Here is a 57,671-nt window from a genome sequence, read left to right as displayed (position 1 = left end):
GATCAATGGCGGCACGCTGGATGTGAACGGTACGCTGACTACGCCGACCGTGACGCTTGCCGACAACACGACGCTTACTGTCGATGGTTCGCTGCAGGGCACGGGCGGCACGGCCGCGACGATCACTGGAAGCACCGGCATCAACACCGTCACTGTGGGGACGGGCGCTACCTTGCTGGCCAGTGGCGACCTGGGCACGGGCAACGACGTGCTGGATGTCGCCGGCACACTCGACACCTTGGGTGGAGCCTTTGAACTGGGCGACGGCGACGACAGCTTCGTGGTGCACGATGGCACCGTCGCGCTGGGCACGATCGATGGCGGTGCAGGGCTGGATACCCGCGTCTACGACATCAACCTGACCGCCGACCTTGGCGAGTTGCTGAACTTCGAGGGTGTGACCAAGACCGGGACGGGCGTACTCAATATCGTCGGGCCGGGCGCGACCGATCTCCAGGAGGTCAGCGTGCTGGGCGGTACCCTGAATATCGGCGCCACCGCCAGTGTTGTGGCGACCGCTGGCAACACGCTTGCCACCGTGGTGGGCAGCGGTGGGACCTTGAATGTGGACGGCAGCTTCGGCTGCGGCGCCGGCAACGACACGATGAGCGTGTCGGGTACCGTCAGTGGCAGCGGCAGCGTCGACCTGTGTGGCGGTGACGACACCTTGACCCTCAACGACGGCGCGGTGTTGAACAACGCCATCGACGGTGGCGCGAACGGCGCAGGCGACACGGTGGTGTTGAACAACGCAGCGGCGATGACACTCGACGGCGCCAACACGACCAACTTCGAATTCCTCACCAAGAACAACGTTGGTGTCGCGACTCTGATCGGCACCAGTGCCTTCCTGGGCGGGACATCGCTCAATGCCGGCACCCTGGACGTGGACGGCACGTTGAATACACCGACTTTTGCGCTGGGCGACGACACCGTGCTGAACGTCGACGGCAGCTTGCAGGCGGTCGGTGGTACTGCGGCGACACTCACCGGCAGCGCCGGTATCAATACGGTGTCGATCGGTGCGGGCGGCACGCTGCTCGCCAGTGGCGACCTGGGTGCAGGCAACGACGTGCTGGATATCACCGGCACACTCGACACCGCGGGCGGGGTCTTCGGGCTAGGTGATGGCGACGACACCCTGACCATCCACGACGGTACCAGCATCCTCGGCACCGTGGCGGCAGGAGCAGGCAACGACACCTTCAATGCCGACATCGCGGCGAGCGCCAACCTGGGCGCCGTGCAGGACTTCGAGACCCTGAGCAAGACTAACGTCGGCGTGCTCAACATCAACGGCCCGGCGAGTTCGGCCTTCACCACGGTCAATGTGCTTGGCGGCATCTTGAACGTGGGCGCAGGCGGCAGCGTCTCGGCGCAGACTACAACGGTTGCCGCAGGCGCCACCCTGGACGTGCAGGGCAGTTACACCGGCACCGCAGGCGATGACGTGCTGGACGTGGCCGGCACGCTGGACACCGGAGCAGGCAGCTTGCTGCTGGGCGATGGCAACGACACCTTCACCCTCCACGACGGCACCGTTGTGCAAGGTACGGTGGACGGCGGTGCCGGCACAGATACCTTCAACACCAATATCGCCACCGTCGCCGACCTGGGCGCCGTGAGCGGGTTCGAGGCGCTGGACAAGACCGGCGTGGGCACATTGAACCTCCATGGTCCGGCGATTTCGGATTTCAGCCTGGTCACCGTCAGCGATGGCATGCTCAACGTGGCTGCCGGCGGCAGCATCGTTGCCGCAAGCGGCGGCGTGCTGGGCACGGTCATCGCCAGCGGAGCGACGTTGAATGTGGAGGGTAGTTATGGCTGCGGCGCCGGCAACGACACGATGAACGTGTCGGGTACCGTCAGTGGCAGCGGCAGCATCGATCTGTGTGGCGGCGACGATACGCTGACCCTCAACGACGGCGCGCTGCTGGCCAACGTGATCGATGGTGGCGCGAACGGCGCAGGCGACACCGTGGTGTTGAACAATGCAGCGGCGATGACGTTCGACGGTGGCAACACGACCAACTTCGAATTCCTCACCAAGGACAACCTCGGCGTCGCGACTCTGGTCGGTACCAGTACCTTCCTGGGCGGGACTGCGCTCAATGCCGGTACCCTGGATGTGGACGGCACGTTGAATACACCGACCGTCACACTGGGCGACGACTCCACCCTGAATGTCGACGGCAGTTTGCAGGCGGCCGGCGGCACTGCGGCGACACTCACCGGCAGCGCCGGTATCAATACGGTGTCGGTCGGTGCAGGCGGCACGCTGCTCGCCAGCGGCGACCTGGGCGCGGGCAATGACGTGCTGGATGTGGTCGGCACACTGAACACCGGAGCAGGCAACTTACTGCTGGGCGACGGCGACGACAGCTTCGTGGTGCACGACGGCACCGTGGTTCTGGGCGTGATCGATGGCGGTGCAGGGCTGGATACCCGCGTCTACGACATCGCCCTGACCGCTGACCTGGGCGAATTGCTGAACTTCGAGGGTGTGACCAAGACAGGGACCGGCGTGCTCAACATCGTCGGGCCAGGCGCGACAGACCTCCAGGAAGTCAGCGTGCTGGGCGGTACCCTGAATGTCGGCGCCAACGCTGGTGTGGTGGCGAGCGCTGGCAACACGCTCGCCACCGTGGTGGGCAGCGGTGGGACCTTGAATGTGGAGGGCAGCTACGGTTGCGGCGCTGGCAACGACACGATGAGCGTGGCAGGCACCGTCAGTGGTAGCGGCACCATCGATCTGTGTGGCGGCGACGACACCTTGACCCTCAACGACGGCGCGGTGTTGAACAACGTCATCGACGGTGGCGCAAACGGTGCCGGCGACACAGTGGTGTTGAACAATGCAGCGGCGATGACACTCGACGGCGCCAACACGACCAACTTCGAATTCCTCACCAAAGACAACGTCGGCGTCGCGACCCTTGCCGGCACCAGTACCTTCCTGGGCGGGACAGCGCTCAATGCCGGCACCCTGGACGTGGACGGCACGTTGAATACACCGACCGTCACGCTGGGCGACAACACCGTGCTGAACGTCGACGGCAGGTTGCAGGCGGTCGGTGGCACTGCGGCGACACTCACCGGCAGCGCCGGGATCAATACGGTGTCGATCGGTGCGGGCGGCACGCTTCTGGCCAGTGGCGACCTGGGTGCGGGCAACGATGTGCTGGATGTCGCCGGCACACTCGACACTGCAGGCGGCATCTTTGCCCTGGGCGATGGCGACGACACCCTGACCATCCACGACGGCACCAGCATCCTCGGCACCGTGGCGGCAGGCGCAGGCAACGACACTTTCAATGCCGACATCGCGGCAAGCGCCAACCTGGGTGCCGTGCAGGGCTTCGAAACCCTGAGCAAGACCAACGTCGGCGTGCTCAACATCAACGGCCCTGCGAGTTCGGACTTCACCACGGTCAATGTCCTCGGCGGCACCTTGAACATCAATGCCGCTGCCAGTGTTACCGGTGTATCCAGCGCGACGGTCGCCAGCAACTCGGCGCTGAACGTCAACGGCAGCCTGGGTTTCACCACAGGCGCTGACAGCTTTACTGTTGGCGGCAATGTTGCGGGAGCGGGCACCATCGACATGCTCGATGGCGACGATCAGTTAACGCTACAGGATGGCGCGGATCTAAGCGGATTGACGACCGCGATCGACGGTGGCCTCGGCACCGATACGCTGACGGCCGACTTCACCGGTTCTGCGATCCTGGGCGGCGCGGTCAATTTCGAGACCCTGATCAAATCCAATGTCGGCACGCTCAACATCAACAGCCCGGTGACTTCGCAGTTCGATACGGTGCTGGTGCAGGGCGGGACGCTGCACATCGCCGCGGGCACCGTCGTCGATCCGCAGTCCACCGTGGTGTCCTCGGGCGCGACCATGACCGTGGACGGCACGTACCAAGGCACCACGGGCGACGACACGTTCACGGTGTCGGGCACGGTCAATGGCACAGGCACGATCAACCTGCTCGGAGGCGACGACGTACTGACCTTGAACGACGGCGCTAACCTGAGCGGGCTGGCCAATCCACTCGACGGTGGCGCGCATGGCACAGGCGACACGGTGGTGTTGAACAACGCCGGCGCATTTGCCCTTAACGGCGGCAACATCGTCAACTTCGAATTCCTGCGCAAGTACAACACCGGCACGGCGACGCTGACTGGGACACAGAGCTTCATCGGCGGCGCCACGATCAACGGCGGCACGCTGGATGTGGACGGTGCGATGACGACCCCGACCGTCACACTGGGCGACAACTCCACGCTGAATGTCGACGGCAGGTTGCAGGCGCTCGGTGGCACTGCGGCGACACTGACCGGCAGCGCGGGCACCAATACGGTGTCGGTCGGTGCGGGCGGCACGCTGCTGGCCAGCGGCGACCTGGGCGCGGGCAATGACGTGCTGGATGTAGCCGGCACGCTGAACACCGGAGCAGGCAGCTTGTTGCTGGGCGATGGCAACGACACGTTCACTATCCACGATGGCACTGTTGTGCTGGGTACGGTAGGCGGCGGTGCCGGCACGGACACCTTCAACACCAACATCGCCACCGTCGCCGATCTGGGCGCCGTGAGCGGGTTCGAGGTGCTGGACAAGACCGGCGTGGGTACATTGAACGTCAATGGTCCGGCGGCCTCCGATTTCAGCCAGGTCACCGTCAACGCTGGCACGCTCAACGTGGGCACCAACGGCAGCGTCATGGCGCAGACCACCACGGTCGCCGCCGGTGCCACGCTCAACGTGCAGGGCCGTTACACCGGTACCGGCGGTGATGACAGCTTCACCTCCAGAGGCATCGTGCGCGGCATGCTGGACTTCGGTGCCGGCAACGACTCGGTCAGCCTGATCGGTGGCGATGTCAGTGGTCTGAGCCGCTTGGATGGCGGTGATGGCAATGACCACCTCAGCTTCAGCGGTCTGGACCTCACTACCGGTGCGCCGGGGCTGGACAATTGGGAGCAGCTCGATCTACTCGATGGCAGCGCTCTGGCGCTGGCCAATCCACTCAACCTGAACGGTGGTCAACTGTCCATCGACAGCACTTCGCGCCTGCTCGCCAGCTCCGGTTCAAGCGTTGGCGGGAGCGTCCATAACGACGGCCTGATCAATGTCGGATCGCACCGCCTGGCGATCGGCGGCGACTACGCCGGTAACGGCAGCTTGGACGTGCAGGTGGCTGCCTCTGCCGGCGTGTCTGGCGGCTTGGACATCAGCGGCGATGTGCAAGGCATGACTCGTGTCAATTTCGTCAACGATGGTACAGAGGCCACGCCGGGCACAACGATCCGGGTCATCAGCAGTCCTAATGACAATCCGTCTACCGCCGGAGGCTTCGTGCCGGACAATACCGTGCGTTTGAACGGTAGTGTCCTGGCCTGGAATTTCGCCAAGGGCGAGAGTGACCCGAACTGGTATTTGAGTTCGGCCGAAAATCTGCTGTTGCCGGAGATTCCCGGCTATACGGCGGTGCCGGATATCGGCTATGCCATGACTCTGGATAACAACCGACTACTGTTTGACCGCATGTCCGGAGTCCGTGGCGACAACCCTTACTGCAACCGCAGCGAGGAGGAGCGCACGCGCATGGGTATGGAGTGGTTCGGCAAATGCGAAGGGCTGTGGCTGGCCGCCACCGGTAGTCACTTGGAGATGGATTCGAACCCCGGGGTCGAGTTCGATGGCAACAGCACGGGTCTCTATGGCGGCTACGACCACCTGTTCGTGGACGAATATGCTTATCGCCTGCGTGGCGGTGTGTTCATTGGCCAACAGCGGGGCAATTACTCGACCACAGGCCAGGGTTCGCCCGGTCTGATGAGCGTGGGCAGATCCAGCGTGGACATGGACGCAGTGGCGTTTGGCGCCTATGGAAGCATGGATTGGCAAGGCGGCAGCTATGCCGACGTGAGTCTGTCGGCTCTGCTGCCCGATGCTCAGGTCAGAGCGTCCGATGGCTTCAAAGAACAGTTGCATGGTGACATCTTGAGTCTGAGTGGCCAAGTGGGGCACAGGTATCCCCTGAGTGCCGGATGGATGCTGGAGCCGCAGCTGCAGGCGAGTGCCATCCACATGCGCTGGGACGACAAGACCGACTCGAGCGGCAAGCAATTGAATATTAAGGACGATGTACTGGGATCAGTCAGGGCTGCGGTGCGCGTCGAGAAGACCATCAAGACCGATGGCGGCGCGACCCTGAGGCCTTGGCTGGCCGTAGGCTTGCAGGACACCCTGGGGGAAAACTCGACAAACCTGGTAGTCACACTGCCGGGCGCGGACGGGGCACAGCAGAGCTTCTCCGGACATGACCTGGGATTGAACGCAACGCTGGATGTGGGGCTGGAGGCCCAGGTAGCCAAGGATCTGAGGGTATTTGGCACCGCTTCGGTAATAGGCGCGAACCTGGGCGGCAGCGATGTGAGTCAGCAGCAGGTCAGCATCGGAGTGCGCTGGACTTGGTAGGGGGGACCGGCGTTTGCCTTCCAACAGGATCGCAGCGCCAGATCTGGTAATCGAGGGTGCGATCGCCCGGTGCTCCGGGGCGATCGCGCTTGACACCCAACACAGAAAAGCAGCCGCGGCGCGACTGCTCCTGTGGCGGTTGCAGTTACCTGCGGCTGGCCGCAGAAGCCTGTAACGGCCGTTTGTAGCGGTTTGGTACTGTGTCGGCAGTCAACTCGTCGAGTAGATAACCCAATCCCTGGGAAGCGAGATAGTTCGCCAGCTCCACGCCGGTACTCAGTCCGAGTTTATTCAGTGCATTGTATTTGTGAGCGGCGATGGTCTTGTAGTCGCGGCTCTGGCGTTCGGCTACCTTGTGCAAGCATTCACCACGGGCCAGCGACAGCAGCACATACCACTCCAGATCGCTGAGTGAATACCAGGGATGCTTGTGGGCGCTGGCAAGGTCGATCGCCGGATCGCAAAAAACATTCCCGGCTTTGAGCGCCTCGATGGCCTCGACAATCAGATGAGGTCCGCTGGATTTGCAGACATAGGCACGAGCGCCCTGTTCCAGTGCGGCGAGCGCCAGGCAGGGTGACTTATAGCCCGAGAAGATCACCACCCCCAGATGCGGCGATTCGCTCAGTGCTGCCCGTAACATGGCAATACTTTGTCCGGCGCCAGGCGTAAACAGATCCAGAATGAGAAAGTCGTAATGCTTGCTCGCCAGGCATTTGAGCATTGTCAAACTATCGGCAGCCACGTCGATGCGGGCTGCATCGGTGAATGCGCCCTTGAGCAGTTCACTCAAGGCATAAGTGATGATGGGCTGATCGTCTACCAACAAAAAGGCCATTATTTTGCTACCTCTGCCATCGTGCTGTTACACATCAAATTTCTCCCGGTAGAGCATAGTCAGGTAGGGATGGGCTGCAATCCATTCACTCTACGGCTTGTGGAGAAGGGGGTTGAATAACCCATTCAACGCATGGCGATCGGGTCCGATTGTAGAAGAGTCCGCTTTTGGCCCAAAGTGTGTCAGTACACTTTGGGGGCACAGATTTGGGTTATTGGCAGTTTTTCGCGGGCACTGGAGGTCTCCAGAAGCCTGGAACAGCAGCGTCAGCATGCGCAGCGTCGCTGCGCCACAACCGCCCATACCTGCTGTCGGACACGATTGATCTCGCGCTTGAGGCTATCGGCCTTTTCATAGAATTCGCCCACCGCAATGACTTTTCCGTGCTTGAATCGCGCAGGGGTGCGTAGAACTCATAGAGCGGGATATCGAGCTTGCGCTCGACCTCGTCCTCATCCGGGCTCAGTTCTTCAAGGTCGGTGACCACTTTGCCCTTGAGTGCCTTGGTCACATGTTCCAATGGGAATGTGTGGTGGGTGACGGCTTTATTCGTGCTGTAGACCACCGTGCCATCGCCTCGCCAGACCTTGACCGAGACAATGTGCTGTTTAAGCGAACTACGTTGCGTGAGGCGCTCCAGGGGCTGGGCGCTTTGCGCCGAGAGCTTATCGTCGCGGCTTCTCTCCTGTAGTGGTCGAGGATGGGAGGGGGAAAGGGCATTGGTGGACTATTGCGGGTGATACGCCCTGCGGTACTAGCGATGGTTGCGATAGCGCTCGGTCAAGGACTGCACGCGGGTGACGTAGGATTGCGTCTCGGCGTAGGGAGGCACCCCGTTGTATTCGACCACGGACGCCTCGCCGGCGTTGTAACCTGCCAACGCCAACACCTGGTTGCCGTTGAAGCGCTTGAGCAGCCAGGCCAGGTAGCGCACACCGCCACGAATGTTCTGTCGTGCGTCGAACGGATGGTCCACGGCGAAGCGCTCGGCGGTGGCGGGCATCAACTGCATCAGTCCTTGGGCGCCGGCTCTGGAAATGGCGTTGGGGCGAAACGCCGATTCGGCATGGATCACTGCGCGGACCAGTGCCCTGTCGACACCATAATGACCCGAAGCGGCTTCGATCTCCCGCCGATAGGACTGGGTGTCCAGGCGCAGTGAGGCGACCTTGAAATCCTTCGGCGCCATGCACAGATAGCAGCCCTTGATGTAATACAACTCAAGGACATCGACCCGTGCGGAGATCCCGACAGGGCGCCGGCTCACATATTGACGAACACCCCTGTGGATGAAGGTGTACACCCGAACCCGCACCGCACCAGACTTGTCGTCCCCCGCCCGCCGTGGCAGGGCCCTTGCCTTGGCGTTGGCACCGGCGACTGCCGTGTCATTCTGGCGAGTGCAACGGGCGCTGGCGATGGCTTCGCGGGTGTAGCTGACGGCTCCGTCCCTGGTTTGGCACTTGTACATGGCGCTGGCGCACAATGGAGCGACCAGCAAGGTCAGCCCGATGCCGCCAAGAAGGCTCTTGCGAGCCCATCGCCATGTTCTGCAACTCATCACATCGCTCCGCGCCGCAGGCGCCGATCAGATCTGGGGCGCCAGGTCCGGGCGCCGTCTCTGGCGGGCCTGCTCTGGGTCACTCGCCTTTTGTTCTGATAGTTATACCCCTTGTGACCGGCCTTGGAACTTGCGTTGACGTACGGGCTGCCGGCGAGACCGGCGAGACCCGGCCGCACGGTGCCTTGGCTGGCCGGTCCGGCTCATTGGCCTGGCCGCTATTCACTGCGCAAAGCCGCCACCGGATGCAGGCGGGCGGCCCGCAGTGCCGGAGCGAGGCCGGCGAGAATGCCGATAACCGCCGCCAGCAGCAGCGCCAGCAGCAGAAACAGTGGCTGCACGGCCAAGGGCAGGCTCGGCATGGCCAGGTGCAGTAGCCCCAGCAAGAGGCCCATCAACAATAGACCCAGCAGGCCACCGGCCAGGGACAGCAGCGTCGCTTCGGCGAGAAACAGCCCGAGCACCTGCCGCGGACTGGCACCAATGGCTCGCAACACGCCGATTTCCGCCGTGCGCTCGCCCACAGTGGTGGTCATGATGGTGAGAATGCCGACGGCGCCGACCAACAGGGAAATGCCCCCCAAGGCACCGATGGCCAGGCTCAGGGTGCCGAGCACGCGGTTGAAGCTGCGCAGCATGTCGTCCTGGGTGGTCAGGCTGAAGTCCTCCTCGCCGTGCCGTTCGCCGAGCACCTGGCGAATCTGCCGACTCAACGTTCGCGAAGTGGTGCCGGCGCCGAACACCACATGGACTTTGACCACCCCGGTGCGGTTGAACAGGCTTTCGGCCCAATCCACCGGGATGTAGGCGATATCGTCGAGGTTGAAGCCGAGTAACTGGCCCTTCTGCGCCATCACGCCGATCACCCGGAAACGCACGCCGCCGACGCGGATCAGTTCGCCCAGCGGATTGCGTGTACCGAACAGCTCCACACGCAGCTGATGGCCGAGCACCACATAGGGCGGCGAACGACCGTCACGGGGCGCGGGCAGGAACTCGCCCAGGCTCAGTTGCATGCGCCAGGCCTGCGCCAGCTGATGGCCGCCACCGATAATGTCGCTGCGCCGGCTCAGTTGGCCGAACTGGATATCCCCGCTGCCCTGAATGATCGGCACCGCCGCCTCGACATGCGGCAAGCGCCGCAGGGCGTCGGTATCACTGATCGTCAGTGGCCGGACGCTGCCGAGCAGACCGCCGAGCCCGCTGGTCTGGGTCTTGCCCGGGCGCACGGTGATGATCCGTGTACCAAACTGCGCGAAGTTCTCCAGCACATAGCCGCGCACGCCTTCGCCTATGGCCGTGAGCAGTGCCACGGCGGCTATCCCGATCGCGACCCCGAGCAAGGTCAGCAGGCTGCGCAAGGGGCGACAGGTCAGCGCCGAGCTGGTCAGCCGCAAACCATCCAGCCAGCGCATCAGTGCGCTCCCGGCGTGCGTAGCGCCGCCACCGGCTCCAGCGCCGAGGCCCGGGCCGCCGGCAGCCAGGCGAACAGCAGCGCCGTGCCGAGTGCCAACAGCACCGCGCTGGCCCGCGCCCACCAAGGTGCATAAAGCGGCAGGTCGAACGCCAAGCGTCCCAGCCAGAGCAGGGTTTCGGCCAGAAGCAACCCAGCCACCGCCCCCGTCAGGGCGAGCAGCGCCGCCTCGCCAAGGAATAGCAGGCGCAGTTGCGCCGCCGTCACACCTATGGCTTTGAGCAGGCCGATCTCGGCGCTGCGCTGGCTCACTGCAATCCAGGTCACGTTCATGATCAGGATGCCTGCCACCAACAGGCTGATCGCGGCAATCCCGGCCACCGCCAGGGTCAGCACCGCGAGTATCTCGTCGAAGGCACTGAGCAGGCTGTCCTGGCTGATCAGGGTGACGTCTTCCTCACCCTCGTGGCGCTCCTTGAGCGTGGCCAGTATCAGCCGCTTGCTACGCTCGAGAAAGCTCGGGCCACGTACCTCGACAAACACCCGCTGCAACCCCTCGCGATTGAACAAGGCCTGGGCACTGGCCACCGGGATGATCAACATCTCGGCGAAATCCATCCCCAGGGATTCGCCTCGATCACTGAGGATGCCCACCACCCGGAAGCGCCGGTCGCCGGCGCGCAACCATTCACCCAGGGCCGGGCGCGTACCGAACAGCTCGCGCCGCAGTTTACCGCCGATCACGCAGACGGCCTCGGCCTGCTCAGGGTCAAGCGCCGGCAGGGGCTGGCCCTGGACGACTGTCAGTTGGCGAATGGCGAAGAAGTCGCGGGTGGTGCCCAGGGTCAGCACCTCGCGATTGCGGTTGCCGACTATCACCTCCATCTGCCCGGCCTGCATCGGCGCGACCCGGTGGATGCCCGGCAAACGGGTGATGGCCTGGACATCCTGCAGGGTCAACTCGTGCGGGGTCAGGCCGGTGAGCGGCGGAATGCGCCCCGTGGTTTCCTTGCGGCCCGGGAAAACGATCAGGATGTCGCGCCCGAGCACAGAGAATTCGTTCAGGACGAAGGCCCGCGCCCCCGCGCCGAGACCGGTGAGCAGATTGACCGCAACCACCCCGATAGCGATGGCCAGCAGCAGCATCAGGCTGCGCGAGCGATGCCCACGCAAGGCGCCGAGCCAGAAGCCCAGGGCATCGGCGGCGCGCATCAGGCCAGCGCCGGCTGCGGCGCAGCACTGTGGATCCGCCCGTCACGCATGTGTAACTGGCGTTGCGCGCGGGCGCCCAGGCTGGCGTCGTGGGTTACCACAATCAGGGTCAGACCCTCGCCGTTGAGTTCCTCCAGCAGGTTGAAGACCTCGGCGCCGGCCTGGCTATCGAGATTGCCGGTGGGCTCGTCGGCCAACAATAGCGCCGGTTGCATGACCATCGCCCGGGCGATGGCGACGCGCTGGCGTTGACCACCGGACAGCTCACCCGGGCGGTGGGCAATGCGCTCGCCCAGCCCCAGACGCGCCACCAACTGGCTGCTGCGCTTGTGCCGTTGCGCCGCGCCGATGCCGGCGAGGACCATCGGCAGCTCGATGTTTTCCAGCACCGTCAGCCGTGCGAGCAGGTGGTAAGACTGGAACACGAAACCTATCAGTTGGCTGCGTAATTGGGCGCGCCGCGCTTCGCTCAGCGTCGCCGTGGCCTCGCCCTGCAGCCAGTATTCGCCGGCGCTCGGCGCGTCGAGCAAACCGAGGATGTTCAGCAGGGTCGACTTGCCCGAGCCCGATGGGCCCATCACCGCCATGTAGTCACCGGCGGCGATGTCCAGATCCAGGCCGTCGAGCCCCATCACCTGCTGCTCGCCCAACTGGAAGCTGCGGCAGCCGCCGCGCAGGCGGATCATTGCTCAGTCTCCGGCGCATCCATCGGGATCACCGCCACGGTGTCCTTGAGTCCTTTCTGCTCAAGGCTGGCGACGATACGCGAGTCGTCGTCCAGCCCTGCGAGCACCTCGGTCCAGCGCCAGTTGCTCAACCCGGTTTGCACCTGCACCTCGCGCAACACTCGGGCGCTCGGGTCATACCGCAGCACGCGCTGCCCCTCCAGCAGGGTCTCGGTGGGGATGCGCAAAGCAGCTGCGCGCTGTTCCAGGAGGATCTCGACGTCGGCGCTATAGCCGGTGAGCAGGGCCAGATCGGCCGGCGGCTGGTCGAAGCGCACCTCGACATCGACGGTGCGCGCCTGCTTCTCCAGTTCACGCACATAGGGCGCGATGCGGCTGACGCGGCCGGCGAAATGCTGGCCACGGAAGGCATCCAGGCTGATCCGCACGGCGGTTCCGGGGCGAACCCGGGCAGCGTCCACTTCATCGATCGGCGCCTCGACATACAGGCAGCTGTCGTCGATCAGGTCGACTGCCGGCGGCGTGGGAATACCCGGCGGCGAAGGGGTGACGAACTCGCCGAGTTCGCCGTTGATTTCTGCGACGATGCCGGCGAATGGCGCACGCAGGGTCGTCTGCTCCAACAGTGAACGCTGCAACTGCACGCTGGCGTCGGCCTCGCGGATCAGCACGGCACTGGCACTGCACATCAGCTTCGCCAGGTGAGCCTTGGTCTGGGCCTGATCGAGGCGATCGGCGGCAACCAGCTTGCGGTCGGCCAACTGGCCCAGGCGATCGAGGTCGCGCCGGTCCAGATGAGCCTGCTGGCAGCGCTGTTCGCGGGCGTTGCGTTGGGCCTCCAGCCGCGCCTCGGCCTCCTGCAGCCGGGCCTGTTGCTCGTCCTGCCGCAGGCGCATGAGTACCTGCCCCGGCTGGACTCGCTGGCCCTCGGCAATCAGCAACTCGGCAACCTGGCCGCCGACATTGAAAGACAGATGCGAGCGTCGACAGGACTTGAGCGTACCGGCGCGTGTGTTGGCCACCAGTGTCTCCACCGGCCCTCGGTCAACCTCCAGCAGCCTGACCGGCAACGGCTGTGGTCGACTCAACCAGCCGCCCAGCACCACCAGGCAGGCCAGCATCGACGAACCAATCAATACTTTGCGCATGGACTTCACCTCCACCCCACAAGGCATGAGCCTAGGTCAGGAGGTTGAAAGCTCAACTCGAAACGTCATTTATCCGACGATTTTCAGACGGGCGTCGTAAGTGCGTCAGATAAATGACGAATGAGATTTATTTCTTTCGCAATTGCTGTTCCCCAGCCATTGCTACCGCCATAAAAATTCTTTGCCGCAGCGCCACCGCTCAATGTTGTCCTTGGCCTTGCTCAACAACAGCGCACTGCGGCCTTCGAAATCCCGCAGGTTGACGTCGTTGCCCAGGCTGGCGCCATGGATCTGGCCACGGCTGTTGACGGCCAGCACCACCTCCGGCTCCGGATTGTTCCATTGCGAGCCTGGATGAATGCCGATGTGGCTGCCAGTGCCGACGGCGGCGAGAACCGGTGCCTTGGTGAAAATTTCGGCGTCCGGGCCGATACCGACTTCCAGGTATTGCGACCACATGCCTTGTTCGATCAGCAGGGCTTCGACGCTGCAAATGAAGGTGCCGGGTGTCTGGCGAACCGCCGTCGCGGAAAACCTCACCGGCAACATCAATAACGGTACCTGCGTGTTGGCCCTGTGCCTGTTCTTCAGCGGCGGTTTGATCCTGGCCATTCCCGCGTCGATGCTCGGCAGAACTGCGAAAACCGCGCGTACCACCGCGAGCCTGGAGACGGCATGAACCTGCAGGACTAACGCGTGCTGGTGACGGCCGCCGGGCAGGGCATTGGCAAGGCCTGCGCCATTGTCTTTGCCCGGGCCGGTGCTGAAGTGTTTGCCACTGACATCGATGACGAAGCACAGGTGTATCAGCAATTTCTCGATCGCCAACCCATGGGTAGAATCGGCAGCGCCGACGAGATCACCCGGTTTGCCTTGTACCTGGGCAGTGATGAGTCGGCCTACACTATCGGGGGCATGCATGTCATCGTTGGCGGCATGAGCATCTGAAGCCTGGTTTGCACTTTCAGTTTGAGCAGGAGAAACACATGAAGCTGTTGCGTTATGGCGAAAAAGGTTCGGAGAAGCCCGGCCTCCTGGATGCTGATAATCAGATCCGCGACCTTTCGGGCCACGTGGCGGATATCGCCGGTCAAGTCCTGAGCCCGCAAAGCCTGGCAGCGCTGGGCGCCATCGATCCGGCCAGCCTGCCGCTCGTTGCCGGCCAGCCGCGTATCGGTGCTTGCGTAGGGCAGGTGGGCAAATTTATCTGCATCGGTCTGAACTACGCCGACCATGCGGCCGAGTCGAGCATGGACGTACCGAAAGAGCCGATCATCTTCAACAAATGGACCAGTGCGATCTGCGGGCCGAATGACAACATCGAGATCCCGCGTGGCTCGCTCAAAACCGACTGGGAAGTGGAACTTGGTGTGGTCATCGGCAAAGGTGGGCGTTACATCGATGAAGCGAACGCCATGGAACACGTCGCCGGCTATTGTGTCATCAACGATGTGTCGGAGCGCGAATGGCAACTGGAGCGCGGTGGCACCTGGGACAAGGGCAAAGGTTTCGACACTTTCGGCCCGCTCGGCCCGTGGTTGGTCACTCGCGATGAAATCAACGATCCTCACGCGCTGGATCTTTGGCTGGATGTCGATGGTCACCGCTACCAGACAGGCAATACAAGGACACTGATCTTCAATGTGCCGCAGTTGATTGCCTATCTGAGTCGTTGCATGAGCCTGCAACCAGGCGACGTAATCTCCACCGGCACGCCGCCTGGCGTGGGTCTGGGAATCAAACCTGCCCCGGTCTTTCTGCGTCCTGGCCAGACCATTCGGCTAGGCATTACGGGGTTGGGTGAACAGCATCAAGTCACCGTGCAAGCGGACTGACGGGGCACGGCTCATGCGCAAAGAACCGTCCTTGTATCAATGGCCGGATGTGAAGTGAGCCGAATCCGTCCTGATCACGCGCTCAGTCCGGACGATAAATCCGTTGCCAATGCCCAACGCTGGTCATGGAAGGTCACCGACCAGCGTTCCAGCACCGCCTTGTTTCCCGCTGAGACCGGTGTACCGGCGAGCCCCTGCCTTTTGCCTGTAGTCCTCAAAACAGCCTGGTGATTTCATTCAAGATCCGATCCTGGGTTTCAGTGGTTGGTCTTTGGCGATAAGCGACGGCCAAAAAAGCAACGCCTTCATAGTCGCAGCGAATCGAAACAGTCATACCCTGACGAAACCCGAAGACGGATCGGTTGCCGGCCTCAACAAAATATCTCGCTTTTGTAAGCGCCACTCTGGCGTGCTCCAGACAGCCAGTTTGGCTAAGGGAGTGCTGTAGCCAACTGGTAGTGAGTCGCACAGACGAAGTCTCGCTGTCATCGATGGGGGGGCGAGTAATTGCTTTATTCGGTGCACTAGCGTTCTCGTCGCTGGCGCAAGCGACCAGCCCCATTGAGATAACACCCAGCAAGAAACCAAAACGAACGCTCGAATGCTTAAGTGGATTTCCCATGGTGAGGCGTACCTGTGACGGACTGCAATGAATGAAGTGTTTGGCCGCACTTGCCGCGCCATTTCAGTGCTGCCCTCAGGTCGAACCCGAAGACGCGCAGTTGCTGGTCGCAGCGACAGGCCTTGGCGATGCGCGCCACCCACGCGATGGAAGGCTAGCGCATTGGGCCGCCGCAGAGTTGCCGCTCGTCGGCGATAGTTTCTGGCCGGTTGTTGCCTTTCGCGGCTGGCAGCAATCGGCCAATTCTGTTGAAAAAGTCGGTTCTTCCAGACTGCCCGCATACTAGCCGCTGAAAGCGCCTTTTTTACGCACCGCTATGCGAAATCTGACCCAGGAGCCCTCTGATCAAAGTAAAGACTTCAATTTCAAGCGCGTACTTTTCTGTCGTGGAAACCATGGCCGACTGTTTTCAACAGAATTGGCCAAAAGCGGACGTTGGAGCGAGTCCGCTGCCAGTGGATTTGGACATTCATAGGGGCTACGCTTCGGCCTGGGCAGAGCCATAGCGAGACAGAACCAGAGAAATTTTGTGGATCGATCCAGAGTCTCAAGATTAATCGCGCGAAGGAGTTGAAACTGAGTACGGCATCGCGATCAATAGGATTGATCCGGCTATCACGTAGATTTTTGACAGTCACCGGCCATCCGGCAGGGCTGTAGTGAAATTGAACGCGCGCTTGGTAACAAACGCATCCGGGCTATGGAAGTCGTAATGCCGAAAGATAAAAATAAAACGGTTATCGATTCGCAACCGACGACGATTAACAGCTATCTGTTTCCCGTCACTATCGGCGTTCTGCTCATGGCCATTGTGGGCATCGGGTGGTTCCTGGTCAGCAGCAAACCTGCTCCAGTGACTTATGCGCCGGTTGGCACACCGGTCGTCCAGCCGGCCACTCCACAACCTGGTGCCGTAGTGCAGGAAAAGGCGCTGGCAAAAATGGTTGATGAGCAGCAATGTCAGGGTTGTCACAGCGCCCAAGTCAAGGACTGGCAAGGCTCCCATCACGAACTGGCGATGCAGGTAGCCAACGCTGAAACCATGCTGGGCGACTTCAACAACGTCACCTTCCATGCGGAAAAAGAAACCACCCATTTCTCCCGCAAAGGTGACGAATTCTGGGTCAACACCCCCGGCATCGATGGCAAGAACGCGGACTTCCAGGTCGCTTACACCTTTGGAATTTCGCCGCTACAGCAATACCTGGTGGCGGTTGGTGACGGTCACTTGCAAGCTCTGGGCGTGGCTTGGGATACCGAAAAAAACCGCTGGTTTCACCTCTATCCAGGCCAGGGCGTGAGCTTCAAGAACCCGATGCACTGGAGCAAACCGAGCCAAAACGCCAATTTCATGTGCGTCGAGTGCCACACCACGGGTTACAAGCGCAATTTCGATACGGCAAAAAATACCTTTGACAGTCATTGGAACAGCCTCGGTGTCGGCTGCCAGGCGTGCCATGGCCCGGCCTCCAATCACCTGGAATGGACGACGAAAAAAGGTGACTTGATCCACGCCGGGTTTCCCGTCGGCCTCAAGGACAAGAATTCAACCGTAGAAATCGAAACCTGCGCACGCTGCCACTCCCGACGTGCGCCGCTGGGCGATGGTTTCACCGTCGGCAATCGCCTGATGGATGACTACCTACCGAGTCCCCTGACCCGCGAACTGTATGCACTGGACGGCAAGATCAAGGATGAAGTATTCGAACATGGCTCCTTCACCCAGAGCAAAATGTCCGACAAGGGTGTGCGTTGCAGCAATTGCCACAATCCCCATAGCAACGAACTCAAGGCACCGGGTAACGGCGTATGCCTGCAATGCCACAACACTGCCGGCAAGACCTCGGTGGATGGTGTCGATGGCAAGGGCCTGCAAGCGAAGAATTATGACTCCATCGAACACACCCGCCACCCCATGGGCCAACCCGGCTCGCAGTGCGTGGATTGCCACATGCCTGGCAAGTTCTACATGGGCAACGACTTCCGGCATGACCATAGCTTCAGCATTCCCAACCCCGAGCGGGCGAAAAAACTCGGCACGCCGGATGCCTGTTTGAGTTGCCATCAAGGCAAGGTCGGCGACAAAGTCATCGAACAGTTCAAACTCTGGAACGCGGCCACAGTTGCACATATGCCGCGCTACGACGAAAGCCTGTGGCGGATCCGCAACGGTGAACCCGGTGCGGCACAAGCGTTGTATGAGCAATTGCATCGCAGCGACCTGCCAGCGATCCAGCGGGCGACGTTGCTGGTCGAGTTGCCGCTATACCCCAGCGAGCAGGCGTTGAACCTGGCGACCCAGCACCTGAGCAACCCGGCACCGCAAGTGCGAGAAAGTGCCGTGCGGGCGATCAGCGCGTTACTCCCGCCACCGGAGCGGGCGCCGCTGCTGACGCCATTGCTGGGTGATCCTGTGAAGGCCGTACGCATCGCCGCAGCGCGAGATTTGTTGAGCGTGGCTCGCACTGGTTTAGGCAGTGCACAAAGCAACTGGAATGCCGCCATTGCCGAATACGAAGCAGTACAGAAGAGCCTGGCCGAACGCGCCGAAGCCAACCTCAACCTGGCAATGCTCTACCAGGCCAGCGGTCGCAGCGGCGAAGTCGAAGCGCTGCTGCGCACGGCCCTTAAGCGTGACCCGGATTTCTACCCGGCACTGGTGACGCTGGTGCAATGGCTGGAAGCGGGCGGACGCAGCCAAGAAGCTCAGGCGCTGCTCGCGCAAAGCCTGAAAGAACACCCGGAGGCTGCCCTGCTGCAACATACCCAGGGTTTGTCGCTGGTGCGTGCGGGTAAAACGGATCAAGCCATGCCGGCTCTGCGCAAAGCCGCGCAACTGGAACCCGATAACGCCCAATACGGTTACGTCCTGGCCGTGGCACTGCATGACAGCGGCAACGTTGAGGCGGCATGTGAGGAATTGGAAAGGCTGTTGAAGGTGCATCCCGCCAACCGCAATGCGCGGCAGGCGTTGATCCATTACTACCTCAAAGGCGGGCAGGAACCGAAGGCGAAGATGCTCGTGCAGGGCTGGAAGAAAATGAACATGGATGATCCATCGTTGAAATGATCCGTCGCGTCTGGAGCAACTGCCGAGCAGGGAAAACATGCATTTGGTGAATCGATGCGCGCCCGTATGTTGTTTTATTCAACCACTGAATTACATGACCCAATACTGGAGCATCGCTTACTCCTTCGCAGGTGTTGAATGGGCGCGTCCAGGCAGCGGGCGCGCCAAGGTTGTTGACCCTTTAGCGGGATTAAGGGCGCGGTCCGGTTACTGCTTTGTACCCGGCAGTAGTTCAAAGTCCGGGGCAAACGGCGTCATGGCTGCCATCAGCAGTTCGAACGGTTTGTGATTGCCCGTGAAGCTAGCCTTGCCGTCCTTGACGAGCTGATTGAAGCTGGTTTTTCTTGCCATCACGCCTTCAAGCGCAGAGCGATCTAGGGTGATGGTCAGGTCGGCGTTTTTGGCCTGCTGTCCCTTGATGCTGGTCAGGGTCGAGTTACTCAACTCGACCACGAACTGTTCGCCATTGTCCGGCGTCTTGAGATTCAGGATGAAGTGTTCACCCGCAACTTTGCTGCCATCCAGGCTGATGCCGAGATACTCCAGCCACAACTCCGTGCTCATGGCGCGGATCATGTCAGGTCCACCGGTTTTTGGCGGTACGCCTTTGGGCGCGCCGTGGCGCAGTTCGTACGCCGCGGCAAGGAAACTGTTGCGCACGCCGGCACTTTCCTTCTGATAGCCGACCTGCTCATAGACGTCCGCCAGCAGATCCTTGGCCTGGCTGTTTTGCGGCTCGGCATACACCAGTTTATTGAGGATCTCGTAGGCTTCGCGGTATTTGCCCTGGTCGAACAGGGATTTGCCCTTGGCCATGATCTTGTCCGCGCCGCCCATCATTTCGACATACAGCGGTGCCGAATCTTTCGGTGAAAGCGGCATCAGCGTCGCCGGGTTGGCATCCCAATAGCCCAGGTAGCGGTTGATCACGGCACGGCTATTGTGCTCTTCCGAGCCGTGGTAGCTGTGAGTCGCCCAATTGTTTTTCAGGCTTTCGGGCAGCTTGTAGACGTTTTGAATCTCGTTGATGGTGACGCCCTGGTTAGCCGCATGCAGCACGGCATTGTTCAGGTTGGCGTAGGCATCGCGTTGCGCGCGCATTACTTCTTGAATCCGCTCATTGCCCCAACGTGGCCAACTGTGGGACGCGAGCATGACATCGGCCTGTTGTCCGTAACGATACAGGGCGTTGTTGATGTTCTTCGACCAGACCAGCGGATCACGGACCAGGGCACCGCGCAGCGTGTAGATGTTATGGATCGTGCCGGTTATGTTCTCGGCGGCCCAGAACGCCTTGAACTGTGGAAACCAGGTGTTCATTTCCGATGGCGCTTCGGTGCCCGGAGTGTTCTGGAACTCCATCACCACCCCGTCAACGGTCAGGGTTTCGAAATCTTTCTCGATATAGCGATTGGGCTCAATCAGCCCCATGGCGCCCATCGAGGCATTTTTCCCTATGGCCATGTCGACATGGCCGTATGGGCTGTGCGGCAACATCACACCGTACTGCAAGAAGGCGCGCCGGGTCATGGCAGTACCGGCGTAGACGTTTTCAGCCACGGCATGCTCCATGAAACCTGTCGGTGCTATCAACGGGACCTTGCCGCTGCGCACATCTGCTTCATCGACCACTGCGCGGATACCACCGAAATGGTCGGCATGAGAGTGAGAGATTACTACCGCCACGACCGGGCGCTTGCCAAGTTTTTCATTAATGAAGTCCAGGGCGGCCTTGGCGGTTTCCTTCGACATCAAGGTATCGAACACAATCCAGCCGGTATCGCCCTTGATGAAGGTGATGTTGGCCAAGTCAAAACCGCGCACTTGGTAAATCCTTTCCGGAACGACCTCATACAGACCGAAGGCCGTGTTGAGTACTGCCTGGCGTTGCAGGGACGGATTGATACTGTCGTAGTCCTTACCTTCCAGCAGGAAGTTATAGCTCCCCATGTTCCAGGCGACGTTCCCGGCCTCGGCCATGATCTTGTTATAGGACGGTGCAGCAATGAAGCCTTTTCTCGCTTCTTCAAAGTCGCGTTTGTCCGCAAACGGAAGAGCCTTGCGCACACCATTTTGCAGTTCGATCGTGTAAGGCGAAGGGGCTTTGCCTTTGCTGTCGAAATGCGCGTTTTGTGCGGAGGCGGGATCAGAACTCACGACGTTTGCATCGGCAGCAAAAATGGCCGGGCTGACGCTACCGCCAAGGGTAATCGCCAGTGCCAGATGAAGGGTCTTGTTGGACATGAAAGGGTTCCTGCGCCAGAAGGTTTGCCAATGAGCGTCAATGCCGTTGAGTGCCCATAGCGCTTGTTTATGTGCGTCGTCAGCTTGACCAGTACGGCCATGAATAGCATATTCATTTCATTACGGAAAATTCCGTTTTGATGCTTATCGATAACACAAAGGTTATGAGATGACGCCACGCCGCTTACGTCAGTTTTTGGCATTGATTGAACATGCGCACTTTGGTCGGGCAGCAAAAGCGTTGGGGGTTTCCCAGCCGGCACTGAGCAAAAGCATCCAGTTACTGGAGAGTGAACTGGGGGTCACGCTGTTCGATAGACGCACCGAAGGCGTCGTGCCGACTGCGTTTGGTCAATTGCTTCGTGAAAAGAGCCAGCGCCTGTTGATGGCCGAGGAGGACCTGCGTCGAGACATCGCTTTGCTGGCGGGAGGCGATATTGGAGCACTGAGGGTAGCGTTGGGTCCCTACCCAAGCATCGCCAGCGGTTATGCCAGCCTCGCGCGATTGCATGCCCGGCATCCTCAAATCAAGGTCACTGCACATGTCGCCGGTTGGCGTGAAGTTGCTCATCAGGTCGCCACAGGGGCAGTGGATCTGGGGATTGCCGAAATCAGCACGTTGCAAGGCAGGGAAGAGTTCACCTGCGAGCTGTTGGGTGAGCATGAGGGGCGTCTGTTTTGCCGTTCCGGCCATCCGCTGCTGTCGCAAAATCGTTCACTGACATTGGCGCAAACACTCGATTACCCGTGGGTGGCCTCGCGCATTCCGCTGCGGCTAGCGACCCATTTGCTCCCGGCAACGTTGGGCTGTGCGGGCGCTTATGATGCGGTGACGGGTGATTTTGTACCGGCGATCGAAATAGACGTGCCGATGCAAATCGTTAAATTCCTCGAGAACAGTAATGCCCTGGCTCTAGGGAATTTATCGACTTTTGAGCAGGAAATCATGGCGGGAGAAATCGCACCGTTACCCATCCATGACCTCGCACTGCGAACCCGTTACGGCTTCATTTACCTTAAAGAGCGCTCGTTACCACCCGCGGTAGAGGTTTACATGAGGGAAGTGAGGGCCGTGGAAGAAGAAATCTGTCAGCGGGAAAGCCTTCTCGTCCAAATGAGAATGGAGTGAATTCAGCGGTACGCCTGGGCTTCGAAGATACCCAGGAACAGCGAATACGAGGCCTGTGGAATGGCGAAATGCTTAACGACAGCTGTCGCCGCAATATCTAATGGCATCAGTGCCGTATTTTCGCCTGCCACAATTGCATGCGCTTTTGCGCGACCGTGGCATCGTACCGAAACCACCCACTTACTTGCAGGTGCTCCGGCAGTTGAGCGTTCGGGTTCAATAGTCTGATCGATAAACCGGGGTCTTCATAAGTTTGGGGGCTGTAAAAGTAGATGCTCATGAGCGCTACGCTATTAATGAGCTATACCCAATAGTTCCCCCACAGCACTTCTTCCATTATTGGAGGTTGGCAATGAAAACCTGCTCCCCCTTGGCTACGCTGTTCGTCACCGCGATCCTCTTTGGCTGCACAAGCTCATCAAACCATTCAATGAACCTTCCTCTGGCAGCGACTCACAAAAATCCAGGGCATGTTGCCAATACCACGTTGACCGGCGTAGGCAATCAAACTAACTTTGACTTCTACGTTACAGGTGTTCCAATCGGAACCATCATGCCTCCGCGCTTGTACACGTTCATCAATAAAGGCAGTTGTCAGCAACCAGGACCAGCCGCCTACGCAATGAACGACAAGGTCGACACTCAATCCGCCACTGGTGCCAGCGGTTGGAGCTTTTACAGAAGCGCGCCGATAACAATGCCAGATCTGCTCTCGGGTAATTATTCGGTTGTCGTGCGAACCTCACCCGAAGATGGCAACGTCGATATTTTTTGCGGCGATATAGCGCAAGCAACCCGCTGACGCTGCTTAGTTCATTTGGAAATAGAGATAACACCATTTCCGGTGAATTCAGTGCGGTTTATTGGATTAATAGTGGGTGTACATACAGCTTGTAACCCTGGCTTTACATGCTGCCCAAAAAACATTACGAGTGGCATGTTCAACAGAAAAAAGCGCACTAGACTCCTTTTGCGCCTTAATTCGTGCGAGGGTCAGGCAATAAGAAAAAATGATTCTGGACGCACTAACTTGGCGAACTACTCGGTGGTTAATGCACTAAAGATCGATGTTGATGTGCACTCAGCACCCGGTCGCTAACACCATGAAACAACGAGGAATTCTGGTATGAAACAGCTTAGGGAGCATTTCAGGCTATCTGTCGTATTTGCTGCACTTTTGTCACTGAGCGGACTGGCCCACGCGGCTCAAACGGAAAAGACCAACATCCTGTTTATTGTCTCCGATGATACCGGCTACGGCGACCTTGGCCCCTACGGAGGCGGGATCGGTCGAGGTATGCCTACGCCAAGCATCGATGAGCTGGCGGCAGAGGGGGTCACTTTTTATTCTTTTTATGCCCAGCCAAGCTGCACGCCCGGTCGAGCGGCCATGCAAACCGGACGTATCCCCAATCGTAGCGGCATGACGACCGTGGCCATGCAGGGCCAGGGCGGTGGTTTGCCAGCGGCGGAGTGGACGTTGGCCTCGGTGCTGAAAACCGGGGGCTACGACACCTATTTCACCGGTAAGTGGCACTTGGGCGAAGCAGATTACGCCTTGCCCAATGCGCAAGGCTACGACGTGATGAAATATGTCGGCCTGTACCATCTCAATGCCTACACCTATGCCGATCCGCAATGGTTCCCCGACATGGACCCTGAAACCCGCGCGATGTTTACCAGAGTGACCAAGGGCGCGTTGTCCGGCAAGGCAGGTGAAAAACCGATTGAAGAATTCAAGGTCAATGGCCAGTACGTGGACACACCTGTCGTGGATGGCAAACCCGGTGTGGTCGGTATCCCCTTTTTCGACAACTATGTCGAAAAAGCCGCACTTGAGTTTCTCGACACCGCGTCCAAATCGGACAAGCCGTTTTTCATCAACGTCAACTTCATGAAGGTGCACCAGCCGAACATGCCGGCACCGGAGTTTGTTCATAAGTCCATGTCTAAATCCAAGTACGCCGACTCCGTGGTCGAACTGGATACCCGCATCGGTCGCATCATGGACAAACTCAAGGCGCTGGGGATGGATAAAAACACCCTGGTGGTCTACACCACGGACAACGGCGCCTGGCAGGACGTTTATCCGGATGCCGGCTACACGCCATTCCGCGGGACCAAGGGCACCGTGCGTGAAGGCGGTAACCGGGTACCGGCAATTGCCGTCTGGCCATCGAAAATCAAACCCGACACAAAAAACCACGAGATTCTTGGTGGCCTGGATTTGATGGCGACATTCGCTTCCGTTGCTGGCGTGAAGTTGCCTGAGAAAGATCGCGAGGGTCAGCCAATCATCTTCGACAGTTATGACATGACACCTGTGCTCACCGGCACTGCCCCTTCCCCACGCAAAGAGTGGTTCTACTTTACCGAGAACGAACTGACCCCGGGTGCGGCCCGTGTTGGAAACTATAAAGCCTTGTTCAACTTGCGCGGTGACGATGGCGCACATACCGGTGGTCTGGCGGTGGACACTAACTTAGGGTGGAAAGGCGCAGATAAGTATGTAGCGACCGTGCCACAAGTCTTTGACTTGTGGCAAGACCCGCAAGAGCGCTATGACCTCTTCATGACCACCTTTACGGAACGGACCTGGACGATGGTGCCGATCACAGCAGCGATCATGAAGCTGATGAAAACCTACGTCGAATACCCTCCGCGAAAACTGCAAAGTATGGGTTATGACGGACCTGTCACGCTGTCGCAGTATCAGAAATTTCAATCCGTGCGTGAGTCTCTGAAGCAAGAGGGCGTCAACTTGCCGATGCCTGTTGGCAACTGATTCATCAGCCGAAAAGTGGCGACCTCATCAGAGGTCGCCACTTCGCAGCATGAAGTCGGCGTGTATGCAACACGCGTGAAAAATAACGCAGTGGATATTTAAGGGGTCAACTTTTCGCCCGATTTTAGGGGAGTAATCCATGAACGACATTTCATTGGTTCGTCCGGCAATGCGCTGGCTCTGGCTTGTCTTGTTGTGGCCGCTGCTGCTGCAAGCGGCCGAACCCTTACCCTCTTGGCGTGAGGGACCTTCCAAACACGCCATTGTTGAGTTCGTCCAGGCGGTGACAGTTGATGGTTCCAAGGATTTTGTGCCACCGGCTGAACGCATTGCAGTGTTCGATAACGACGGCACGCTGTGGAGCGAACAGCCCATGTATTTTCAGATGCTATTCGCCCTTGAAGAGGTCAAACGCCTGGCACCCCAGCATCCTGAATGGCAACAACAGCAGCCGTTCAAGGCAGTTCTGGAAAACGATCAGAAAACGTTGGCTGGCAGTGGTATGGAGGGACTGATGAAGATCATCGATGCCACCCATACCGAGATCAGTACTCAAGCCTTTTTGGCCAATGTCCGAGCATGGCTCGCCAAGGCCGTGCACCCCAAAACCCATAAGCCCTACACCGAAATGGTCTATCAGCCAATGTTGGAATTGCTCGCCTATTTGCGAGCTAACGGCTTCAAAACCTACATCGTGTCCGGAGGCGAAGTGGCGTTCATGCGCGCCTGGGCAGAGGAAGTGTATGGCGTTCCACCGGAGCAAGTGATCGGGACTACCTTCACCGCTGAGTATCAATATAACGCAGGCAAGCCGGTGATCATGCGCATGCCCAAGCTCGCTCATAACGACGATGGGCCGGGTAAACCCGTCAGTATTGACGCCGTTATAGGCCGCCGCCCGATCTTCGCTTTTGGCAACTCCGATGGCGATCAGCAGATGTTGCAATGGACCGCCGCGGGCGACGGCAAACGCTTCATGGGACTTGTGCATCACACCGATGCACAGCGTGAATGGGCGTACGACCGTGATTCAAAGATCGGCAAGCTGGACAAAGCCTTGGACGAAGCCCAGGCGCAGAACTGGACAGTGGTTGATATGGCGAAAGAGTGGGTAAAAATCTACCCTTTTGATACCGTAGCTCCGTGAAACCTATCGCCTCTAACGCCTCAATGCGGCTTGGGCCGTGACGATTGTAATTGGAGTTATTTGGGAAACAACAGCGTTAGTGCCACCCGAAACCCCCAGCCCTCAGCACCATCTTTCGGGCTGTCAACCCAGTAGCGAGGACCTGCTTGCAGGCTCATGGGCTGATGACCCACCTTGAACAACTGGGTGACGGATAGATTGATCGGCACTGACCATTCGCGGGCTTGCCAGTCGTAGGTGGATTCTGTGTTGATGCCGTAGGTGGTGTAGGTATGGGTGGTGTAACAAAAGAACGGTTGCAGAAAGGTTTGGTTGATTTTGTCTTTGTCATCGGGCGGGCTGTTTTCCAGCGACCTGATGTGGTTAGCCAGAATGTCGCGGGTCCAGCCATTACTTTGTTTGAGGGCAACCACAGTGGGACCCGCCCCCCATTGTTCACCGCTCAACAGGTCATCGCTAGTGAAGTTACATACCTTATGGCGAGGGGGCTCGCCCCCGTTGGTCCGCGAAGCGGCCCCAAAACATGCCACCGAGGCGTATCAGATACACTGCCCGGTAGAACCAGCTCCGTACTTTGAGTCGAGCTAATGGCCGGCCGTGGCGGGATCGCCCTCGTGACGTTTGGCCATTAACCCTTATAGAGCAACGCCTCTACCACCACCCCAAATGCTGACGAATGCTCACGCCGGTTCGGATAGTAAAGATGGTAGCCCGCAAAGGGCTGGCACCAATCCTCCAGTACCCGCACAAGGCTGCCGTTGGCCAATTCCTTCGCGACCATATCTTGCGGCAGAAACCCCAAACCACACCCCGCCACGGCCGCACGCAAAATCGGCACACTGCTGTTGAACGTCCATTGCCCGTCAACGCGTGCCTTGAGTTCGTGACCGTCCTTTTCAAAGTCCCATTGCATCAAGCTGCCATGGGTAGGCAGCCGCAGATTTATGCAGTTGTGCGCAGCCAGATCCCCCGGCGCCATTGGAAACGGGCGCTGGGCGAAGTACTCAGGCGAACCCACGACCGCGATTCGCAACGGCGGCCCGATCGGTACGGCGATCATGTCCTTGGCGACCTGGTCGCCCAGCCGCACACCCGCGTCATAGCGCTGCGCGACGATGTCGGAGAGGGCGTAATCGACGGTGATTTCGACCTTGATGTCCGGGTAGTCGGGCAGCACTTTCAACAGCTTCGGCCAGAGAATATTGTTCGCCGCATGTTCGGACGCCGAGATCCGCACATTACCAGCCGGGGTGTCGCGAAATTCGCTGACCGCTGCCAGTTCAAGTTCGATCTCATCGAAGCGCGGCGCCATGGATTGATACAAACGCTGACCCGCCTCGGTCGGGGACACGCTGCGTGTGGTGCGAGTGAGCAGGCGCACGCCAAGTCGGGTTTCCAGCGCACGCATGGTGTGGCTCAGCGCAGACTGCGAGACGCCCAACTGTGCAGCGGCGCGGGTGAAGCTGCCTTCGCGGGTAATCACCACGAAGGCTTGCAGGTCGTTGAGATTGGCGCGGGACATTGATGAGAGCCTCGCATGAGGGGCGCGGGATTATTCCATGAAAGCAGGTTCCGGCTGGATGCGCGACCCCCCCGAAGCGCGCGCGGGCAGGTCACCCTGGAGGGGAGTGAGCAATGTGTGAAAACCTCTTCGCAACAACGTCACTCACTTTGGAAATCTTAAAGCGTACCGAGCAAAACCGGACGTCATCCCCGCGCTTTAAAACACTGTAGAAATCGCAAGAGATCCAAATTGATCGTGCTGGTTTTGCCCCTCAAACTCACGGGTTCGCCACACGGTAGAAAATGCGGCCTGCCATTGACTCCAGATCATCGCTACCCCGACTTGCGCATCACCGACCCATTCGCGTCGATCAACAGAGGCGCTGTCTTTCCAGGTGTTGCCATCGAGCAACATGTTATGCGCCATATAGCGACCCTGAAGGTTGGCAAAGCCATACCAGGCGAAACTGCCACCCTCCTGGAAGTACAGGTTGCCACTGAAAGAGGGGGCCACATTCGGCAGGCTATAACTGCGCTCAAGCCCTTGTCCGATGCGTAGGCCCATTCCACTTGCAGCGTAGGTGTAGAGATTGCCCGCCGTGAGACCGGCACTGGGGCCGTACTCAAGATCCAGTCCAGCGAGTTTGGTTTGCAGCCACCAGCGCTTTTCGAAGCCGACATTTACATAGGGCTCATTATGTAATTGATGGTCCCAGCCATTAGGCTCATCACTGCCCGTCAGATGGTGCACCCCTCGCTGAATTTTCTCTGCCCCCGTTGCCGGGCCAACGATACCAAGATCGATATCCAGTTCCCCGGTCTCTCGCCAGCCCTGCAGTTGAGTGTTCTTAAAGACTGAAACACCGAAATACATGAGACCCGCATAGGGGCGATCTTCCGGTTGCAGTTCTGATTGCTCAATGTCATCCGGCGTGTAGATCTGATGGCCGAAACGGTAGGCTGCGAGGTCGACACCTGCCGGACCCCAGCCTGGAATCAACGATCCAATGTTTTGAGTCCAATGATCGCTCTGCGGTTTAAAGGTTGAAGCCAGCTCAAGTCCATTGGAGTAATGACCGTCGTCACCACCGGAAAAAACATCATTTTCGAGTTTTAACGACAAGACATCCGACAGTGCAACAGACGGTGTTGTGAGTGCGATGACCACCAAAAGTTTTGGCATCCATAATTGCATTAGGGAATATCCTTTTTTTGTTTGGACTTGATAAATAAACCGCGAGTTTGGGCTGGTCCATGTATCAAATACTGAGCAGCCGATTTCAGTCTGTATAAAACTTCATTCCCAAATTTGGAACGTACGTGCCTGAAATTTTACTCTTGGCCTCAGTGCAGGGAGCATGCCAACTTACTTGACTTACGGGGTGTAAGAGGGGGCGTGGCCTGCGTCGAATACGGACTATTGCGATGGTTGCAAATTGCCCGATTAGCGGATAATGCCTATTGCAAGTTGCACGGAGAAACGTGGGCGCATTCTCACACCACAGCTTTGGCGTCAGCCTTGATAGCTGATCTGCGATACGTCAGCAAAACGATACCGGTGACCACAATTACCCCGCCCAGAATCTGCCCCGCACTGAGCATTTGATCCAGCACAATCCAGCCCATCAGCAACGTCGCCAACGGCTCGATGTTCATTACCGGCGCATTGCGTGGCATGTCCAGCCTGGGCACGGAAATGAACAGCACGATAAAACCGGTGCCGTACAGCACCACCAGGGTGGCCAGGGCCAGCCATCCGGTGGAGGTTGCGGGCAGGTTCAGTCCGCCTGGCAGGGCGCCAGTCAGTCCAGCCAGATTGACGCTGCTGAAGACGATGAAAATGGTCAACAGACTGCGTACCGAACCACGTACCTGAGACAACTTGTGGTCGGTGATCCATAGCGCGCAGGCAAACACGGTGGCGGCGCAGAACGCGAGCGCGACGCCCGGCAGCCATTGCGGGCCGACGCTGTTCTGGGTCGAAAGACGCCCGGGGACATCCAGTACAAACACCAGCCCCACCAGAATCAAACCCATCAACGAAGCGGTGCGTGCGGTCGGTCGCGGGCCACCCAGCGCCCAGGTGAGCAGCGCCAGCAGGATGGGAAACACGTTGCCTACCAGCAGCGCCAGCGCCACCGGCACCCGTGCGACGGCAGAGTACAGACACAGGCTCTGCGCGGTAATCAAAAGCCCCAACAGCAATTGCCAGCGCCATGCACCCGCCGGCAGACGCAGACTTTGTCGTTGCCACAGCACCACGCCTGCCAGCACCAGCAAGGTCCCGCCAGAACGCATCAAAATCGCCAGCAACACACCCGCGCCATCATCAAAAGCGACTCGCGCCGCCACATGGTTACCGGCGAACGCGCAGCCCATGCACAAAAGAATGATCACCGCGAGATGGCGAGGGAAGGGTGGCGATACGGGTTGCGCAAGTGTAGGGCGGGACATGGCAGATCTCGAAGGGTGACAGGCCAACTGGGGAATGGCGTGGGTGTTTTTATTATGTCGTCGTACAACTTCGTCGATTTGTACCGTATTCGGGTAGGTCGGGCAAGAGAGGCAGGGAGGTGGATTGCCTTTAGTGGAAGGCTTTGGTCGGTTTTTTTGGTGCCCTGGCTAAAAGGAGGAGAGATCGTATGACTAATTTGTCTCGGCTAATCATGAGCCTTTCGCGAGCAGGCTCGGCCACGTCATCAATCACCCAAAAACGAAAAGCCATTGACGACCCTCTTTAGTAACTGATACGTTTTTTAAAGACGAAACGTTTTTTAGGTATCACAAAATAATAATAGGGAATTTTATGAGAACCCTCATGCCGTCACGATTCGCCCTGCAGCTTTCCACCCTTTTTTTTCTTGGCGTCCCCCTTGTTCCTGCCCAGGCTGCCGACGTCACGATCAAGCGCGACGAGTACGGTACCGCTCACGTTTACGCCAGTGAGGTTTATGGTGTGTTCTATGGCTATGGCTATGCCATCGCTCAGGATCGCTTGTATCAACTGGAGATATCCCGACTCAGTACCCAGGGCCAGGTGGCGCAGGCATTGGGCAAGGACTACGTGAATTTTGATATCGGCATTCGTAAAAACTACTCGCCGGCGAGCATCAAGGAACAACTGGCCAAGTTGCCCCAGGCTGATAAGGACATTCTTGAAGGCTACGCTCAGGGCATCAATAAATGGCTGGACGAGATCGACCGCAATCCGGCCGCGTTGATGCCAAAGCAATTCATCGACAATGGCTTCACCCCGCAGCGGTGGACCTCGTTCGACGTGGCGATGGTGTTTATCGGCTCAATGATCAACCGCTTCGGTGACTACAACAGTGAGTTGCAGAACCAGCAGTTACTCGATGGAATGATCGCGCAAAGCGGGGACAAAAACGGTAAGGCGCTCTTCGAAAAACTCCTGTCCGTCGATAACCCGGATGCCCCTACCACGGTCCCCAAGGGCGAGTGGCAACCGTCCGTGCGCAATGGCGCTTACGTACCGGCCAAGACAAAGGCAGTCGCGCAGCAATCGCCCAAACCTCTGCCGTTGCTGGCGCTCAATGACCCAACCCTGGCATGGGAATCACCGAAGGAGCGGGCCTTCAGTAACATCATCGTGCTCGGTGCGAAGAAGTCTAAGGACGCCAAGGCGATTCTCCTCAACGGTCCGCAGTTTGGTTTTTATCAGCCGGCCTATACCTACTCGATTGGCCTGCACGGTGCCGGTTATGACGCGGTCGGCAACAGCCCGTTCGGCTACCCGATGGTCGAGTTCGGTTACAACAAAGACATTACGTGGGGTAGTACCTGGGGGGCAGGGGACAACGTCGACATCTATCGCCTGGAACTGAACCCGAAAAACCCGGAAGAATACCTTTATCAGGGGCAATACCGGCCGTTTGAAAAACGCATCGAAACCGTCAACGTCAAGGGTGAAAAAACCCAACAGGTCACTGTCTATCGCAGCGTGCAGGGCGCCGTCGTCGAGTATCAACCCGAAGCCGGTGTTGCCTACGCCAAACGACGGGGCTGGGAAGGCGAAGAAGTCGCCACCTTGATGAGCTGGAACAAAGTCAGCAAGGCGAAAAACCACGAGCAATGGGTCGATCAGGTTCAACATTCCGCGATCAACGTCAATTGGTACTACGCCGACAACAAGGGCAACATTGGCTACGCCCTTGGCGGTCGGTATCCGGTGCGCGTGCAAGGTCACGACAACCGTTTGCCGGTATCGGGCAGCGGCGATTTCGAGTGGCAGGGCTTCATGCCGTTCGCCACTAATCCTCAGGTCTACAACCCAAAAACCGGCTACATCGCCAACTGGAACAATCGTCCTGCCGAAGGTTTTCCTAATCCGGATCAATGGTGGTACTCCTGGAACACCGCGGACCGTGTCCAGACGCTGTTCACGCGCCTGGACGGCCGTCCGGCCTTTACGCCCTCCCAGGCCTGGGACTTGATGATGGAGGCGGGGTTCGAAGACCCGAATGCACGGTTCTTCGTGCCGCGTCTGGTGAAGGCCGCCGAACACAGTGACCAGGCAACAGTGCGCGATGCCGCTGCCATCCTCGCCGGATGGAATTATCAAGACCTCGATGCCGATGCTGACGGGCGCTACGATTCGGCGGCGACACCCATTTTCCGCACCTGGCTCAAACACATGCTGGCGCTGTCACTGGGCGACGTGCTGCCCAAGGACCAGGTCGGGAAATTCCTTTCAACCGGCCACTTCACACCGGGCGGTGGCACGCCGGGCAGTCAGAATATCGAGGTCGGGACCAAGGTCATGCATCAGGCGATGATCGCCACGGCGGCCGGGAAAGCCAAAGGTTTCGATCTGTTCAAGGGCAAGGATGTCGACGCACTGATGCTCAAGGCGTTGCAGCTGAGTATCGATGAGTTGAGCGCGGAACAAGGGCCGGATGCAAAATCCTGGCACACGGAGATTGCGCATACCATCTACGCGCCGAAGAACTTCCTGGGCATTCCTCAGGCGGGTGAAAAGGAACAGATGAATAATCGTCTGGCAATGAATCGCGGCACCGAAAACAACCTTACGGTGTTTGCCATGGACGGTGTGCAAGGCTTTGAAGTGGTCGCACCCGGGCAATCGGGTTTTATCGCTCCGGACGGTACTCGTTCCAAACACTTCGATGATCAATTGGCTCTCTATGGCGATTTGAAAAACAAACGCACATGGCTGACCGAGGAAGATATCAAGGCGCATACGGTCGAGGAAAAAACCCTGACTTATTGATTGGGGTTCGCCACCCGGCGGCACTGCTCCAGATTCAAGCTCTGGTAGCGGGGCCGCCTCCCTTCGCATTCAAGCACCGTGCCGTTGAAATACACGTCCAGTGTGGATGCCTCCAAAAATAAAAAGATCCATAGGGAAGCAAGACATGCATATCGTTCGTTCGACCCAAGTGGTCGCAGGGTTTTCGGCCGTCCTTTTTTTGACGCCAACCATGATTCAGGCCAATGAAGCCGGCTTTATCGAGGACAGCTCGCTGACCCTCAATACCCGCATGTGGTACTCCCACGAGATCGGACACAAGAACACTTTTTATCGCGCCCAGACATCCGAAGGCCCCCGCAAGGTGCGTGATCGCACCGCATGGCTTGAGGGATTCAAGCTCGATTATGTTTCCGGGTTCAGCCAGGGCATGGTCGGTTTCGGCCTGGATCTCTCGACGTTTTCCGCCGTCGCTCTTGAGCGCAGCAAACTGGCGACCGCAGGCGGGAGCAACCGCCTGCTGGTCGACAAGGACGGTGATGTGGTTGATGACTGGAGCAAGGTGGGCGTAGCGGCGCTGAAGGTCAAAGTCGCCGATACGCTCATCAAGGTTGGCAGGCAGCAGCCGGCCAGGACACCGGTCATGGGATATTCTGATACTCGAACATTGCCAGCTTCATTTGATGGTGTATCGCTTGAAAGTCATGATATCGAAGGTCTGACGATCAAGTCCGGTTATTTCGATGAGGCCACGCCGCGAACCGGTGCTGGCAGTCAAGACTTGAGCCCCTCGTTCGGATCGCGACTGGTCACCAGCGACTCGATCGCTTACGCCGGTGCCGACTACCTGAGCAAGGACGGCTGGCGCGCCAGTGCCTATGTGTCGCGCTTCGATGATATCTGGGACCGCCAGTACCTGGGCCTGGGCAACAAATACACGTGGGGCGGGTTCTCCACTAAAGTGCAGCTCGATGCCTACAACACGCAGTCGAGCGGTAGCGAAGTGGCCGGGAAGATAGATCAGCAAGCTTACGGGCTGACGATCGCGCCCAGTTATCAGAACCACACCTTGCGATTTGGCTTGCAGCAAATCAAGGGCGATGAGTATTTCGACTACGTAGGCGAATCCAACGCCATCACCCTGCCCAACATCTTTCTCTCCAACTACAACGGCCCGAACGAGCGCTCGTATTCCGTTAACTATATCAATGACTTCGCAGCCTACGGCGTGCCCGGTTTCACCACCAGTCTCTGGTACGCCAAAGGCTGGGGTATCGATGGCACTCACTATAACGGCGGGGCCAATGGCATCTATTCGTCTGTGCTGAATCAAAGCGACGAAAGCCACGATGAAATCGGAACCCTTGTCACCTACACCGTTCAATCCGGTTATTTCAAAGGGGTGAACGTGCTAAGCGGTTACGCTTGGCATCACGCCAGCCAGTATCAAGCGGAAGGCAACGTGGATGAGTTCCGACTGATCGTCAACGCCCCCATCAAGATCTTTTGATCCGCCATTGTTGCAATAAATACGAATTACAGATCTGCGAACCCAGTCGGTGCCGTTATTGACTGTCATGCCCTCCGTTACACAGCTTGTGAAGTGGGAACGATCAATTTGCCGGGTGTTTTGCACTGGTGAGTCGTAGCGCGCCACCTCGGCCACCAGCTAACGAGGCAATGGCGCAAGCCGGCAACGTGAACATCAACTCGCCCTTAGTTTCGAGCGAGTTATCAAGAGCCGTGACCACACGCGACACAATGTCGGCGATGCTGTCGGTCTCGACAGAGGCCAGGGCGGGCTCAATCGCTCATCAAGTCAGGTTGGTTGATCGTGTCCGAGGCGGCTGACCGTATGTATCTTCACTTGCATTGACGCCCAAAGGGAGAAAGGAGCTGTCTGGCCGATTTGGGATCACAGTTGATAACCAGGACACGGAGAAAGCCGGCGTGCGAAATGTGACGCAACCCGCCGAAGCGGGTTTACCGATGTCCTGACTACTCGCGGCTTGACCTGGGCATACCGTAACCAGCCCTCTGGACGTGACGCATCAGGAAAACTGAGGGTAGCAATGGAGTAAAAAATTCACAGATAAGCGGTATTGAATTAAACATTCCATTGGTTTACTCTCGATCCCACGTTGTACGAAATCAACCGCTGTTAGCACCTAAAAAAACAAACAATCGGGAGCAAACATGAAAGCGAAAGTGTTGTTGGGACTGTTCATGACCGCCGCAGTGGCACTGCCAACCTGGGCAGCTGACTGGACTGTAGGTGCTAACGTTGGCAACGTGCCCTGGGAATTTCAGGACGCCAAAGGTGAGTTCGTCGGCTTCGAAGTCGATGTTGTAAAAGAAGTGGCAAAGCGCGCCGGGAAAACCGTCGAGTTCATCAATATTCCTTTCAACGGCCTGTTCAGTGCAGTGCAATCAAAGCGTGTCGAGATCGCGATTTCATCCATCACCATCACCCCAAAACGTCTGGAGTCGGTTGCTTTCGCGCAGCCTTACTTTGACAGCGACCAGTCCCTGACCTCGCTGACTACGTCCAAGGTCAAGAGCCTGGCCGACATGAATGGCAAAGTGGTTGGCGTCGATACCGGCTCGACCGGCGACATGTGGATCGGCCAACACAAGGACGAGTACAAGTTCGCCGATGTCTCGCGATACGAAGGACTTTCGCCAGCCATGCTTGACCTGGCTTCCGGGCGCATCGATGGCTACCTCAGCGATATTCCGGCGCTGCTCTACTACATCAAGGACAAGCCGCAATACAGCATCGTCGCGCGTATTCCCACCGGTGAACGTTACTCGCTGATGCACGCCAAAGGCTGGGCAATGACTGATCAGGTCAACGACATCATCAGCAAGATGAAAGAAGACGGCACACTCGGAAAGATCCATAAACAGTGGTTTGGCACCGAAGCCGATAAGGATTCGAGCACCATGAAAGTGACCGCTGTCCTCAAGTAAGCCCTGCCGATGCTGCATGTAAGTGGCGACACCTGTTCGCCACTTGTAATGACCGAGGTATCCCATGGATCTTTTGCAGACATTTTTTAACTGGAACGTGCTCGTCGAGTCGCTTCCGCTGATGATGCGCGGACTGGGCGTGACCATTTTGCTGGGGGCGGTGAGCATCGCCCTGGGCCTGGTGGGTGGGCTTTTGCTGGCCTTGTTGCGGTTGTACTCCTACGCACCTGTCCGAGCGCTCGCACGTATCTATATCGATATCATGCGTTCCATTCCATTGCTGGTTTTGCTCGTCCTCATCTATTACGCGTTGCCTTTTGTCGGCATTCGACTGTCGTCTTTTGCGGCTGCCGCCAGTGCGCTCTCGCTGGTCTCCTGCGCCTACAGTGCAGAGATTTTTCGCTCCGGCATCGAGGCCATTCCCCGTGGCCAGTTCGAAGCTTCGGCTTCTCAAGGCATGAGTTTCTTCAACACCATGCGCGATGTCGTGTTGCCGCAAGCCATCCGCATCGTCATGCCGCCGATGACGAGCAATTGCATCAACGTGATGAAAGACACGGCTCTGGCCTCGGTCGTAGCCATGCCTGACTTGCTCAAGCAGGCGACCCAGGCACAGGCGCTGGCTGCCAACCCGACACCGCTGGTAGGGGCCGCCTTGCTGTATCTGTTGCTGCTGTTGCCGCTGGTGCAAATGGTTAGCTGGGTTGAGCGTCGTAACGCCTCTGGAGGAAAAACCGCATGAGCACGTTGATCGACATCGAAAAACTCGACAAGTACTACGGTAACTTCAAAGCGTTGAGCGATATCAATCTGCAGGTCGAAGAAGGTGAGGTGGTGGTCATTCTGGGCCCGTCCGGCTCGGGTAAATCGACCTTGATCCGTTGCATCAACCTGCTTGAGAACTACCAGAAGGGGCATATCCGCGTGGCCGGCGAGCGTGTTGAAAACGGTCCGCGACTGGCCGCCATCCGCAGCGAAGTGGGTATGGTGTTTCAGAGTTTCAACCTCTATCCGCACCTCACAGTCCTGGACAATGTGTCGCTGGCGCCGATCCGGGTGCGCGGCTTGAGTCGGCGTGATGCGCATGCACGGGCCAAGGAATTATTGGTGAAAGTCGGCATGGGCGATCATGCACACAAATACCCGAGCCAATTGTCCGGCGGCCAGCAGCAACGTGTTGCCATCGCCCGCACCATGGCCATGGAACCTCGCGCGATTCTGTTCGACGAACCGACTTCGGCGCTGGACCCGGAAATGGTTGGCGAGGTTCTGGACGTCATGCAAAACCTCGCGCGCTCCGGCGTCACGATGGTCGTGGTCACTCACGAGATGGGCTTTGCCCGTCGGGTTGCCGATCGGGTGATCTTCATGGAAAGCGGACGCATTGTTGAGCAGAACATCCCTGAACCCTTTTTTACCGCACCTCAGGAACCACGCACGAAAGCGTTCCTGCAGGCCATCCTGCACCACTAAATCAGCTGGAGAAAGTAGAGTGAATCCCCTCGATATCGAATACGTTCGCAAGCAATTTCCAGGTCTGGCCGGTGGATACACCTACATGGATAACGCCGGTGGTTCGATGGTACTCGGTGCCGTCGCTGAGCGGGTCACTGATTACCTGCTCAACAACAGCGTGCAACTGGGCGCTTCCTACCAGCCTTCCGTAGACGCCGGCGAGCGAGTGATGCAGGCTCGTCACTCCGTCATGCAGTTGATCAACGCCGAGCATCCCGAAGAAGTCATCATGGGCGGCTCGACCACCCACTTGCTGCAAATACTGTGTCGCGCCATCGCACCGTCAATTGTCCAGGGCGATGAAATCATCGTCACCAATTGCGATCACGAGGCGAACATCGGCCCATGGGTCAAGCTTTGCGAAAGCCGTGGCGCGACCTTGCGCGTATGGCAGGTCAACCGCGACAGCTGTGAGCTGGAGCTGGACGACCTGCAGGTTTTGCTCAACAACAAAACCCGTTACGTGGCCATGACGCACACTTCCAATATTCTCGGCTCGGTCAACCCGGTAGCCGAGGTTGCGCGGCGTGTTCATGCAGTGGGCGCCAAATTATGCGTGGATGCCGTCGCTTATGCGCCACACCGTCTGGTTGATGTACAGGCCAGCGGTGCCGATTTCTACGTCTATAGCTTCTACAAAACCTTCGGTCCGCACTTTGCTGTGCTGTGGGGGCGTCGCTACCTGCTGCTGGAGCTGCCGAGCCTTAACCATTTCTTTATTGGCCAGGACGTGGTGCCTTACAAATTGCAGCCGGGCAACGTCAATTATGAGTTGTCCTTTGGCTGCATCGGCATCACTGATTATCTGCTCGATATCAGTACCCGAATCGGCGCAGAAGGCAATGAACGCAAGCGCATGCAAGCTGCTTTCGATGCCTTTGAAGTGCAGGAAGACTTGCTCTGCGAACGTTTGCTGGCATTTTTGCGTCAGCGCGAAGGCGTGCGCATCATTGGCAAGGCGCAACCCCACAATCGAGTGCCAACGATCAGTTTCGTGGTTGAGGGCGTTCAATCCGAGGCTATTGTGCGCCAGGTCGATGAGCACCGTATTGGTATCCGCTTTGGTGACTTCTATGCGCGGCGACTCATCGAGGCGCTTGGCCTTGATCGATTCGGCGGGGTAGTGCGGGTGTCGCTGGCGCATTACAACACCCTGGAAGAAGTCGACCGCCTCATCGCCGCGCTGGATCAAGCAATCAATGCGTTGCGTTGACGGGCGTACACTCTTCTAATTTTACGAGCTTTCATCATGGCCTTACCTGAAACCCTTGCAGAGCTGCGTGACTGTATAGCGTCCCAGCACGAGCAACTGACCGGTCGTCTGCGCGATGCTGCGCGATTCCTGATCGACAACCCGCATGAGATCGCACTCAACACGGTTGCCGAACTGGGTAAGCGCTCAAACATCGCGCCCTCCGCTTACATTCGGCTGGCTCAGGCCCTTGGCTTTGCGGGTTTCAAGGATTTACAGCGCCTGTTCCGTGCACCGCTGCAACAGGCTGCCGACACCCACAGCGAACGTATTCGGCACTATGGCGGTGAAACTTTGCTGGAGGACCCGAGTGACGTCGGCGCGATTCTGCGTGAGTTCAGCCAGGCCAATATCGTTTCTCTGGAACACCTGGCCGAAGGCGGCGAACAGGCCAATATAGAAGCCGCCATCGCCCATCTGCAAGTCGCGCGTACGACCTTCGTTATCGGCATGCGGCGTGCTTTTCCGGTGGCGGCATATCTGAGCTACGCGTTGAGTCGTGTGGGCCGGCGAACCGTGCAAATCAGTGGTGCCGGCGGCACGTTGCCCGAGCAGGTCAGCGCCATTGCCAATGATGATTTGTTGATAGCCATCAGCTTTCCGCCGTACGCCAGTGACACTGTCGAGGCTTGTCGCCAGGCGCGCCAGGCAGGCGTGACGTTGGTGGCGATCACTGACAGTGTTCTGAGCCCTATCGGGCAGATGGCCGATACGGTGATTGAGGTCAACGACGCCGAACTGCTTGGTTTTCGTTCACTCACCGCTTCGTTCTGTATTGCGCAAACCCTGGCGATGGGGCTTGCCTTCAGCGAGTGGGAATCGGACAGCACCTCCAGTCATGACCGACTGAAGGATATCGACTGCTAAGCCGCTACCTTCGCTACGTACTTATAAAACCCGTCACTTCAGGAGAAGATCCCGATGGTTTCACCTGCACGCGATTTAGTGGGCTACGGTAGACAACGCCCGCAAGGCTCCTGGCCGAATGGCGCACGATTGGCCGTCAGCCTGGTGATCAACTACGAAGAAGGCTCCGAGCGCTCGCTCGCCATGGGCGACCCGGACCAGGAATCAATGACCGAATGGGGCAGCTATTCAATACCCGACGGCACCCGCAATCTGGCGATGGAATCGATGTATGAGTACGGTTCTCGCGTCGGGATCTGGCGAATCCTGGATATTCTCGACCAGCAATCGGTTCGCGCGACCTTTCATGCATGCGCAGTGGCCTTCGAGCAGAACCCTGATGTTGCTCGCGCCGCCGTTGCCGGTGGCCATGAGATTTGCAGTCACGGGTATCGCTGGGAGGAAGTGTTTCGCCTGACCGAAGAACAGGAGCGTGAACACATACGCTTGGCAATCGAGTCCTTCGAACGCACCTGTGGCAAGCGCCCCGTTGGCTGGTATTGCCGGTATGGTGCCAGCGTCAATACCCGTCGGCTGGTCGCTGAGGAGGGTGGCTTTCTCTACGACTCCGATGCCTACAACGATGATGTTCCCTACTTTGTCGAGGTCGAGGGTAAGCGCCACCTCGTTGTGCCTTACACCGCTGACGTGAACGACTTCCGCTACTGGAACTCTCCGGGGCTGTCGCAGGCATCGGACTTTCTCGAGTACATGAAAGAAAGCTTTGAGGTGCTTTATGAGGAGTCGGCTGAAGGACCGCGCATGATGTCGATCGGACTGCACCCACGCATGGTGGGCCGTCCCGGCCGGGTCAGGGCGATCAAGCAATTCATCGAGTATGCCAAGCAGCACGGCGGTGTCTGGTTTGCTACGCGCGAAGAAATCGCCCGTGCCTGGCTTGAGCGAGCTTGATGGCGTGGCAATCACACTGTGGCGCCAGCCGTTCGATAGAAGTCGCCATTCAATCCCGGGCAATCTTGTCATTTGCCAAGGCTTAGGGCAGGGTCGATACCACTGACATCTCTGCCAAAGGAGTCACTCCATGTCAAAGCTATATCCCAGTATCGATCCTGAGGGGCTGGTCGAGTACTCAGTGGTCTACACCGACCGCTCGCTCAACCATATGTCGCAGTCGTTTCAAGGCGTGATGAAGAACATTTCCACGACCCTCAAACAGGTCTACAACGCCCAGGCGGTTGCGGTGATCCCGGGCAGCGGCACGTTCGGCATGGAAGCGGTGGCGCGACAGTTTGCCACCGACCAGCAATGCCTGGTGATACGCAACGGCTGGTTCAGCTATCGCTGGAGCCAGATCCTCGAGATGGGCAACATCCCGGCGGCCACCACGGTGCTCAAAGCCCGACCGGTCGACACCGGTAGCCAGGCTGCCTACGCTCCACCGCCTCTGGACGAAGTGCTGGCAGCCATTGCAGCGCAAAAGCCGCAGATTGTCTTCGCCCCCCACGTTGAAACCTCATCAGGGATCATCCTGCCCGACGACTACCTGCGGGCCGTCGGCGACGCCGTGCATGCGGTGGGTGGCCTGTTCGTGCTGGACTGCATCGCCTCGGGCACGATCTGGGTTGATATGCACAAATGCGCAGTCGACCTGCTGATCAGCGCACCGCAGAAAGGCTGGAGCGCCTCCCCGTGCTGCGCCCTGGTGATGCTCAGTTCCCTGGCCCTCGAGCGCATCGAACAGACCCAAAGCAGCAGCTTCGCCTGCGACCTGAAAAAGTGGCTGCAGATCATGCAGGCCTACGAACAGGGCGGACATGCCTACCACGCGACGATGCCCAGCGATTCCCTCGCGCGATTCAACGAAGTGATGAAAGAGACCCAAGCCTACGGTTTCGACAAGGTCCGCGGCGAACAACAGGCCCTGGGCGATCGGGTGCGTGCAATGTTGACCGGCAAAGGCTTCAAAAGCGTGGCCGCAGCCGGCTTCCAGGCCCCTGGCGTCGTGGTGAGCTACACCGATGACGCGGACATCAAGAGCGGCAAGAAATTTGCCAATCACGGCCTGCAGATCGCCGCCGGAGTGCCGTTGCAATGCGACGAGCCGGCCGACTTCCAGACCTTCCGCATTGGTCTGTTCGGCCTCGAAAAGCTGAACAATATCGAGCGCACGGTCAGCACCCTCGAGCAGGCGCTGGACGAGGTGATGGTTAGCTAAGCGGGTATTCGACACCGTTACCACCGTGGTCCCGGACATGTTCAAAAGCACGGGCGTAGACATGCGCCGCCTGACCGGCCGGGGCCGGGTACTTCTGGAGTAGGGCTGGTATGCAACCTTTTGATACGGTGATTCGCAACGCCCGCGTGGTAACCGCCGCGGACACGTTCACCAGCGATATCGGTATTCGCGACGGGCGCATCGTTTCCCTTGGCCTGGACCTGGCGCAAGGTCTCCAGGAAATCGATGCGGCAGGCCGGCATGTCACCCCGGGTGGCATCGACAGCCACGTGCACCTCGACCAGCCGACTGGCGACGGCTCGGTGATGGCCGATGACTTCTTCAGCGGCACGGTCTCGGCGGCCTGCGGCGGCACCACCACCGTCATCCCGTTCGCCTGCCAGCAGAGGGGCGAAAGCCTGCGCGCTGCCGTCGATGACTACCATCGTCGGGCGGGTAACAAGCCGGTGATCGATTATGCCTTCCACCTGATCGTCACCGACCCCACCCCGCAGGTGCTGCGTGAAGAACTGCCGGCCTTGATTGCCGAGGGCTATACCTCGTTCAAGATCTACATGACCTACGATGCCCTGAAGCTGGGCGACCGGGAGATTCTCGAGACGTTGTCGGTCGCGCGCCGTGAGGGCGCCATGGTGATGCTCCACGCCGAGAACAGCGACTGCATCGCCTGGCTTACCGAGCGACTCCTGGCGGCCGGGCTGTCTGCACCGCGCTACCACGCCGCGTCGCGGCCGATGCTGGTGGAGCGCGAAGCGACCCATCGTGCCATCGCCCTTGCCGAGCTGGTGGACGTGCCGATCCTGATCGTGCACGTGTCGGGGCGCGAGGCCGTGGAGCAGATTCGCTGGGCCCAGAGCCTGGGGCTGAAGGTGTACGCCGAAACCTGCCCGCAGTACCTGTTCCTGACCGCCGACTCACTGGGGTGTGACGACAGCTTCGAAGGTGCCAAGTGCATCTGCAGCCCACCGCCGCGCGATGCCGCAAACCAGCAGGTGATCTGGGATGGCCTGGAGAACGGCTCGTTCGAGATTTTCTCGTCCGACCACGCACCCTTTCGCTTCGATGGCCCGGATGGCAAGAAGGCCCACGGTGAACAGGTGTCGTTCGACCAGATCGCCAACGGCATTCCCGGTGTCGAAACCCGCATGGCGCTGCTCTGGTCCGAAGGCGTGCGCAGTGGGCGCATCACCGCGCAAAGCTTTGTCGCGCTGACCTCTACCAATGCCGCCAAGATGTATGGGTTGTATCCGCGCAAGGGCAGCATCGCCATTGGTGCTGATGCTGACCTGGTGATCTGGAACGAAGGTGAATCGGTGCACCTGAGCAACGCAATGCTGCACCACAACGTCGATTACACGCCTTACGCCGGCATGACGCTGAGCGCATGGCCGGCCATGACCCTGTCTCGCGGTGAGGTGGTCTGGGACGGCGAGCCGCGTGGTGAGGCGGGTCGCGGCCTGTTCCTGCCGTGCGAGCGCCCGGCACCCGCGCAACTGCGCCGACGCAAGACTGAGTTGCCATTGTGAGTGCGGTCGCGCAGGTGGCCGCCAGCCTGATTCGTGCTTGGCGTGAGGGGCGCCAACAACCGTTGCCAACCCTGGAGCTGGCTAGCGAAGCCCAAGCCTACGCCGTGCAGCACCAGGTAGCGGATGCCCTCGGCTGGTTCGCTTCCGCGTCGCCAGCGGCGTGGAAACTGGGTGGCGCGCCCGGAGGGCTGATCAGCACCGCCGGGGTTCCGGCAATGGCAATACACCCGTCGGGTTGGCAGGTTCCGCCGGGCGATGCCTTCGGTTTCGGGATCGAGGGAGAGCTGATCGTGCGCCTGTCCCGCGACCTCGACGAGCACACTGATCTGGCCACGGCCTATGCGGCGGTCGATGTATGGATGCCGGGCATCGAGTTGTGTGGCACGCGCTGGCTGCAGGGTGACCAGGCCGCGCCATTGCTTCGGCTGGCCGATCAGCAACTCAACCGCGCGCTGGTACTCGGTGCCCCGCAAACGCTGGGGGACATGCCGGATTGGTCAAGGCAACAGGTGGCGTTACGGGTGGCCGGAGAGCCTGCATTCGTCGGCGTTGGCAGCCATCCATTCGGTGATCCGCTGAGTTCCCTGCCGTGGCTGGCGCGTCATGCAGCAGCACAGGGCCAACCCTTGCGAGCCGGTGACTTGGTGGCTACTGGTAGCTGGACCGGTATCTACTGGGCGCCGGCCGGGGTGCAAGTGGAAGTTGAGTTTGCCGGGGTAGGGCGGGTTGCCTTGTCGACTTGATGAACTTCAAAGGCTTGCTGATGTTTTTGTTTACAGAGCGCCAATGGCTGCGCGACTAATCAGGCTGATTCGGACTTCTCGACTGCTGAAACGAAAGCGACGCCTGCGCGCCGCTTTCATTGGCTCATCGCTGATCAGTGCTCCTGCAAAAGGCGCTTTTTACGCGGTGCCGGGGCAGGCTCATGGTGTTCTTCGATTTCCACAATCGGCACTTCTTTGCCGTCACAGTCGAACAATTTGCCATCGCGAAAGAAATCACCATCGTTGAGCGCGGCGATATCCCTGTAGCGCAAAGTGCGCTCGGTGGCGGCGACGAACACTGACTGCTGGTCGGAGTTTCCGGCCCGCAGGTGGTTGAACAGCAGATTGAGCGCAATGGCCATGATCGCTGCCGAACTGATGCCGGAGTGGAAAATAGTCTCGAACCAGGTCGGGAAATGGTGGTAGAAACCTGGCGCGGCGATCGGGATCATGCCGAAACCAATCGATGTGGCAACGATGATCAGGTTCATGTTGTTGCGATAGTCCACCTGGGCCAGGGTGCGGATGCCACTGGCTGCGACGGTGCCAAACAGTACCAGGCCGGCCCCACCGAGGACAGCGGTGGGCACGGCTGCGACCAGGCGCCCCATCACCGGCAGCAGGCCGAGAGTCACCAGGATCAGGCCTGCGGTGGCTACTACATAACGACTCTTCACGCCGGTTACGGCGACCAGGCCAACGTTCTGCGCAAAGGCACTCTGGGTAAACGAGCCGAACAGTGGCGCCAGGGCACTGGAAATCATGTCTGCCCGCAGGCCATTGCCGAGGCGTTTGGAGTCGACCCGGGTTTCGATGATCGCGCCGACGGCGAGAATGTCGGCGGAGGTCTCGACCATGGTCACGATAATCACGATCAGCATCGACAGGATCGCGGCGAGATGGAACTGGGGGGCGCCGAAGTGCAGGACTTCAGGTAGTGCGACCAAAGGGCCTTCAAGCACTTGGGAGAAGTCGGCCATGCCCAGCGCTGTCGCGACCAGCGTCCCGATGACGATCGCCAGCAGAATCGACAGGCGCGAGAGGCTGGCGCTTCCCAGCTTGCTGAGCAGCAGCACCGTAGCCAGCGTGAACGCCGCCAGGGATATGTTGGACGTGCTGCCAAAGTCAGCGGCCTGGCTGTTGCCGCCCATGGCCCAGCGCGCCGTCACCGGCATCAGGGTCAGCCCGATAGTGGTAATGACAACTCCCGTCACCAGCGGCGGGAAATACTTGATGATGCGCGAGAACAGCGGTGTGATCAGTAGACCTATTAACGACGACGCGATTACCGCCCCGAACACGACTGGCAGCCCGCCAGAGCCGTCATTGCCGATGATGGTGATCATGGTGGCGACACCGGCGAAGGAAACCCCCTGGACCAAAGGGAGGCGGCAGCCGAAGAAGGGAATGCCCAGTGTCTGCAGCAAGGTAGCCAGGCCGCCGGCGAACAGCGATGCGGCGATCAACATACCAACTTCGGCGGGAGCAAGGCCGGCAGCCTGACCGATGATCAGGGGCACCGCGATGATGCCCCCATACATCGTCAGCACATGCTGAAGACCGTAGGCCAGGTTGGCGCCAATTCCGAGGTTTTCGTCCTCTGGACGAGTTGAAGCGGGAGAAGTCATGGTGATTAGCTCGCTTTTGTTATTGTCATGCGTCTAACAGCACTGTCTCAGTTGCACTCCGAGAGTTGTCGGTGCAACCGTTTTCCCGCCGTTGCGCTCAATGGTGAGCGCAACGGCATGAATCCTTCACTCGCCGCTGACCAGTTGGTGGGCCAACTGATTGTGGCGTTCCAGTACCAGGGGCAGGTCGACCGTCGTGATACGACCGTCTTTGACCACTACACGACCATTGATCACGCTGGTGTCCACTGTGGTCGGCGTGCAGAACACAAGCGCCGCCAATGGGTCGTGATGGGCGCCGGCGTAGCCCACATGGCCAAGGTTGAAAGCCACGAAATCCGCAACCATGCCCGGTGCCAGGGCGCCGATATCATTACGGTTGAGCACCTTGGCGCCACCCAGCGTGGCGATTTCCAGCGCCTCGCGAGCGGTCATTGCATCCGGGCCAAAACCGACACGTTGCAACAGCAGCGCCTGGCGGACTTCGCCGATCATGCTGGCGCCATCGTTGGAGGCCGAACCGTCGACGCCCAGGCCCACCGGGACACCGTGGTCGCGCATCTTGCGGATCGGCGCGATTCCCGAGGCCAGGCGCATGTTCGAACACGGACAGTGGGCGACCCCGGTTCCGGTACGCGCGAACAGTTCAATGCCGTGCTGGTCCAGTTGCACACAATGAGCGTGCCAGACATCGGGGCCGACCCAGCCCAGGTCTTCGGCGTATTCGGCAGGCGTCATGCCGAACTTCTCACGGCTGTAGGCGATGTCATTGACGTTCTCGGCAAGGTGCGTGTGCAGCGACACACCATACTGGCGTGCGAGCACCGCTGCTTCGCGCATCAGGTCGCGGCTCACCGAAAAGGGTGAACAAGGCGCCACGACCATGCGCAGCATCGAACCGTGGCTGGCATCATGGTATTGCTCGATCAGACGCTGCGAATCCTTGAGGATGGCGCTCTCTTTCTCCACCACTGAGTCGGGCGGCAGACCGCCCTGGCTACGGCCTACACTCATGCTTCCGCGTGCAGCGTGGAAGCGCATGCCAATTTCCTCGGCGGCATGGATACTGTCGTCAAGCTTGCAGCCGTTAGGGTAGATGTAGAGATGGTCACTTGAGGTGGTGCAGCCAGAAAGAATCAGCTCGGCCATCGCCGTCTGGGTCGATACCGAAATCATTTCAGGCGTCAGGCGTGCCCAGATCGGGTACAGGTTGTTCAGCCAATTGAACAGCTCGCCGTCCTGAGCCGCCGGCACTACACGGGTGAGGCTCTGGTACATGTGGTGGTGAGTATTTACCAGTCCTGGAATGACCACTTTTCCCGTCATGTCCAGAATCACATCGGCCTGTTGCGGCAGCGTTTCACTCGGGCCGACCTGCTTGATCAGATTGTCCTCGATATACAGGCCACCGCGCTTTATCTCCCGGCGCTCACCATCCATCGTCACCAAAAGTTCGGCGTTCTTGATCAATAGAGTCTTAGGCATACTTGCTCCTTTCCTGCTTGGAGTTTGGTTTCAACTTGACGCTGTTACAGGCACCGGTTTTCGGTTTGAGCGAAGCTCTTGCAACCAGGCACTGCGTGGGGATAATTCCTGGGTGGCCGGGATCGGTCAGTGCTGTTACACACGCACACGCACGGACACTGGCGAGGCACATGTACTCGACTGCCCCGCGCAGTGGCGCAAGGTAATGGGTAGGTGATCCAGGTGACCCTGCAAACCCTTGCACCTCAACAGGCTTTCGCCTGTCAGGTCACTGCCGCCCATTGAATCAATGCTGGCATCAGTCAAGGGGGTGAGGATGTTCCAGGTGGTCTGGGCGAACGGGGTAAACACGAATGCGTCGACCGTTCGATAGCTCAGGCAAGCATCGAAGTGAGTGACGAGCGGCATTGCTGGAAGATTCTCAAGGGGGGCGAGCAGTTGCGAGTGTTCCATGGCTTGAGACCAGCGCAATACGCAGCGGCGATGACCGATGTCGTAGGCGCGGCAAAATGTAAACACAATTAAATCGCATTGTATACATTAAAGGCGCGCCTGGATTTCACGGGTAGCTTGGCTGCCATTCCAGCGAGGTGGTGTACACGCCATTTATGGGCGGTACCACGCCACTCGCTGGGCGCGCGAAAAACGGTGACGGAACTACGGTAAAAAGATGGAGGATCGACGCGTAAAGGCGAATGGGCGGTCTCGGAAGTGGTGGTAATGCGCTAAACAGCGGCTCGCCCACGCAGTAGCAATCGTGATGAAAAACGAGTATTCGCAGGGATTTCTAAACAAACGAAAGGCCCGCTTGTGCGGGCCTTTCGTTTGCAGGGGGTAAAAATCCCGGCAGCCGTGGCCTTTATTGTGCTGCTTTCTCGATCAGACTGGCGACAATCTCCGGGTTGGACACCATCACCACATGTGAACCACCCTCGACTACCACTGTTTGCCTGGCGTGCGCACGTTCGGCCATGAAAGCCATGGCCTGGGGTGGGATGTTTTTGTCTTTGTCGCCATAAACAAACCACGATGGAATGGTTTTCCAGGCCGGCTCGCTAGCGGCCTCGTTCAACGCGGCAACAGTGATGGGGCGCTGACCGGCAGCCATCAGGCGAGCGTCCGCCGCAGATACGTCCGCCGCAAACTGGTCGTGGAATTTGTCTTGCTGGATATAGAGATCTTTGCCGCCGTCAGCAAGATCAACAGGGGCTGCCAAAGCCGAGGCCAGCGTTCCCCCAGGGAAACGTCCAGACAATTGCGCCGCCGTTTCGCCCTTTTCTGGCGTGAAGGCTGCGACATACACCAAGGCTTTTACATTCTGACCGCCGTAAGCCGCTTCGCTAATGACTGCTCCACCGTAGGAGTGGCCAACCAGCACAACGGGTGTTTTGACGCTTTTGACGATGCTCGCAACAGACTGGGCATCACTGGCAACGCCACGCAATGGATTGGCGGCGGCAATCACTGGATAGCCATCTTTTTCCAGGATCTTCACCACGCCATTCCAACTTGATGAGTCAGCAAAAGCGCCGTGCACAAGAATCACCGTTGGCTTTACGTCAGCCGCATTGGCCAGGCAGGTGGTGGCGAGTGCGGTAGCGATGGCCAAGCCAGAGAAAATCTTTTTCATGGGATATCTACCAATGAGGAAGGGACGTGGAGTTAGACGGTGACGTGCAGACGGACGTCGACGTTGCCGCGTGTGGCATTGGAGTACGGGCAAACCTGGTGAGCTGCGTCGACCAGCGCTTGAGCATCTGCTTGATCCAGACCCGGCAGGTTGATGTTCAAGTCGATGTCCAGGCCGAACCCGCCAGGGATCTGACCGATGCCAACCAGGGCGGTGATCGAGGCGTCAGCAGGGATGCTGCGTTTGCTCTGGCCTGCAACGAATTTCAATGCGCCGATGAAGCAGGCCGAATAACCGGCGGCGAACAGTTGCTCAGGGTTGGTGGCTTCACCCCCGGCTCCCCCCAGTTCTTTCGGGGTAGCCAGTTTTACGTCGAGAATCTTGTCGCTGGAAACAGCACGACCATCACGGCCACCGGTGGCGGTTGCGACTGCGGTATAGAGAGTTTTCATGGTTGCTTTTTCCTTACGATTTTTGACTGAAGGGGGTTGTCTTTAGTGCTAAATGTTTGTGCGCTAAGCAAGTGATATAAAGTTAACGCGTGAATAGTTAGCGCGCAAGACAAATTGCGCGATAATTTTAAGTGGATTTTTATCTTGTTGATTTAAAAGGGTTTTGTTTGAAAGAATTTTTATGGATCTTGGCTGAGGAGGCCACGAGGGCTTGCCGAGCTGCGCGATGGAGGCCGCTGCCAGTCATCGCTCAACAGCGCGTTAGCTGGAGGCTCAGCGTCGTCGTCCTGCATTGCGCATTGACGTCAACGTACAAGAAGGAGATTCGTGAACAGCCCTCTGTTACGCAACCAATAGCCCCCTTTGTATCAACCCACATCCCAATAGGGCGGGCTGCCGAAAGCCTCGCGTAGCGCCGTGACAAGTGCTTGAAGTTTTTTCGAGGCCCTGCGGCCCTCGGGGTGCGCTACATAAATCATTTCTTCTGCGGATTCACTTCCAACGTCCACCCTGACGAGCGTGCCTTTTTTGATGTCTTCTCCAACGATAAAGCTCGGCAGAAGTGCCAACCCCAGGCCGGCCAACGCGGCATCTCTCATCATGTCGCCGTTGTTGACCCGCAACGAAGCCGGTGGCCGGACGAAGGCATCCGGGCGCAAGTCCGGAAACCGCCAGTCAGCAACGTTTCGATTGGTGTAGTAAATGGCTTTGTGGCCACCCAAGTCGTCAAGCGTCGTCGGTTGACCGTGCCGCTTGATGTAGGCCGGGGATGCCACAAGAAATCGCCTGCTGGAGGCGAGTGGCAACGCGACAAGTCGGGAGTCTTCGATCGTACCGTGGCGTATGACGGCGTCATACCCCTCGGCCGCCGCGTCAATTCGCCGGTCGTCCAGCTCCAGCGTGAGCGAAATTGCGGGATGCCTGGACAAGAAAGGGTACAGCGCCGGGCCAAGGTGCATGCGCCCAAACGTGACCGGGGCAGACAACCGCATCGGTCCGCTCAACGTGCCGCGGCGCTCCGAGACCTCTGCGACTGCGTCTTGAACCTCCAAAACGATGCGGCTGGCCCTTTCGAAGAAAGCTATCCCGTCCTCTGTCATGCTGAGCTTGCGCGTTGTTCGATGAAACAACGGTGCTCCAAGACTTTGCTCCAGGGCAGCGAGCCGTTCGCTGACAACCGACTTTGAAAGGTGCAGCCTTCTGGCGGCTTCGCTGATGGAGCCCGCTTCCGCTATGGCAACAAAGTTCGAAATTCCGTCCAGCTTGACCATACAGCCTCGTCCCCCGGCGCCCCTGCGGTGTGTGCTGTCACCGGGCCAATCCGGTGGCGTCACTTGATTGTTCGATAATACCGAACACAAGCTCCTCTATTTGCCTGCTTATCCGGACATACGTCAACTACTACACTGGGCTCAGTAAGTTATTTCCGATAAACACTTTTCAGGAGATTCAAATGAGCAAGCGACTAGAGGGCAAGGTTGCCATCATTACCGGTGCAAGTGCAGGCATCGGCTTTGCAACGGCACAACTGTTTGCCGCTGAAGGGGCCAAGGTGGTCGTTGGAGCACGCCGACAGGCCGAGCTGGACCTTTTGGTCAGCCAGATCTCAAGCGCGGGCGGCGAGGCCGTGGCGCTGGCCGGCGACGTTCGCTCCGAGGAATACGCCCAAGCGCTGGTGGCATTGGCAGTCGAACGCTTTGGCCGCCTGGACATTGCATTCAATAATGCCGGCATCATGGGTGAAAGCGGCGCGTCCACTGACGTCTCCGAAGCCGGTTGGACGGACACCCTGGCAATCAACCTGACCGGCTCCTTCCTCGGCGCCAAGCACCAGATTGCCCAGATGCTGAAAAATGGCGGCGGCTCGGTCATCTTCACTTCCACCTTCGTGGGCCATACTTTTGCTTTCCCGGGGTTGGCCGCCTATGCGGCAAGCAAGTCCGGCCTCATCGGCCTGACCCAGGCGCTGGCGGCGGAGTTCGGTCCCCAGGGCGTGCGTGTCAATGCGGTGCTGCCTGGCGCTGTAGACACCGACATGTATCGAGGCATGAATGACACTCCTGAGGCGCAGTCTTACGTGACCAACTTGCACGCTCTGAAACGTGTCGCCACGCCCCAAGAGTTGGCCAGATCGGTTTTGTACCTTGCTTCGGACGACTCGTCCTTTGTCACTGGCACCGCCTCACTGGTGGATGGTGGCGTCTCGATCACACGTACCTGACCCAGGGAAAATTGCACCACATGACCTCGGGCATTTGGTCGGTGGTGCAATGGATGCGTTTTTTGCCGACGAGCTTTCCCTTGTTCCACGGCTGATAGCGACGTGTATCAATTGGGTCAAAACCAAATCAGCACCAACGGCCAGCTGCGATAGTGGCGGTTTTTTTCTTCAGTCATCTACTTCTCCCTTGATGGCCAAAACGCTGCAAGGCACCTGATACAGAACATGCTCCGTGGTACTGCCAACCAGCTTGTCCACCCCTTTGTGATGGGTATTTCCCATCACGAAGACATCCGCTCGAGCATGAGTGGCAAAGTTGGCCATTGCTTTGGTTGGTGGTCCTGCAATGAAGTGTTGTCGCTCCGGGGGCACGCCATAGCGTCCAGCCAAGGCAATGAAGCACTTTTCGAGTGACCGGCGCACGTCGTTGCTGAAGCCTGGCATCGTCACAGCGCCAGCACCTGCATCAGAGAAGTGTGTGTGTGTCAGTTCATAGGCATACAGCATGTGCAATTCAGCATCACATTGCGTCGCCAATTCGTTCGCCGCCTGAATGATGCTGTCGTTGATTCCGCTGATCTGCCCCTCTGGATGCGATGGGTCAACCGCTGCCACAATCACCCGAGGAAGCGGACACCTGACTTCGCTGACCAGATGTATGGGGGTCGGACATTCGCGCAACAACTGCCAATCCAAAGGCGTGACGAATACGCGTTTGAGCGCTGATTCATGATGTACGTCCTTGATAATCAGATCCGGCTGCATTTGAGCCACATGCCTGAGGATCTCTTGCAGCGGGTCAGGGGTCAATGCAACTTCGGTGGTCACATTGATGCCCTTCCTGCGCATGAGTTCGGCCTCATCCGTCAACCACAGCAGGTTCTCCTGCCGGCAACTCTCACGAAGTTGTTCACTGTTGCTCATTAACCGCATAAGGTCGAAGTCTTCGATGAACACCGTGATATGCAGCGCTGCACCTGTAGCGTCGGCCAGTGCGATCGCCCGCTCCATCGCCGGCGAGTGACGCATGGTCGGACCTGCGATCAGAAAGAGTCGTTGATACTGCCTCATGTGACACCTCCAAACGTTCTGGGTTATTCGCTAGTGCCCCCAGCACTTTCGCTTGTCCCACCATTGGCGATCTTTTATCGCCTCAACTACCTGGGTCGACATTATCAATATACGCCTGCATCACCGGCTTACCAGTTGCCAAGCCTGTCGAAGGATGTAGTAGACCTTTTCATCACGATCGAGCAGGAGACGGGACTGCTGGAACTGCGCACCATGCCACCCGCGTTGACCACGGAGCAGAACCAATGCGATTGCCGGTAGTTGAGCACCTGAATCAACACTTCGTAAAAAACGAACTATTCGTAACGAATAAACGATTTTTGTTGATGTAACAGGCTCCATCTTCGCATCACCGACGGCTTTCATGGCGAGCGCTTCTTAGTGCGCCAGAACGGCCTGCTCTGGGCGACGCCGATGTTCCTGGTGCTGGTACTGATCGAGGCCAGCGACGTGGTCTTCGCGGTCGATAGCATCCCGGCTATCTTCGCCGTCACCACCGACCCCTTCATCGTGTTCACCTCCAATATCTTCGCCATCATGGGCCTGCGTGCACTGTATTTCGTGCTTGCCGACATGGCCTACCGCTTCCACTTGCTCAAATATGGCCTGGCCATCGTACTGGTGTTCATCGGCGGCAAGATGCTGATCGCGCCGTGGTGGCACGTGCCGATCCAATGGTCGCTGACCACAGTCGGCGGCATCATATTGATTTCGGTACTGTTGAGCCTGACTTTGACGAAGAGCAAAACACGGGTTACGGGAGAACAATGATGAATCAGGGATGTTGGCGCTGATGCGGTTTTGACCCAGGCGACCGGAAATCAATGACCTGCCCGAATACTTGGTAATCGATGGTCTTATGTATGTCTTCACAGACCGCCTAAGGGTTAGCTGAAGTCAGCAGCTTGGGTCAAAACCGAACGAGCACCAACAGATTGATAAGCACGGTGCTATCCGGCTGGATGTATCAGGTGTATGGGCGGAGGGCATGCTTATGGATATCAAGTGCATTCGCTCTGTTTGCGGCTTTGATTCGATTGCCTTGCCTCGTCACGGATTTAGTGAGTGACTGTTTTTGGCCGTTCGTGTTGATTTATTGGATTGAAAGGCGCGTGGTGTACTGCCCGCTGTTTTTCGAAGTGCCGCCACATTAGCGGCTGTGATTGCAAGCGAGTGTACTCAAACGCTGCCTTCGCGTTCGATCACCAATATCCGTGCTTGTGCGCGAGGATGCGCAACATGTTCACATCCAACGCCGGCAAAAAACACGTCGCCAACCTCCAGCGTCACGACGCGCTCGATGCCTGACTCGCGGTAATGCATATCGACCGTGCCGTCGAGAACAGCGAATACTTCCTCACCATCGTTGACGTGCCACTTATAGGGCTGGTCAGTCCAGTGCAGGCGGACCGTGGTGCCACCCATGTTCGCGATGTCGTCAGCACCCCAGGCGCGAGTGGCGGTGAAGTCTTTGCTTCGAATAACTCTCATTGGTCGCGGTTCTCCAACAGGCAGTGAATTTTCATCAATTTATTTAGCGCCTCCATTCGAGGGCCATGCGTACGGCCAAGCCCGCAAGGACCGTCCCCATGAGCCAGCGTTGCACGATTTGCCAGACGGGTCTGCTTGCGAGAAATGTCGCGATGGAGCCCGCCATGACGGCAATCAGCGCGTTGACACCCACGCTGATGATGATCTGGGTAAAGCCCAGTACGATCGATTGTGCCAGTACGCTGCCGTGGTCCACGGGGTTAATGAACTGGGGCAGCAGCGACAAATACATGACGGCGATTTTTGGATTCAGCATGTTGGTGGCAAAGCCCATCATGAACAGCTTGCGCGGGCTGTCCTTGGGAAGGTCGCGCACCTGAAACGGTGAACGGCCGCCGGGCTTGACCGCCTGCCAGGCGAGATAGAGCAGATAGAGCGCGCCGCCGAGTCGCAGGGCGTCGTACGCATACGGAACCGCCAGCAGCAAAGCCGTGATGCCAAAGGCGGCGCAAAGCATATAGACGACGAAACCCAACGCCACGCCGCCCAAGGAAATCAGTCCTGCCATTCGACCCTGGCAGATCGACCGCGAGATGAGATAGATCATGTTCGGGCCGGGAGTCAGCACCATGGCCAGTGAGATCAGACCGTAGGCCAACAGGGTGGACAGCTCGGGCATGGCGTAACTCCAAAGGAAGACGTGACGGATTGGAAGTTGGGTCAGGTCAGCGTAAAACGGCTTGCGCCTCTCGGGTGGGATGTACCTGGGTAGAGTAGGGGATAGTAGTGGAGTCAGAGGGTGCGCGTTAGATACAGATTGGCTGACAAAACGTGATACAGCGGTCGCTGTACCTGGTTTCTGAACCCCGGAATACGTTGCGACTTCAAGGTAGCGCGCGAAGGGCTGAAGCCGACCCATTGCTGCCGGTCGGTGGCGATAAACATCGACTTCAAACTGTTTTTGGAGGAGCGGCGGAAGGAAGTCGAACTGCACAGATAGTCATCGAGGGAGAAAAGGGGACTCAGTCCTATCTGCCTGAAAATTTTAGGGCGAGTTGCTGCTTTTCAAACACTTCACTGATGAAGTCTATAAACACTCGGGTCTTGGCCGGCATGAGAGAGCGGGTAGCGAAATACATAGAAATGGTACCGGCATCGGCGTACCAGTTCGGCACCAATCGCACCAGGTCGCCGCATTCGAGCCAGCTCAATACATCCGGGACCGCGAGAAAGCAGACACCCAAACCCAACAATGCAGCTTCGCGCATGGCCGCAGGATCGTTGACGATGATGCTTTCTTTCACTTGGGCAGGCATTTCTACGCCTTCCTTGTCACGCATGGTCCAGTGCCTGACTCTGCCCGTTCGACTAGACCGCATAACGATTCCATTGAGGTCCTCAAGGGCTCTCGGATCAGTTGGTACCGTTTTTCCGCGCATGTATTTCGGTGATGCGACAGCGATGACATGAGCTGGGGAGAGCGGGCGTGAGATGACGCCTTGAGCCAACTCAAACCCTCCGCCGATGGCTACGTCGAACCCTTCAGCGATCAGATCTACCTGCCTGTTTTCGAAATGCCACTCAGGGCGAATCAATGGGTATTTGGCCAGAAATTTAGGGAGAAATGGCAGCACATGACTGATGCCGAAGGTGGGGGACATGCTCACCTTCAGCGCCCCGGCGGGCTCTCCGTGATCTGATGCAATTGAGCTGATGGCGTTTTGAAGGGCGTCTAGATTGCCGCCAATCGAAGCCAGGAAATGTTCCCCAGCTTCGGTCAATGTCAGTTTGCGGGTCGACCGATGAAACAACCTCACGCCAATGTTTCGTTCAAGCATGGCCACATTACGACTGACAGCGGCTGGGGTTAGCGCGAGATAGCGTGCGGTAGCGGAAAAACTGCCAGTCTCTGCGCTACGAACGAAACATTCTAGATTGGCCAGGGTTTCCATGGGTCACCTGATACTAATGCTTGAAAATGATGTAAGTCATTGCACTCTAATCAATTGATCTCCATGAGGCCATGATGATTTCACCTTACCCCAAGAGTGAAATGTTCATGTCTACCCAAACACTCCCGCTTGCTGGAAAAGTCGCTCTGGTGACTGGCGGTTCCCGTTCGATTGGCGCTGCTGTTGCCAAGCGCCTGGCTGCTGATGGCGCGTTGGTTGCGCTGACCTACAGTGCTTCGCCTGCCAAGGCTGAAGAAGTCGTACAGGCCATTGCCAGCGTAGGCGGACGCGCCATTGCGATCTCGGCTGATGCGGGCGATCCCGAAGCCGTGCGTGCTGCCGTTGCACATACCGTTGAAACGTTTGGCCGCCTCGACATTCTGGTAAACAACGCGGGCCTCGCCCTCGGTGGCCCGATCGAGGGCATCGAGTTGGAAACCTACCAGCGCATGATTGCCGTCAACGTCACGGGCGTATTCGTCGCCACCCAGGAAGCTGTTCGCTACATGAAAGACGGTGGCCGGATTATCCACATCGGTTCTTCCATGACCCGTTATGCCGCGTTCCCGACTGCATCCCTCTACACCCTGACCAAAGGCGCGATCACCGGTTTCAACCGGAGCCTGGTGCGTGATCTTGGGCCTAAAGGCATTACGGTCAATACCGTTCACCCTGGCCCGACCGATACCGACATGAACCCGGATGGCGGCCCAGTGAGTGACATCGTGAAACCCGGTATCGCGCTGGGTCGTTACGGTCAGTCCCACGAGATTGCCAGCGTTGTCGCGTTCCTCGCGGGCCCTGAAGCCTCTTTCGTCACCGGAGCAGACATCGTCGCCGACGGTGGCTTTACCGCCTGATCCACCTCTTTCATTGCATAGGGAATTTTGACCATGACCACTATCGGTGTGATCGGGGCGGGCGCCATCGGCTCCGCTTTTGCTAAGGCGCTGGCGAACAAGGGTATCAACGTCATTCTGTCCAATAGCCGTGGTCCGGCATCGCTTGCCGAACTGGTTAGTGGCTTGGGGCCGTGGGTAAAGGCCGGGACACGAGAAGAAGCGGCTGCACAGGAGATCGTGCTGGTAGCCGTGAACTGGTCAAGGCTGCCGGTTGCATTGGCGGGGTTGCCAGACTTCGCAGGGCGAATTGTCATTGATGCCAATAACCCGATTGAAGCGCCGGTGTTCAAGCCAGTTGATCTACAAGGCCACACGTCCAGCGCTGTGTTTTCTGAGCTGGTGCCAGGTGCTCGCGTCGTGAAGGCCTTTAACCATCTGCAACCGCATTTGATTTCTGGCGACCCGGCGAGCGAAGGCGGGCGTCGCGTGCTGTTTCTCTCGGGCGATGATCAGCAAGCAATGGAAACCGTCGGTGGCTTGATCAGCCGGTTGGGTTTTTTTGGAATTGACTTGGGCGCTCTTGACGTTGGGGCACGGCTTGTCCAGTTCCCTGGAGGTCCTTTGTCGGCGCTCAATTTGGTCAAGTTTGCTTGATCGCGCACTTGCCTCGGCCTGGAGCGTTTTTCACTTAGCTATTTTGCGCAATCGACAGTCAGCTTCTGGCCGACAGTTACCGCTCACGGACGACGTCTCTGGCCCAAGAACCGCCTATTATTTAAATTTTTTGGCACGCAGAATCAGGAAGCCGGCGATGACAATCAAAAAGATTCCAGCCCATGTGAAAATGTCCGGCACCTC

Annotated in this window: 43 protein-coding genes and 8 pseudogenes (1 of these 51 running past the window's edge); 26 read left to right on the top strand and 25 right to left on the bottom strand. The window is 58.6% G+C overall.

Annotated elements, in window-relative coordinates; translation table 11 throughout:
* Positions 1-6,484, top strand: the 3' portion of a protein-coding gene (locus KW839_RS16730; protein ID WP_218424967.1) for an autotransporter-associated beta strand repeat-containing protein. Its footprint begins 10,817 nt before the window's first position; only the last 6,484 of its 17,301 coding nucleotides appear in the window; its start codon lies off the left edge, out of view; the stop codon is at positions 6,482-6,484.
* A 145-nt stretch (positions 6,485-6,629) separates the two neighbouring features.
* On the opposite strand, the gene KW839_RS16725 is transcribed toward KW839_RS16730, so the two are convergent.
* The 8 genes and pseudogenes from KW839_RS16725 to KW839_RS16690 all read right to left on the bottom strand — a co-directional run.
* The gene (locus KW839_RS16725; RefSeq protein ID WP_218424966.1) at positions 6,630-7,322 is read right to left on the bottom strand and encodes a response regulator transcription factor; all 693 of its coding nucleotides are present in this window, start codon (positions 7,320-7,322) and stop codon (positions 6,630-6,632) included.
* Between the two features lie 255 nt (positions 7,323-7,577).
* Positions 7,578-8,013, bottom strand: a pseudogene (locus KW839_RS16720) (sensor histidine kinase); the annotation flags it as partial.
* Between the two features lie 63 nt (positions 8,014-8,076).
* A complete protein-coding gene (locus KW839_RS16715) occupies positions 8,077-8,883 on the bottom strand; it encodes a lytic transglycosylase domain-containing protein (RefSeq protein WP_218424965.1) in 807 nt (268 codons plus the stop codon).
* Between the two features lie 218 nt (positions 8,884-9,101).
* On the bottom strand, positions 9,102-10,298 hold the full coding sequence (locus KW839_RS16710; protein WP_218424964.1) for an ABC transporter permease: 1,197 nt from the start codon (positions 10,296-10,298) through the stop codon (positions 9,102-9,104).
* Complete coding sequence (locus tag KW839_RS16705) at positions 10,298-11,509, bottom strand: ABC transporter permease (protein WP_060543837.1); 1,212 nt, start codon at positions 11,507-11,509, stop codon at positions 10,298-10,300. The genes KW839_RS16710 and KW839_RS16705 overlap by 1 nt, the downstream gene beginning before the upstream one ends.
* On the bottom strand, positions 11,509-12,195 hold the full coding sequence (locus KW839_RS16700) for an ABC transporter ATP-binding protein (RefSeq protein WP_060543836.1): 687 nt from the start codon (positions 12,193-12,195) through the stop codon (positions 11,509-11,511). Before KW839_RS16700 ends, KW839_RS16705 begins: the two co-directional genes overlap by 1 nt.
* Complete coding sequence (locus tag KW839_RS16695) at positions 12,192-13,343, bottom strand: efflux RND transporter periplasmic adaptor subunit (RefSeq protein WP_218424963.1); 1,152 nt, start codon at positions 13,341-13,343, stop codon at positions 12,192-12,194. Before KW839_RS16695 ends, KW839_RS16700 begins: the two co-directional genes overlap by 4 nt.
* A gap of 204 nt (positions 13,344-13,547) precedes the next feature.
* A pseudogene (locus KW839_RS16690) lies at positions 13,548-13,820 on the bottom strand (fumarylacetoacetate hydrolase); the annotation flags it as partial.
* A gap of 40 nt (positions 13,821-13,860) precedes the next feature.
* Between KW839_RS16690 and KW839_RS16685 the strand changes: the two are divergent.
* The 4 genes and pseudogenes from KW839_RS16685 to KW839_RS16675 form a co-directional block, all read left to right on the top strand.
* A pseudogene (locus tag KW839_RS16685) lies at positions 13,861-14,022 on the top strand (MFS transporter); the annotation flags it as partial.
* Positions 14,023-14,039: 17 nt separating this feature from the next.
* Positions 14,040-14,102, top strand: a pseudogene (locus KW839_RS28155) (hypothetical protein); the annotation flags it as partial.
* Positions 14,103-14,132: 30 nt separating this feature from the next.
* Positions 14,133-14,291 (top strand): annotated as a pseudogene (locus KW839_RS28150) (SDR family oxidoreductase); the annotation flags it as partial.
* A 38-nt stretch (positions 14,292-14,329) separates the two neighbouring features.
* Entirely contained in the window at positions 14,330-15,178 is an 849-nt protein-coding gene (locus KW839_RS16675; RefSeq protein WP_060543832.1) for an ureidoglycolate lyase, read from the top strand.
* 214 nt (positions 15,179-15,392) lie between these two features.
* On the opposite strand, the gene KW839_RS16670 is transcribed toward KW839_RS16675, so the two are convergent.
* Positions 15,393-15,800 (bottom strand): hypothetical protein, encoded by a 408-nt coding sequence (locus KW839_RS16670; protein ID WP_218424962.1) that lies wholly within the window; start codon positions 15,798-15,800, stop codon positions 15,393-15,395.
* Positions 15,801-16,512: 712 nt separating this feature from the next.
* On the opposite strand from KW839_RS16670, the gene KW839_RS16665 reads away from it, so the two are divergent.
* Complete coding sequence (locus tag KW839_RS16665; protein WP_218424961.1) at positions 16,513-18,870, top strand: tetratricopeptide repeat protein; 2,358 nt, start codon at positions 16,513-16,515, stop codon at positions 18,868-18,870.
* A 207-nt stretch (positions 18,871-19,077) separates the two neighbouring features.
* Here the strand turns inward: KW839_RS16665 and KW839_RS16660 are convergent, their stop codons facing one another.
* Positions 19,078-21,114, bottom strand: a complete 2,037-nt coding sequence (locus KW839_RS16660) for an alkyl/aryl-sulfatase (protein WP_218424960.1) — start codon at positions 21,112-21,114, stop codon at positions 19,078-19,080.
* Between the two features lie 169 nt (positions 21,115-21,283).
* On the opposite strand from KW839_RS16660, the gene KW839_RS16655 reads away from it, so the two are divergent.
* The 4 genes from KW839_RS16655 (at position 21,284) to KW839_RS16640 (ending at position 26,175) form a co-directional block, all read left to right on the top strand.
* Positions 21,284-22,243: a LysR family transcriptional regulator gene (locus KW839_RS16655; RefSeq protein ID WP_218424959.1), complete on the top strand. Its 960-nt coding sequence runs from the start codon at positions 21,284-21,286 to the stop codon at positions 22,241-22,243.
* Positions 22,244-22,595: 352 nt separating this feature from the next.
* Entirely contained in the window at positions 22,596-23,045 is a 450-nt protein-coding gene (locus tag KW839_RS16650; RefSeq protein ID WP_218424958.1) for a hypothetical protein, read from the top strand.
* 324 nt (positions 23,046-23,369) lie between these two features.
* On the top strand, positions 23,370-25,028 hold the full coding sequence (locus tag KW839_RS16645; RefSeq protein ID WP_218424957.1) for an arylsulfatase: 1,659 nt from the start codon (positions 23,370-23,372) through the stop codon (positions 25,026-25,028).
* 139 nt (positions 25,029-25,167) lie between these two features.
* Positions 25,168-26,175 carry an HAD family phosphatase gene (locus KW839_RS16640; RefSeq protein WP_218424956.1) on the top strand — a complete coding sequence of 336 codons (1,008 nt, stop codon included), beginning with the start codon at positions 25,168-25,170 and terminating at the stop codon, positions 26,173-26,175.
* 56 nt (positions 26,176-26,231) lie between these two features.
* On the opposite strand, the pseudogene KW839_RS16635 reads toward KW839_RS16640, so the two are convergent.
* The 4 genes and pseudogenes from KW839_RS16635 to KW839_RS16620 form a co-directional block, all read right to left on the bottom strand.
* Positions 26,232-26,633 (bottom strand): annotated as a pseudogene (locus tag KW839_RS16635) (transporter); the annotation flags it as partial.
* A 170-nt stretch (positions 26,634-26,803) separates the two neighbouring features.
* Positions 26,804-27,697 carry a LysR family transcriptional regulator gene (locus KW839_RS16630; protein ID WP_218424955.1) on the bottom strand — a complete coding sequence of 298 codons (894 nt, stop codon included), beginning with the start codon at positions 27,695-27,697 and terminating at the stop codon, positions 26,804-26,806.
* Positions 27,698-27,895: 198 nt separating this feature from the next.
* Positions 27,896-28,873 carry a lipid A deacylase LpxR family protein gene (locus KW839_RS16625; RefSeq protein WP_218424954.1) on the bottom strand — a complete coding sequence of 326 codons (978 nt, stop codon included), beginning with the start codon at positions 28,871-28,873 and terminating at the stop codon, positions 27,896-27,898.
* Positions 28,874-29,172: 299 nt separating this feature from the next.
* A complete protein-coding gene (locus KW839_RS16620) occupies positions 29,173-30,132 on the bottom strand; it encodes a DMT family transporter (protein ID WP_218424953.1) in 960 nt (319 codons plus the stop codon).
* Positions 30,133-30,496: 364 nt separating this feature from the next.
* On the opposite strand from KW839_RS16620, the gene KW839_RS16615 reads away from it, so the two are divergent.
* The 11 genes from KW839_RS16615 to KW839_RS16565 all read left to right on the top strand — a co-directional run bounded on the left by KW839_RS16615 (position 30,497) and on the right by KW839_RS16565 (position 44,020).
* On the top strand, positions 30,497-32,929 hold the full coding sequence (locus KW839_RS16615) for a penicillin acylase family protein (protein ID WP_256352704.1): 2,433 nt from the start codon (positions 30,497-30,499) through the stop codon (positions 32,927-32,929).
* A 106-nt stretch (positions 32,930-33,035) separates the two neighbouring features.
* Positions 33,036-34,418 (top strand): OprD family outer membrane porin, encoded by a 1,383-nt coding sequence (locus KW839_RS16610; protein ID WP_256352703.1) that lies wholly within the window; start codon positions 33,036-33,038, stop codon positions 34,416-34,418.
* Positions 34,419-35,104: 686 nt separating this feature from the next.
* Positions 35,105-35,881, top strand: a complete 777-nt coding sequence (locus tag KW839_RS16605) for a transporter substrate-binding domain-containing protein (RefSeq protein WP_060543821.1) — start codon at positions 35,105-35,107, stop codon at positions 35,879-35,881.
* 64 nt (positions 35,882-35,945) lie between these two features.
* Positions 35,946-36,623 carry an amino acid ABC transporter permease gene (locus KW839_RS16600; protein ID WP_218424951.1) on the top strand — a complete coding sequence of 226 codons (678 nt, stop codon included), beginning with the start codon at positions 35,946-35,948 and terminating at the stop codon, positions 36,621-36,623.
* A complete protein-coding gene (locus KW839_RS16595; RefSeq protein ID WP_060543819.1) occupies positions 36,620-37,354 on the top strand; it encodes an amino acid ABC transporter ATP-binding protein in 735 nt (244 codons plus the stop codon). Before KW839_RS16600 ends, KW839_RS16595 begins: the two co-directional genes overlap by 4 nt.
* A 19-nt stretch (positions 37,355-37,373) precedes the next feature.
* Positions 37,374-38,609 carry a cysteine desulfurase-like protein gene (locus KW839_RS16590; protein WP_218424950.1) on the top strand — a complete coding sequence of 412 codons (1,236 nt, stop codon included), beginning with the start codon at positions 37,374-37,376 and terminating at the stop codon, positions 38,607-38,609.
* 36 nt (positions 38,610-38,645) lie between these two features.
* Positions 38,646-39,515 carry a MurR/RpiR family transcriptional regulator gene (locus KW839_RS16585; RefSeq protein ID WP_060543817.1) on the top strand — a complete coding sequence of 290 codons (870 nt, stop codon included), beginning with the start codon at positions 38,646-38,648 and terminating at the stop codon, positions 39,513-39,515.
* A 54-nt stretch (positions 39,516-39,569) separates the two neighbouring features.
* Complete coding sequence (locus KW839_RS16580) at positions 39,570-40,466, top strand: allantoinase PuuE (protein WP_218424949.1); 897 nt, start codon at positions 39,570-39,572, stop codon at positions 40,464-40,466.
* A gap of 130 nt (positions 40,467-40,596) precedes the next feature.
* A complete protein-coding gene (locus tag KW839_RS16575) occupies positions 40,597-41,730 on the top strand; it encodes an aminotransferase class V-fold PLP-dependent enzyme (protein ID WP_218424948.1) in 1,134 nt (377 codons plus the stop codon).
* Positions 41,731-41,840: 110 nt separating this feature from the next.
* Positions 41,841-43,277, top strand: coding sequence for a dihydropyrimidinase (gene hydA, locus KW839_RS16570; protein WP_218424947.1), 1,437 nt, complete (start codon positions 41,841-41,843; stop codon positions 43,275-43,277).
* On the top strand, positions 43,274-44,020 hold the full coding sequence (locus tag KW839_RS16565) for a fumarylacetoacetate hydrolase family protein (protein ID WP_218424946.1): 747 nt from the start codon (positions 43,274-43,276) through the stop codon (positions 44,018-44,020). Before hydA ends, KW839_RS16565 begins: the two co-directional genes overlap by 4 nt.
* Positions 44,021-44,154: 134 nt before the next feature.
* Here the strand turns inward: KW839_RS16565 and KW839_RS16560 are convergent, their stop codons facing one another.
* From KW839_RS16560 to KW839_RS16535, 6 genes are all read right to left on the bottom strand, one after another.
* Positions 44,155-45,669: a nucleobase:cation symporter-2 family protein gene (locus KW839_RS16560; RefSeq protein ID WP_060543812.1), complete on the bottom strand. Its 1,515-nt coding sequence runs from the start codon at positions 45,667-45,669 to the stop codon at positions 44,155-44,157.
* 126 nt (positions 45,670-45,795) lie between these two features.
* Entirely contained in the window at positions 45,796-47,154 is a 1,359-nt protein-coding gene (locus tag KW839_RS16555) for an 8-oxoguanine deaminase (RefSeq protein WP_218424945.1), read from the bottom strand.
* Positions 47,155-47,289: 135 nt separating this feature from the next.
* Positions 47,290-47,562: a hypothetical protein gene (locus tag KW839_RS16550; RefSeq protein WP_218424944.1), complete on the bottom strand. Its 273-nt coding sequence runs from the start codon at positions 47,560-47,562 to the stop codon at positions 47,290-47,292.
* A gap of 451 nt (positions 47,563-48,013) precedes the next feature.
* Positions 48,014-48,784 carry an alpha/beta fold hydrolase gene (locus KW839_RS16545; RefSeq protein WP_060543809.1) on the bottom strand — a complete coding sequence of 257 codons (771 nt, stop codon included), beginning with the start codon at positions 48,782-48,784 and terminating at the stop codon, positions 48,014-48,016.
* Positions 48,785-48,816: 32 nt separating this feature from the next.
* Entirely contained in the window at positions 48,817-49,236 is a 420-nt protein-coding gene (locus KW839_RS16540; RefSeq protein WP_218424943.1) for an organic hydroperoxide resistance protein, read from the bottom strand.
* Between the two features lie 368 nt (positions 49,237-49,604).
* Positions 49,605-50,507: a LysR family transcriptional regulator gene (locus KW839_RS16535; protein ID WP_060543807.1), complete on the bottom strand. Its 903-nt coding sequence runs from the start codon at positions 50,505-50,507 to the stop codon at positions 49,605-49,607.
* Positions 50,508-50,689: 182 nt separating this feature from the next.
* Here KW839_RS16535 and KW839_RS16530 point away from each other — a divergent pair, with 182 nt between their 5' ends.
* Positions 50,690-51,457 (top strand): SDR family oxidoreductase, encoded by a 768-nt coding sequence (locus KW839_RS16530; protein ID WP_218424942.1) that lies wholly within the window; start codon positions 50,690-50,692, stop codon positions 51,455-51,457.
* A 168-nt stretch (positions 51,458-51,625) separates the two neighbouring features.
* Here KW839_RS16530 and KW839_RS16525 read toward each other — a convergent pair whose 3' ends face one another.
* Both KW839_RS16525 and KW839_RS16520 read right to left on the bottom strand, forming a co-directional pair.
* Positions 51,626-52,528 (bottom strand): universal stress protein, encoded by a 903-nt coding sequence (locus KW839_RS16525; protein WP_060543799.1) that lies wholly within the window; start codon positions 52,526-52,528, stop codon positions 51,626-51,628.
* A gap of 120 nt (positions 52,529-52,648) precedes the next feature.
* Positions 52,649-52,894 (bottom strand): hypothetical protein, encoded by a 246-nt coding sequence (locus KW839_RS16520; RefSeq protein ID WP_218424941.1) that lies wholly within the window; start codon positions 52,892-52,894, stop codon positions 52,649-52,651.
* Here KW839_RS16520 and KW839_RS16515 point away from each other — a divergent pair.
* Both KW839_RS16515 and KW839_RS28145 read left to right on the top strand, forming a co-directional pair.
* A pseudogene (locus KW839_RS16515) lies at positions 52,862-53,299 on the top strand (hypothetical protein); the annotation flags it as partial. The gene KW839_RS16520 and the pseudogene KW839_RS16515 sit on opposite strands and share 33 nt — an antisense overlap.
* A gap of 161 nt (positions 53,300-53,460) precedes the next feature.
* Positions 53,461-53,597, top strand: a pseudogene (locus KW839_RS28145) (MFS transporter); the annotation flags it as partial.
* A gap of 110 nt (positions 53,598-53,707) precedes the next feature.
* On the opposite strand, the gene KW839_RS16510 reads toward KW839_RS28145, so the two are convergent.
* From KW839_RS16510 to KW839_RS16500, 3 genes are all read right to left on the bottom strand, one after another.
* Positions 53,708-54,019, bottom strand: coding sequence for a cupin (locus KW839_RS16510; RefSeq protein ID WP_060543882.1), 312 nt, complete (start codon positions 54,017-54,019; stop codon positions 53,708-53,710).
* Between the two features lie 43 nt (positions 54,020-54,062).
* Entirely contained in the window at positions 54,063-54,698 is a 636-nt protein-coding gene (locus tag KW839_RS16505) for a LysE family translocator (protein WP_218424940.1), read from the bottom strand.
* 349 nt (positions 54,699-55,047) lie between these two features.
* Positions 55,048-55,971, bottom strand: a complete 924-nt coding sequence (locus tag KW839_RS16500) for a LysR family transcriptional regulator (RefSeq protein ID WP_218424939.1) — start codon at positions 55,969-55,971, stop codon at positions 55,048-55,050.
* Positions 55,972-56,078: 107 nt separating this feature from the next.
* Between KW839_RS16500 and KW839_RS16495 the strand changes: the two genes are divergently transcribed.
* The gene (locus KW839_RS16495; protein WP_218424938.1) at positions 56,079-56,831 is read left to right on the top strand and encodes a 3-oxoacyl-ACP reductase family protein; all 753 of its coding nucleotides are present in this window, start codon (positions 56,079-56,081) and stop codon (positions 56,829-56,831) included.
* Between the two features lie 33 nt (positions 56,832-56,864).
* Positions 56,865-57,467, top strand: a complete 603-nt coding sequence (locus KW839_RS16490; protein ID WP_218424937.1) for an NADPH-dependent F420 reductase — start codon at positions 56,865-56,867, stop codon at positions 57,465-57,467.
* Positions 57,468-57,671: the final 204 nt, after the last annotated feature.

This window comes from Pseudomonas sp. PDM31, from assembly GCF_019218965.1.
GTDB lineage: Bacteria > Pseudomonadota > Gammaproteobacteria > Pseudomonadales > Pseudomonadaceae > Aquipseudomonas.
This window is presented reverse-complemented; position numbering and strand designations above follow the sequence as displayed.

Coding starts and splice junctions, on each gene's coding strand:
- KW839_RS16560 (WP_060543812.1), bottom strand. CDS start 45,669: ATGACTTCTCCCGCTTCAACTCGTCCAGAGGACGAAAACCTCGGAATT.
- KW839_RS16660 (WP_218424960.1), bottom strand. CDS start 21,114: ATGTCCAACAAGACCCTTCATCTGGCACTGGCGATTACCCTTGGCGGT.
- KW839_RS16520 (WP_218424941.1), bottom strand. CDS start 52,894: ATGAAAGCCGTCGGTGATGCGAAGATGGAGCCTGTTACATCAACAAAA.
- KW839_RS16695 (WP_218424963.1), bottom strand. CDS start 13,343: ATGCGCAAAGTATTGATTGGTTCGTCGATGCTGGCCTGCCTGGTGGTG.
- KW839_RS16725 (WP_218424966.1), bottom strand. CDS start 7,322: ATGGCCTTTTTGTTGGTAGACGATCAGCCCATCATCACTTATGCCTTG.
- KW839_RS16645 (WP_218424957.1), top strand. CDS start 23,370: ATGAAACAGCTTAGGGAGCATTTCAGGCTATCTGTCGTATTTGCTGCA.
- KW839_RS16715 (WP_218424965.1), bottom strand. CDS start 8,883: ATGAGTTGCAGAACATGGCGATGGGCTCGCAAGAGCCTTCTTGGCGGC.
- KW839_RS16545 (WP_060543809.1), bottom strand. CDS start 48,784: ATGAAAAAGATTTTCTCTGGCTTGGCCATCGCTACCGCACTCGCCACC.
- KW839_RS16640 (WP_218424956.1), top strand. CDS start 25,168: ATGAACGACATTTCATTGGTTCGTCCGGCAATGCGCTGGCTCTGGCTT.
- KW839_RS16600 (WP_218424951.1), top strand. CDS start 35,946: ATGGATCTTTTGCAGACATTTTTTAACTGGAACGTGCTCGTCGAGTCG.
- KW839_RS16655 (WP_218424959.1), top strand. CDS start 21,284: ATGACGCCACGCCGCTTACGTCAGTTTTTGGCATTGATTGAACATGCG.
- KW839_RS16620 (WP_218424953.1), bottom strand. CDS start 30,132: ATGTCCCGCCCTACACTTGCGCAACCCGTATCGCCACCCTTCCCTCGC.
- KW839_RS16670 (WP_218424962.1), bottom strand. CDS start 15,800: ATGGGAAATCCACTTAAGCATTCGAGCGTTCGTTTTGGTTTCTTGCTG.
- KW839_RS16700 (WP_060543836.1), bottom strand. CDS start 12,195: ATGATCCGCCTGCGCGGCGGCTGCCGCAGCTTCCAGTTGGGCGAGCAG.
- KW839_RS16595 (WP_060543819.1), top strand. CDS start 36,620: ATGAGCACGTTGATCGACATCGAAAAACTCGACAAGTACTACGGTAAC.
- KW839_RS16625 (WP_218424954.1), bottom strand. CDS start 28,873: ATGCAATTATGGATGCCAAAACTTTTGGTGGTCATCGCACTCACAACA.
- KW839_RS16510 (WP_060543882.1), bottom strand. CDS start 54,019: ATGAGAGTTATTCGAAGCAAAGACTTCACCGCCACTCGCGCCTGGGGT.
- KW839_RS16530 (WP_218424942.1), top strand. CDS start 50,690: ATGAGCAAGCGACTAGAGGGCAAGGTTGCCATCATTACCGGTGCAAGT.
- KW839_RS16535 (WP_060543807.1), bottom strand. CDS start 50,507: ATGGTCAAGCTGGACGGAATTTCGAACTTTGTTGCCATAGCGGAAGCG.
- KW839_RS16555 (WP_218424945.1), bottom strand. CDS start 47,154: ATGCCTAAGACTCTATTGATCAAGAACGCCGAACTTTTGGTGACGATG.
- KW839_RS16505 (WP_218424940.1), bottom strand. CDS start 54,698: ATGCCCGAGCTGTCCACCCTGTTGGCCTACGGTCTGATCTCACTGGCC.
- KW839_RS16495 (WP_218424938.1), top strand. CDS start 56,079: ATGTCTACCCAAACACTCCCGCTTGCTGGAAAAGTCGCTCTGGTGACT.
- KW839_RS16675 (WP_060543832.1), top strand. CDS start 14,330: ATGAAGCTGTTGCGTTATGGCGAAAAAGGTTCGGAGAAGCCCGGCCTC.
- KW839_RS16525 (WP_060543799.1), bottom strand. CDS start 52,528: ATGAGGCAGTATCAACGACTCTTTCTGATCGCAGGTCCGACCATGCGT.
- KW839_RS16500 (WP_218424939.1), bottom strand. CDS start 55,971: ATGGAAACCCTGGCCAATCTAGAATGTTTCGTTCGTAGCGCAGAGACT.
- KW839_RS16650 (WP_218424958.1), top strand. CDS start 22,596: ATGAAAACCTGCTCCCCCTTGGCTACGCTGTTCGTCACCGCGATCCTC.
- KW839_RS16605 (WP_060543821.1), top strand. CDS start 35,105: ATGAAAGCGAAAGTGTTGTTGGGACTGTTCATGACCGCCGCAGTGGCA.
- hydA (WP_218424947.1), top strand. CDS start 41,841: ATGCAACCTTTTGATACGGTGATTCGCAACGCCCGCGTGGTAACCGCC.
- KW839_RS16580 (WP_218424949.1), top strand. CDS start 39,570: ATGGTTTCACCTGCACGCGATTTAGTGGGCTACGGTAGACAACGCCCG.
- KW839_RS16540 (WP_218424943.1), bottom strand. CDS start 49,236: ATGAAAACTCTCTATACCGCAGTCGCAACCGCCACCGGTGGCCGTGAT.
- KW839_RS16630 (WP_218424955.1), bottom strand. CDS start 27,697: ATGTCCCGCGCCAATCTCAACGACCTGCAAGCCTTCGTGGTGATTACC.
- KW839_RS16490 (WP_218424937.1), top strand. CDS start 56,865: ATGACCACTATCGGTGTGATCGGGGCGGGCGCCATCGGCTCCGCTTTT.
- KW839_RS16705 (WP_060543837.1), bottom strand. CDS start 11,509: ATGCGCGCCGCCGATGCCCTGGGCTTCTGGCTCGGCGCCTTGCGTGGG.
- KW839_RS16585 (WP_060543817.1), top strand. CDS start 38,646: ATGGCCTTACCTGAAACCCTTGCAGAGCTGCGTGACTGTATAGCGTCC.
- KW839_RS16615 (WP_256352704.1), top strand. CDS start 30,497: ATGCCGTCACGATTCGCCCTGCAGCTTTCCACCCTTTTTTTTCTTGGC.
- KW839_RS16665 (WP_218424961.1), top strand. CDS start 16,513: ATGCCGAAAGATAAAAATAAAACGGTTATCGATTCGCAACCGACGACG.
- KW839_RS16575 (WP_218424948.1), top strand. CDS start 40,597: ATGTCAAAGCTATATCCCAGTATCGATCCTGAGGGGCTGGTCGAGTAC.
- KW839_RS16550 (WP_218424944.1), bottom strand. CDS start 47,562: ATGCCGCTCGTCACTCACTTCGATGCTTGCCTGAGCTATCGAACGGTC.
- KW839_RS16710 (WP_218424964.1), bottom strand. CDS start 10,298: ATGCGCTGGCTGGATGGTTTGCGGCTGACCAGCTCGGCGCTGACCTGT.
- KW839_RS16610 (WP_256352703.1), top strand. CDS start 33,036: ATGCCTCCAAAAATAAAAAGATCCATAGGGAAGCAAGACATGCATATC.